Consider the following 42,548-nt stretch of genomic DNA (forward strand, 5'->3'; position numbering starts at 1 on the left):
CCTCTCACGCAGCTCGTTATCCTTGCTATCTGTAAGGATTTTCCTGATGTCATTTTCCGACACTTCCCTTCCATCCAGAACGGCTCTGTATGTATTGAAGACACCTACTAACTCTGAGCTTCTTTCAGAAAGTTCCTTAAGTACATCTGCGTCAAGCTGATTTTTTACCATGCTGTTCTTCAGCAGCTGCAGCTGCCTTTGTTCAAGCTGCTTTAGTTCCCCGCTTTCGAGGAATTCCTTTACCTCTTGAAATCTTTCAGAATCTGATAAGTAGAGGCTGACCTCCGTCTGTGCCTCAGCTGTCTTCCTGTTCCATTCATCTTCTCCAGTTGTAGAAGCTTTCCATGAAGCTTCAGCGCGCTTTTTCTGGAGCTTTTGCAAGGCTTCGTTTTGCTTTTGTAAAAACTGTTCTGCTGTCATGCTTTTCCTCCTCTGGTTTTCGGACTAATTATATATTCTTGGCATGACAGCAAAAACCCTGTTTCTCTGCGTGAAAATTTCGTATACCGAAATTTTTATTTGCTGAAAGCATTGACTGCTGCAAGCATGATAAAGGAAATGCCGATCATGACTGCCGTCCAAAGCCAAGCCATCTCCATATTGCCCGAGTCAATGGCAAAATAAATGGCCGTCGGAATCGTTTGTGTTTTGCCGGGAATATTGCCGGCAAACATCAGTGTTGCCCCAAACTCCCCAAGTGCTCTGGCAAAGCTGAGTATGGCTCCGGCTGCCAGTGCTTTGGCCGACAGCGGCAGTGCTATATAGAGAAAAACCTTCACCTCTGAAGCTCCATCAACTCTTGAAGCATCCTCTATTTCCTTCTCGATCGTTTCAAAGCCTGTCTTTGCAGACTGGTACATCAAAGGAAAGGCGACAACACTGGACGCGATTACGGCTGCCAGCCATGTAAATATAACCGGCTGCCCAATAAAGATTTCTATCGCTCTCCCAAAGAATGACTGCTTTCCAAACACGATGATCAGCAGGAATCCGACCACTGATGGGGGGAGTACGAGAGGCAGGAGGAGGATGGTTTCTATAAGCGGCTTTCCTTTAAATTTTTTAAATGCAAGCAATCTTGCCAGAAGAATGCCTGCAGCAAAAACAATGGCCAATGAAATGGCAGCCACAGAAATCGACAGCCGGACGGGCGACCAGAAATCTTCCGTCATCCTACCCTTCTCCGGCTATATTCAACTAGTTTCATTATTTTAATGCCCCCTGTATTTTCTGCTAGATTCATTATAGCCGAAAAATGAAGGCGATAAAGGGATTTTGCTTTCTGTCTCTTAAGATTTAGAGGTATTCTTTTTATAGTTTTCAGCCGAATTTGCCAAAATAAAAAAGGACAGGCAATTGCCTTGTCCTTCTATCCATTATTTATGGAAGCTTTTTAATCTTATCTTCAATGCTGATGCGATCTTTGATAGCCGGGATTTCTTCAGGGTAGCCAAAAGCGATGATGCCGACTACTTCGCTCCCTTCCTCAACTCCGAGCACTTCCCTCGCAGCCTTTGAAGCACCAAGAGAACACCAGAAAGTCCCAACTCCCTCATCCCATGCCTGCAGCATGAAATTCTGGATAAAGCATGCAACGGCAGCTGTATTTTCAACTGTCTCCAGATCAGTTTTCCCATGCTTGACTGTGACGGCCATCACTTCCGGCGCTCCGCCAAAATCTGTTTTATGCTTCAGCTTTCCGCGTGTCTCCGGGCCGGCAAAAATAATATCCCAAGGCTCAGTCATTTTATGGTTGGGAGCAAGGCTGGCCGCTTGAAGCCACTTCATGAACAGCGCCTCATCCACTGGATCTGCTTTAAACTTTTTAATTGTTCTTCTAGTGGTAACCAATTGTTCAATATTCATTACAGCAAGCACCTCATCAATAATGATAATCATTTTCGTCAAGTTTATTATAGCAAATAATTCCTCTGATTAGAACCATAAAGCAAAAGCCCCGTACTTTTAGCAGCAGGGCTTTTGCTTTCGGAGGTATATACTTTATAGGTATGCAGCGACTTGGACAGTTATTCTAAAATTCTGCGGACCTTTGTGGCCTAGCTAGATGTTGTTATTTTTCACACTTCTGCTGTCATCCTGCTCACCATCCCACACTACACCTGCCGGCATCGCCAGAAAAACCCCGTCAGCAGACTGCTGTCCAAATCCCTGATTTTTCTTTCCATTCACGGCTTTGTTAACCGTAATATTCTGGCCAAATACTATGCCATTACCATGATCAGAACTTCTTATTGATGTCTTGCCTATGGTTACACGCGCAGGATAGAACATGCTTTTCCCCCTTTTCTTCTCAACGCCCGTTTATCATAAATTATGCTGAGCTGAATATACTTAGAAGCAAACAAAGGGGGAGATATAATTGCCGGCTCCTGCGCCATTTATCAATATCAACATCTGCGCAATCAAGATCAATTCTTTCGAGAACGCTTCCGCTGTCAATATCGGCCAGAACCTTCTTGCCGAGTGGCATAATTCGGATAAAAAGAATCAGGGCTACGGACAGAATTTTGGGGATGCAAGCGGATTTATCGGTACAAAGGGAATCGTTGATGACCGTGATCAGCTTGACTCCAATTCGACCTTCGATTCTGCGAGAATTCCAAATCTGTAGGGAGTGATGCCAGTGATATTTGCCCCCATGGTGGTAAATCTTCTCGCCTTAAAGGTCAATGTGCTTGACCATGCTTCTATTGTGAATATGGGGCCGAACCAATTTATCGACCAGTTCATCTCGTATAAGAGAAACCAGGGATTTGGCGAACAAAATGGAGACGTCTCACCTGTGAATATCCCTATATCCTGGATTGCCGATCCTGACCTGAATGATTCCAACTCAGTGAAAAACAGTGTGATATAGAAAAAGCCCGCTGGAGCGGGCTTTTTCTTATGATTCTTTCTCCTGATGGCTGGCCAGGCTTCCAATATAGGCCAGCTCATCTGCCGAATAAGCATCTGCACCGCCATCCAGGATTTTTCGGACGTCAGACAGGTTTTCCTGAAGAGACACCGATTTCCCTTTTTGGCCTGTAAATGCTTCTGCTGTATAAAATGGCTGGGTCAGATAGGCTTCCAGCAATGCCCCGCGCTGATACCCCAGTGTTTCAGAAGATGGAAGCCTCTTTATTCCCCCGGCTTGGACAAGCGCCTTTAACTCCTTATATCGGCGAAGGAGCTTTTGCGCCTTCTGCTGGATGGTCAGATGGGCCTGATCCAGATATGCCCCCTCAAGGACAGATGAGGCAGAATAAATAGGATTCACGGCAGGATATAAATGCCTGGCAGCAAGGTCGGCATCAAACTGCCATAAGGTTTCCAGCGGCCCGTAAGGAAATTCTTCATCTACTGCCTCCCCTTTTAAATCGAGGAGGAAGGTCGTTACTGAGCCCGGACCGCCAGCATCCAGCCTGCCCTGCAAATCATGTATGGTTCCGTTTACCACATGTGCTCTGTCAGCAGCAAACAGAACATCTTGATTTTTTGAATGGTCAGTGAGAAGTTGGTATGCGTCCTCAATGGTTGCGGCAGAAAAATCGGTGTTGATCAGAATATCCTGGAGTTCTGGATACTCCCCTTCCGGAATGAGCAGGATTGTCTTGTAGCCTTCCTTCTTCAGCCGGAAAAATATCTCTGTCAGGAGGACAAGCTGCCCCATTCCCGGCCTTGCGACAAGACCGGCTGTCCCTCCTTTAGCCAGTGGTGCAAACAGATCGAGCGCCTTGATCTTCGTTTCAATCATCTCTGCCTTCTCCCCTCTAATGATCAAATCATCCAGTCTGCATTCTGCCAGTTCAGCAAGCGCAGCAATTGTCTTGACCTCTGCCCTTCCTACCGGGATCTTGCCGGTGCATAAATTGGAGACTGTGGCCGGACGAAGTCCGACTGACTTGGCGGCTGCAGTTAAATTCGGGACTTTTCTCCGAAGCAAGGCAACATTCAGGCTTAAATTTTCCAAATATTCCACCTCCTTCTTAAGAGTAATATAAATTACTTTATAAAGCAACACAAACTTACTTTTAAAGGTAATTATAATTACAACGAAAACAAAATAAGAAGGCTCTCGCCTCCTCAACTCAGATAAAGAATCATATGGTCTTCGTCATAATAGTTTTCACCCATTTTCAATGCCCTTTTTTCAACACCATATACAGTAAATCCAAATGACGCATACAGCCTTTTGGCAGGCTCATTCCCACTTTCAACTGAGAGGGTGACCTGTTCTATATTATGGTCACCAGAGGCTTCAGAAAGAGCAGCTTCAATCAGCTTCCTTGCAGCTCCCCTGCCCCTATATTCAGGCTTTACGTACACGGCTGCAATTATGGCCCGATGCTTAAGCTTTAATTTAGTCTCCTTGATCAAAGCTGCCGTTCCGGCCAAAGCTCCTTTCTCAAATATGCCAAACTCTGCAGAGAGACCTGAGGCAAAACGCTTGGCGTAGAAATCGGCAGGGTTTCCGCATTCTTCTTCATAACTGGAAGCAAATGCTTCCGGTTTATTTTGCAGTGCTTCAAGCCGCAGCTTTTTGTATTCTTCTGCGTCTTCTGCCAGCAGCTTCCTGATTATCATATTTACTCCTCCTCTTTAACTGATTCAATTATGGCACAGGAAGAAGAATACCAATAGCTATTAAAAAAATGTGTCTGATTTTCTTTGAAACAGCTAAACTTCCAATCATTTTGGCATGAATAGCATATCTGAAAATAAGATAAATAATAAACAATGATCCCTGGAAACTTATAAAGCAGGTGATAGGATGGACCTCGAAAAAATGAAGCAATGGATGGAGCTTGCCCAGAAGGTGCAGGGCGGGGATTTTTGGAACCAGGTATTTGAACAGGGGCCAGGAGGCCAATTCGGGGAATCTGCGGCTTTCAACAGCTTTGCCGGCGAGCCGGGGGAAGCCGGCTACCGGAAGTCAGCCGAATTTCCGCTAGTGGATATATACGAAACAGAAACACAAATCATCCTGCTGGCAGGTCTGCCAGGCATCCAAAGGGAGGATGTCCAGCTGTTCCTCCAGGGTGACAGGCTGATCATCAGGGGAACTATTTACGTACCATACAGCGGTATAAAGAATATTCAAAAAGAAAGATTCCATGGGAATTTTGAAAGAGCTGTAAAACTTCCTGCCATTCCCAATGATAATAAACTTTCAGCAAAATTTATCAACGGCCTCCTGGAGATCAGCTACGGGAAGATCTCCCAGCCAGAGGAACAGATACCGATTGAATGAAAAACAAGGACTTAATGGTGTGATGAGATATGGCGTTTAAACATTTATTTAGCAAGGATCACGGTGACCGTCTGGCCGGGCTTGAATCTAGGATTGAATCTCTTGAAGAAGAGTCTAAAAAAATCAGGACATGCGATGTCCATATCAGGCGTTTCCTAACCATCGAGAAAGAATTGGGCAGCCTGGTCGCCCTGAAAAAGAAATTCACAGCCCGGACACCTGCCGCTGGCATAAAACAAACCCCCGGTCCTGCTCTAGAAAATAATCAGGTTGAAAAAATGATTGATGCAGCACTCGGCCGCTGTCTCCAACAGATAGGAAACCTGGAGCAGCGTCTCCGGAATACTGAAAATGCCCTTTCCCGCCTGGAGAAAGAGAATTCAGAACTGAGGCGGGAAATCTCTGCTTTATATGCTGTCACAAAAGAAAATCCCCATGTGGACATACCTTCTGCCCAGACTGACCCCAAGAGCTCTCCGCCTGTCATTTTTCAGGAATTCCATATTGACAGGTTCATAGTCGATAAATACGAATTGACCAATAATATCAATCAGCTGGGAGTAAAGGAACTCAGCGGCCAGATGAATATCGGCGCAACCTACGGAGGCGGCATCAGTCCACAGGACTTTTCCGGCAGCGAAGAAGAAAGCTCTGACTCATTAAAGGAAAAAGAAGGCGGTGAAGAACATTCTCCAGAGTGAGTGTTCTGTTCACCGTCTTTTGCTATCTGGTCTAACAGGCTCTGAAAAACCTTCTCTTTTCACGATTTCAGCATGCTCTTTTGCCAAATTTAATAGCGGGAAGCTGCCGGCCTGGATTGCACCCATCAGTTCACTAGCCTGATTCCTTGCAAGATTATACATTTCTCTAGTTATTATGCCGATATTATGTGCATCCTCCAGTTCTTCTTCATCCAGCAGATATACATTTCCTGCTGGCAGTACAACGATATCCAGGAACAGATCATCCATCCAGGGAATATTTTCTTCGAGTCCAATCTCATGACAGATATCGATATACCATTGGAGAATTTCTCCGTTCTCATCCATCATGGTCGTTACCGTATAAAATTTTCCCTCCGGAAAATGCTGAAGCCAGCTGTAGCCATCGGCAGCAATGCATATCTCTTTTTCTTCGTATTTGACTGTCAGTTTTTCCGTAACTTTGATCAACTCAATGAGAGCTAAGTGGCCCGTGAATTCTTTAGCATCGAGCCAGCATTGTGAATAAGCTCTGTCGGTTACACGCTTCCATGCGCCTCTCCTTCCGTCTACCCGTTTAAGCATAAAAATTTCCTCCTTGTAAATACAGCAAAAAACTAAGTCTATTTTTATATAAATATATTCACTTTTTTTATTCTTTTGACCAGCAATCCATTCCCCTTTTCAGCATAAAGCTAGTATCCTTATGGAGGCACATACGTCCCTCTACCCAGGTTATTCCGTTTCAGTTCGTTGTACCTGATGACCGGTCTGATTATTTAGAAATGCAAAATAAGGATGAAGGAGTCCTATTGCAGATGCTGTGATGATCAATATCCCAATAAGGAGGAACATGGGCCTGACTCCCCAAAGGCTTCCCAAAAGAGTTCCTGCAAGCACTCCCAAGGGCATCGCCCCCCTGATGATGAACAGCCTGGCCGAGAAAACTTTTCCTCTCAAATAGTCCGGTACCGTCTGCTGATAGATGACTGTACTTTGTATATTGAAAAATGCCATAAAAATTCCGGCAGCTGCTTCAATCGCTACCGCGGCTGCAAGACTGGCGTTAAACGCCAGCAGGATATAAGTCGATCCTCCTGCCATTAGCGCGCCAAGGATAGAAGTGCGGCGATTGCTTATTCGCACCTTCCCGACAAGAAGCGTGCCGGCAAGATAGCCCACCGGAAAGCCCGCCATAAAGAGGCCGTAGCTGCCGTAGCTCTCTGAAAGTTCGTCAGTTATATACGGAAGATTAAGGACCATGGCGGCTCCTACCCCAAACTGGACGAAAGCAAGGAAAATCCCAAGCCACAGCAGCAGAGGGTTCCTAATATAATAGAAGATTCCCTCCTTGAATTCTTCAAGCCATGTTTTTCTGATGGTCCTTTCTTCTTCTGGTTCTGCAATAAATAAAAGAAAGCTGCCGCTTATCAGCAGAAAAATTGTCACGAGCAGCAGACTCACCTCTGTCCCTGCTCTCTCAATAACAACCCCGCCCGTCATCGGGATGATCATGGACAGCAGTCTGACTGTACCGTCGAGTACAGCGTTGGCAGACTGCAGACTGTCTCCTTTTATCAGCGAAGGAAGTAAGGCCTGGCTTGCCGGGACATAAAATGGAGACACCAGCCCTACAGCGATCTGGGCAGCGTAAATATGCCAAACTTCAAGCTGGCTGGTACTGATCATCACAAAAGGAAGAAGAAAAAAAAGACTTCTTGTCCATTGTGAGACTACCATGATCCACTTGCGGCTCCATTTGTCGATAAATGGCCCTGAAATAAGCTGAAGGATGAGGGAGGGCAGATAATACAGCAGCCACATGCTGCCAAGAGCCAGCTTTGATCCTGTCAATTCATATACCATGATCGAATTACAGAAGGTGCCGAGTGCTCCCCCTGCTTCTGAAGCGGCTGCACCTGCCCATAAATAACGGAACGGCTTCAGTTTCCAGATCATTCACATCCACCCCTCAGATACCTCTCGAGCTCTCTTCCCAAAGAAAGGACCGCTTCTTTTTTCAGCCTGTATTTATGATTGTGCACTTCTGCTAGCTTGGCTGCCCTGAGAATCTTAAGATGATGGTGTACAGTCGATTTCCCGATATTCAGCTCCTCGGTAATATCCTGCAATGGCAGGTCCTCCTTGAAAAGGAGCTTGACAATTCGTAGCCTGAATTCATCACCGAGCGCCTTTTGCTTTTGAACCAGGAAATAATCCGGACTGTCCGGCACATCAGCCGGCAGGCTGCTGTTTGAAACCGGATAATAAAATACCTTTGTACCTTCCAGATCTGCTTCAATGGTCCAGGGACGGTACACATATTGCGGAATCAGCCTGACAGTAAAAACACCAGGCTCTGGAAGGTAGGCAATTCCCCCTGTTGCCTGTTCAGCAAGGTCTTCAGAGGACGTCCTGGCAGCCAGCAGTTTTTTGTCATGAACATCTTTTTCCAGTATCGCTGAAAGCCTGTGTTTATCCGGTTCAATGGCTGCCAGGTACCAGCCTTCCATACTGGCAATAAAATGCTTCTTCAGTTTCCCTGGCGATTCCTTAAAGATATAGGCGATATATGCCTGGAAAAATTTATGCCCTTCCACATGACGGATTAATTCTTCAAGGGATTCAGCATGCCCGGAGGCTGCACGCTTCCTCGCTTCTTCTTTTTCCTGGCCCAGAAAAGGCAGACAGATCTGCTTCAGCTCTTTTCCATCCATTTTCTCTACAGATGAAATAAATTCCTGCAGGGTGCGGGCTTCCACATGATGCAGAAGCTGAAGCAGCGACTTCCATGTATTATTCTTTTCAATATGATCCAGCTGATCCTTAAGGCCGCGAGAGGCCCCCGACCTGATTCCTGAAAGTTTTGCTGAATGCTCAAGCGTGTCAATCAGCGCCCCGTTGGTCACTGCTGCTATGCCAAGGGCGCACTCCCATAAAAGGGAATGGCTGAACTCCAGCTTGTAGCTCTCCCTCTTTCTTCCGGATAGATTAATATGTTCCATAGACATCTCCCTTACAAAGATATGGCGTATTATTAAATATTTTAAATTATCCGAAACTTTTATTCAATATATTTAGAACCGATAGTTTCAAAAATACCGAATAGTTAAAAATCAAGGCACCAGCGAATGCCGATGCCTTGAATCATATCTTTTAATAAGAAGGCTATGATACTTTATCCTACTTATAAATTTTGCCTGCTCCATCTACATAGATAGATTTAACCATACTCCTTTCAAATGCTTTACCCTGGCCGGTTTTGCCGGTAATTTGGATGGTGAGGCTGTATATGCCTTCCTCTTTGAAATCTGAAGCATCAGGAAGCCCCGCTTTTAGGCCGCGGAAGGTTGAATAGCCGTCTCCCTTGCCTTTGGTATGAATCCATTCTGTTTTGTACTTCCTGCCTGCCTGCGCACTTTTCCAGCTGTTCAGCTCTTTGCTAATCCCTGGAATGCTACTATCTCTCTCGAGGCTGACCGTATACAGAAATCCGGTGCGTCCCGTTTTGCTGCTCACAGTCCATCTGCCTGGTACAGGATTTTTTATAGTAAATTCAGTAACATATGCCCCTGAAAAAAATCCTGAAGCATCTTTATAAGTTCTGCCGGCTGTATAACTATTGCCCTGCTCATCCACTATCACCAGGTCAGGAAGGCGTTTGCTGCTCAACACAGACACTGAGGCTGCCTTTACTTCATTTTCAATAAGAAAGGAATCTTCAAGCATCTCATCTCCCATTCCACCGTGGATGATCATGCTGTCAGCCTGGGAAAAATCCGTATCAGTTAACAAGGGGGAATAATGATCTTTTTGGAAAGAAGTAGCAGTTAAAAAGGGATTCAGCTCTGGAAATATGACAGACCCTTGCTTTATGCTTGAATGATTCCAGGAATGCTCAGCTATGACAGGGGAGCCTGAAAGCCTCGAACTGATTAGGGGGACGACGCCATCATTCCTGCCATACTGGCTCAAATACAAGCCTCCCCAATATGTTGCCGATCCAAAGCTCCCCCAGCCGGTCCCACCGATTGTGTAAAAGGGAATCCGCTGTGCGTTCGAATGGGAGTCTGTCAAACTGCGGTAATAGCTCATATATCCTGTCTGAAGTGAGGCAGTTGCATCATTGCGGGTGCCGAGGAGTTCAGAAAGCCAGCCGGCAGCACTGCTATTGGCAAGGTCTGCGAGCTGTGTGCCGCTGTGGGGAGTAGATAGGGTGATTACTCGGGAGACATAAGGATATGCTTCATTATGGACGAGGGCTGTCTGACTATCCACACCGCCCTTGCTGTAGGCGACGACTGCCAGTTTTTTCTGCCCGAAATGATAATAGATTTCTTCAAGCATGCCTGCCAGCATCATTCCGTTTTCCCACATATCCCGATCCGGATAAAGATCGGCATATGCGGTCTGATATCCATATTCCCTTGCTATTTCAGGCATATCATTTTCCTCCAGCCAGACATTCGCAGAATTGCTGTAGCCGTGGATAAACACGAGCGGCGGAAGAGCTGGATCTACTATATTGGGACTTTCTCCGGGATACCATCGCCCCGGGCTCCCCCCGCTTCCTCCGCCCCCTCCGGCAGATGATACCAGCGGAGCAGTAAAGAAAAAGAGCAGCAGCATTACTGGAAGCGATTTCATAAAACCCCTCCTCCTTTCAAATTTTTCAGCTCCAGTGTAAGTTTTCCAGGCAAACAAAAAAAGAGGAGAAAGTTGGATTCTCCTCAATCAAACTGCAAATATTCTAATATATTGCCGAACGGATCTCTGAAACTTATATATTTCCCCGGCGGACAAGCTGCCGGCTCTTCCATCAGTAAATCAGCACCTTTGGATTTCAGGCGATTGACTTCATTTTCAATGTTTTCCGTTTGAAGCACTAGCACCGGCCCTGTCGCTGACTTTCTATCTATATAATCAGCACCTTCACTTTCTTCCAGAATAATTGGCAGTTCCCCGTGTGCAAGCGACACTATTTTCGGGCCATACTGTTTGTTTACTTCGAAATCGAGTACTTCTGTATAAAACCGGAGTGCTTTTGTTAAGTCCGGTACATAAATCCCTATTGCACATAATTGAGCCATTACTGTTACCCCTTCCTTATTGGCAGCAAAGTAATCCTTTGCCGGATTCAATACTCTTCTTCAGGCTCGCCAGCATTTGGTCCCAGGCCGCTATATGCCATTGTTTTGCCTGATCCCACTGCCCGCTCTCTCCCCAGCCATCATGCTGCAGCGAGATTTGTACACCTTCCGGAATATCCTCCAGAATTACGGTTACTTTAGTCAGATTATGATCACTATTCATTAGACCGGCAAAAGCATCAGGCCCTTTCCATTCAAACATAAGCTTCTCTTCTTCTAAGATACTGAGGATTTTGCATCCTTTCGTATTCATGCTGCTCTTATCTGAGGGATTGAAATATAATTCGAACCGCCCTCCTGCTGCCGGTTCGATCACTGCTTCCGGGGCAAACCACTCGGTTATTCTATCTGATTCGGTCCACGCTCTCCAAACTAAGCTTTTGTCAGCCTGAATGATGATATCAGTTTTAATAGGCACGGCATTCTCCTCCTTTTTCCTGATTATACTGCCTTACTTTTCCTAAAAATTCTTCTAGTTTGCTTTGTTGGTTATTTTTTCAAACAGCAAGAGAGGAAGATTGAATAAGATTGGCGGATCATGGGGCAGCGGCTCCCTCAGCTGAACGGTGGCCTTGCAGTCCGTGTTTTTCTTGATTTCCACCGTTCCTTCCCATTTCCCCCTAAGGAATGTTTCCGGCTGAAAATACCTGAGGGGATTCATGCTCCACTCCAGCCCTGCTGCCAGCAGATAATAAGTTCCTTCCGGGATGTCTGTGAAAATGCATTGAGGGCTGTTATGGCTGAAAGCAGTCCCTTTGACAGGCCTCTGATCGGGAATCGGCTCAGGAAACAGTCCTGCAAAAATAATTCCCCTGAATCCCGGGGGAACCTGGATAAGACAGCTTACTTTTGCCCGGCTTCCCGGTGCCTCTGATTCCATTCTCTCAGGGAGCAGCGTTTTCGTCTCATCCATCATTTTCTGCAGCATTTCCATACTGGCTTCGTATCGTTTAGGGCTGATTCCCACATGATTTTTAAAGCGGGTTTGAAACGTACCCGGGCTAAGATACCCTGAAGCAATCATTGCCTTAGTCAGTGAAGATTTCCTTGCCAGTTCTTCCTTCCCCATCTCGATTCTCAACGCACTAAGGAAATGCCTCGGAGAGATTCCTGTCGCCTTTTTAAAGATCCTCGTGAAATGAAAAAGGCTGTAGCCTGTTAATTCGGCAAGCTCTTTTGTGGTGATCTCTTCCTCAAGATGCTGCTTCATATAATCAATCGCCTTATCTGCAGCCTTCATCTGTTCTGGGTTCATATTTTCACCTTTTTCTTTTGGCTCTAGTTTCTATTTGCTCTCTGTCCTGCAAAACCCTTTTTATCAGAGAAAAAAGTAATGAGATTTTTTATCAAAATCACAATGTGTGCTTTCCAGCTCCCAATAAAAAAGATTCTGCCATTTCCCGGCAGAATCCGATCGTTTATCTATTCAACTGTACCAGCCTGTTTTGTTATCTCGATCTGCTTGACTTTATTGTCTTCTATTTCCTTTACTGTAAAGCGCAGATGATGGTAGTCATAAGTTTCTCCTTCTTCAGGAAAATAGCCTAATTCCTTCAGCAGGAAACCGGACAAAACATCCTCTTCTTCCGGTATCTTCGTTTTGAAGGCCTCGTTAAGGCGATGGAGGGACAGCTTTCCGCTGCAGACAATATGAGAGTCGGTAAGTTCCTCTATCAGCACTTCTTCATCATCGGTTTCGTCATTGATTTCCTGCCCGATCATTGCCTCAATGATGTCTTCATGCGTAATGATCCCGCGTGTACCTCCGTATTCATCAAGGACGATAGCAATATGCTTGCGCTCTTTCATCATAAGCTTAAAGACCCTTTCTATTGAATGGAATTCGTATATGAATAAAGGGTCATTATCTGTATATTCATCCAGTGCATTTGAAAGGTCGAGGGACCAGGACAGGAGCTGTTTGCTGTGAAAAACCCCGACAATATTGTCCATATTCTCTTTGTACACAGGATACCGTGTATAATGGCTGTGCAATACGATATCCCTCGCCTCTTCATATGAAGAGTCAGCAGGAATGCCGATGATCTCAGTCCGCGGTGTTTTCAGGGCATCTCGCACATCAAGTTCAAAGAAATCAATGACTCCTTTGATCCTCGTTGTTTCTTCATTATTAAATGTCCCTTCTGTTGTAGCAATATCCACCATTGTGATCAGTTCTTCCTTGGAAAAGCTGACTTCTGCTTCGCTGTCCTTCGAAAGCAGACGGATGACTCCCCTTGTGAATCTTGACAGCAAAAATGTTAATGGCTTCAGAATCATCATCAGAAAACGGATAACCGGGAACACGATGAAAGCAATTTTATCTGCAAAAGTTGCAGCAATGGATTTAGGAAGCACTTCTGCGAAAATGATCAGGACGACTGTCAATATACCGGTCGCAATCCCTACATTAATTCCATAATTGATTGCCACGATGGTGACCAATGTAGGAAGCATGATATTGGCGATATTATTGCCAATCAGGATAGCGGTGATCAGTTCATCCGGCTTTGCTACAGTATCAAGAAGCTTTTGGGCTTTATGATCATCATTTTCAGCTCTTGTCTTCAGCTTCATTTTATTAACGGCAGTCAGCGCCGTTTCACTCCCCGACAAGAAAAAGGACATAAACAAAAAGAAAATTATTGCAATAAACACAGTTTGCCTCCAAGAGTTTTTTCTTCCATCATACCCAATATTAGAAGAATATACAAAGCATAAACCTATTCAACATTATTCTCCCTTTTCACCGTATAAAAATTCTTTTTCCGTGAAAGCTATAATTGCTGTCATCCTTAATGCATAAGGAGTGTTTGAAATGTCTGTCTTTGTCTACCAAACCTTTGAACTTAAGCAGGACAAGTTTGAAGAAGCTATTGAAAATATAAAAGCAATCCAGCAGCACAGAAATGAAATGTACGATCACAAAGTAGAAATCCTGACTCCTGTCACAGGGCCGGACCATACATATGCATTTCTGTGCACCTATGAAGGCCTGGCAGAAATGGAGCTTCAGAATAAAAGGCTTTTTGACGATGAAGACTATGTTAAGCTGATAGGCGATTTTTTCATCCAAAACATTGTACAGGGAAGCATTAGAACACAGATATTCCGTTCATTAGCTAATAAAGCATAAAAGGAGCTTTGCGCGTACAAGGTGTGCCTGCAAAAGATTTTCATCCGGCAACAGAGCACATGTGACAGGTGCTGCCCCGCCGCTGCTGCAGAGCAAATATAAGAAATGGCCCGCTGGATTTGCGGGCCATTTCTTATATTTTAAATCGGCTGACAAGCTGATTGAGCTGCTTTGCCAAGTCTGCCAGACTGTTGGCATTTTGTTCAACATCGTTCATCACTGAATTGGATTGGATGATGGTTGCAGCTGTTTCTTCTACACCTGCTGCAGCTTCTTCGGACACCGATGCTATCGTTTCAACCGACTGGCTGATGGCAGATGTATTCGTATTAGCCTCCTCAAGGGTGCTGCTCATTTTGGAAATTGTCTCTCCCAGAGAAAGGATGGATCCTTTCAGGGTGCTGAAAGTCTCTTCAGTATCCTTCAGGCTTCCGGTGCCCCGCTGAACCTGTAAGTAGCTGTTCTTCAAAGCAACGGCAATTTGCTTTGATTCTCTCTGAATGCTGGCTACGATATCTGTAATATGAACCAGTGATGAGGTTACCTGCTGGGCAAGTACTTTCACTTCCTTGGCAACGACGGCAAACCCTTTTCCGCTGTCTCCTGCTCTCGCCGCCTCAATCGCAGCGTTCAGCGCCAGCAGATTCGTCTGGTCTGCAATACCCTGGATCACTTCAACAAGGGAAGCAATCTCCCCTGACTGCTTTTCAAGATCGCCAACTTTGGAAACAGAGGCCTCGACGGTGTCATGAATCTGTGTCATATCCTTTCCCGCCTGCTCCATTCTCTCCATGCCAATGGAAGCTTCCTTTAATACATTCCCGGCAGTATCCGACATAGATATTCCAAAATTATGTGCAGCCTTGATGCTCTGTGAGAATCTGGCCATTGTTTCAGAAAGATCAGATGCGGCCAGTGCCTGCTGGTCAGTCCCGGAAGCCAGTTCCTCCATTGTTGCCGATATTTGCCGGCCTCCTGCGGCTACCTCGTTGGCAGACTTTGTCAGGATACTGCTTTGGGTCTGTACCGAACCTGCAGCTTCCTGAATGGAGCCTACCATCTGGAGGAGATTTTCTTTCATATCGTCCATGGCACTCGCCAGGATACCGATTTCATCTTTACCCTTCCAAGCGAGCGGGGTTCCTGAAAGATTACCTGATGACACCCGCCTGGCACTATCCACTACTGCCCTGAGATTTTTCTTGACTGTCCTGTTAATTAGAATGATGAATGCAAAACCAGAAGCAGAAGAAACAAGGATAGAAGCAATTAAAATGATGATGCTTGCCTGAAGCCTTTCTTCAGTACTGGCAATTGACTGGTTTTTCCCGGCCTCCACACTTTCTCTTAATTCATTCAAGCGTGCGATAACAGTATCCCTCTTGGTGCGGATATCATTCAGGACCGTCAAAACCTTGGCATTGCTTTCGATATTTGGTATAAGCTGTTTTTTAAACTGTTCATTAAGCCTCTCATCGCTTTCAATGAACTTAGCATAGAGCTCCTGCTCCTCCTTCGTTCTCATGCTTTCTTTCAATGCCTCATGCAGCTGAAGGAATTCGCCCGACTGCTTATCATAGTTTTCAACGATTCTCTGTGAGCGTACCTGAACATAATCCAGCACCATGATCGTCTTTGAGCGGTAAATGGAGCCCATCTCTGTCAGCTGAACAGCGCGCATGCTGTTCTCATCAATGGAAGCAACATCACTCTTAATCAAAGAAAACTGATTGAAAACGACTGCTGCTGATAAAATGAATAAGCAAATAGTAACAGCGAAGACAGCTATGTATTTCTTTCCCAAATTCCAATTTCTTAAAATAGTAATCATTATAGCCCCCTGAATCATCCTTTTTTACTATTATCGGCAGAGAATAAAGGATATTCAATAAAATAAACAGAAAATATTCATTTTTCAAAAATAATAATAGGTAAATAGAACTATCATATGGAGAGCAGGGGGTAACAAGGTAGTTTACCAGTTTACCAGTTAGAAGCTGCCATTAAACCAACTCTGCCCACTAATACATCTATATACTATGCAAAAAAAGCCGCCTGAAAGTTTATACGTGATTTATGGCCTCTGAGAGCAGCTGCTGGCCGGTAACCAAAATCTCAAAAAAAAATCTTAACTGAACATAGCGCAAGCACCTTGCACCTAAAGGAACGCAGACTAAGAACACACATCCTGCGGAAACGTCTTGAGACCCACATCCTGGGGGCCTTAAGACGAACCTCCCAGAAAGGCGTTCTTTGCCTTATTGGGAGGTTAGACTTGTGATCTCGGCGCAGCTGCTGAAAGTTGATCAAAAATCGAAAATAATCCACAAGACATACAATTTATAATATCCTGAACAACAAAAAAGGAGAGGGCTTGAATGCCCTCTCCTTTTTTCAAGAATATTTTATTAACGGACCCTTACTACACGCCCGTTGAATTTCTGTGCCCAATAGCCGCTTGACATATTGGCAATTGCTACGCCTGTCGAGCTTTGTGATCCGATGAATTTACCGCCGCCAATATATATTCCAACATGTCCATCTGTTTTATAAGTGTTGAAGAATACAAGGTCTCCTGGCTGCATTTCGCTTGTGGAAACGCGGGTGCCTGAGTTTTTAAGAGAATCAGTGCTTGAACCGACACTAATGCCAGCCTGTGCGAAAGCCCAGTGTACGAAGCCTGAGCAGTCAAAACGGCCGTTGGCAACATCAGATGCAGTTCTTCCTCCACCGAAAACATAGACAGAGTTTCCGATATATTTATAACCTGCGGTGATGGCAGTATTGATATTGCCGTTTGCCTTCGGAGCAGGCGCGAACGACTGAGTACTGCTGCTTCCGCCGTTATTGCTTGTTCCATTATTGCTGCTTGATCCGCTGTTAGAAGATGCTGCTGTATTAGAGCTGTAGCTCCTTTGCACTGCTTTTGCAGCTTCGGCAGCCTGGCGCTTTCTTTCCTGCGCAATCGCGTTGTCAATTGAAGTCAGTTCCGATGCCAGTGAAGCATCTTTTTGAAGCAAGTCCGCTTTCAGGGCAGTAGCCTGCTTTTCCTTTTGCTGGACCTCAGCCTTCAGTACATCGATCTGGGCCTTCTGTTCAAGAATCTGAGCCTGCATGCCTTCAAGTTCTGTCTTCATTTCATTGAGGCCTGCCAGTTTTTGCTCAACAGAAGCCTTCTTTTCTTCGAGCTCCTTCTTATCCGCTTCATGCTCTTCCATCAAACCTCTGTCAGCCTCGACAATCTTAGCTACCGCTCCTACGCGGTCAATGAAATCACTGAAGCTTGTGGAACCCATCAGCACTTCAAGATAGCCTACTGAAGCACCGCTTTCCTGGAATGACTTGGCCCTTTCCTTCAGGACTTCGTTCCTCTTCTCAATGCGTTCCTGAATGACAGCTACTTCTTTCTTCAGTTCTTCAATCTCAGCATTTGTAGCAGCAATTTGTTCTTTTGTTGTCGCAATCTTGCTGTTATTATCCTTGATTGCCTGATTGACGCGTGCAATTTGTGCATTCAATTTTTCCAATTCATTCTGAGCTTTTGCAATCTCTTGAGCTGCCTTTGAAATATTGGCCTGGATTCCAGAACGCTGTTCCTGGATTTGAGCTTTTTTGCTGTGTAATGTATCCGCATTAACTGCCGGGATGGAAAATGCACTTCCCAGGCCAAGCATAATTGTCGTGTTCAGCACTACTAATTTCTTTTTCATCGCTCTCTTCCCCCTGCTTCCCTTTGCCAAGCTATAAGACTCTCTCTTTATCTAATTGCAAAAGCCAACGGCAAACTATATGTATTTTAAATTTTAAATTCGATTGTTCTGTGACAAAATTCTATTAAATTAACCAATTTAAACCTTTTTTTCACAATTAGAAGTATAACACCCAAATCTTTCAAACAGGTAATAATTATATTACAGTTATATTTCAATCATGACATTAAACCACTTTTCTCCTAGTTTTTATGCTTTATATACCTTTATTTTACAGAAAAACAGCGAAAATCTATCTAAACGTGCCATTTAGACATTTTTTTCTCCATACATTCATCCGGGTAAAATAGCATATAGTAAGCAGGAAGTTTTCTTTTGTATAATATTGGTTACAGTAACTCATTATTCCAATTTGCGACAACCACACTAAGGCTGGTGAAACTATGGCGAATAGAAAAAGAAGGAAAAAAGGCAAGCAGGCGGCCGGAAAACAAAAAGACTCGATTTTGAAGGAAATTCTATCAGAGGGACTCAGCCAATTATTAAACCCGTTATTATGGTTAGGAAGGCTGATTTCACGTTTGTGGGATTGAACGGAGATATAAAGTGAATATGATATTTTTTCCTATATATACATGTTAACATCAGCATGGGCGTGCAGATTGTGCTCGTATAGGGGAGTCAGAACAATGTTGACCCTTTCTCCAGTAAGCCATCTGCCCCTTTGCCCGCTTGAGGAACTCAGATCGGTGCATCCACTCTCTTGAGTACCTCACTTGTCCTGTATGGGGCACTCTGATCGGCATATCTGCTTTCTTGAGTACCTCATATGTGCTGTATGAGGTACTCCGGTCGGTGCATCCACTCTCTTGAGTACCTCATTTGTCCTGCATGGGGAATTCTGATCGGCGCATCAGACTTTTGAGTACCTCATTCCGCTTCAAGCACTCAGACCAGCGTTAACCTTCCTGGCTGCCTCTTCTCCTCCAAAGGTTTCTCCTATTCATTCGGTTTTCAAATAAAACCTGCCCAAAAGAAAAAAGACCCTTCCAGGTCTTTCTCATTGCTTATGGAATTGGCTGTTATCACCTTGGCGTGCCAAAGGCCGTCAAAAAGAGCAAGCTGCTTTCCCGCACTCCCTTATCCTCTCTCATGTAGCAGCAATCCCACTTGCAAGGTTTTTCTGCAGCATCTCCCGGAATTCTGACTTTTCAACTGATATGGTCCAATCTTGCCCTGCCCCTATCGAAAATATTTCAGCAAAAGAACCTTGGTTCACAGCCAGCCCAAGATTCCCAAGTGAGTTTATATAGGCAACAGGCTCTCCCCCAGGTACATCTGCAAAAGATTTACCAAAAGTGACCAGCCCTCTAAAGGCAAGTGATTGGCCTGCCCTAATTTCCGCTATCAGTCTGTCTCCGTGTGCCACTCCCATCTCGATCAGCAGAGATCTCCCAATATTCGTCCACAGATTCCCGAAGCGGACATCCATGATTTCAATACACCCTGCAGATTTGCCGTTATTGAGTGAAGCGCATGGAGCCTGCAAAATACAAATACCGCCGGGATCTACATGTTCCCCCAGTTCTTCAAAGCTGACTGCGCCGCTGGCCAGCCTGGCTCCTGTATACGCGTAAATATCCCTGCCGTGGAATGTGTGAGATTCCAGGGATCCTGGAAGCCTGTTTATCGTCTCATTAATGACCCTTGCTTCAGCAATCCCTGCATTCATGCTGACATGTGTCAATGTGCCGTTATCCGGCGTGATGACCACCTGTCCTGTTGCTGTTTTGACTGCGAGGCTCCTCCTCTCAGAACCGACACCAGGATCGACCACAGAAACAAAGACTGTCCCCTCAGGCCAATATGGAAGAGTCTGATTAAGCCTGCAGGATGCCTCCCATACGGAAAAAGCAGGGATGTTATGCGTCAAATTGAAAATTGGAATGGCAGGGCTGACGGAAAAAGCAACACCGTGCATCGCACTGACCGCCCCATCTGCTAATCCGAAATCCGATTGAAATACTAAAGCTCTTCCCATCACTTTCACCCTTTCAAAATTTGTGTATAAAAAGAGTTATGCCGGGAAAGACTCAAAGATTCTCATTTTTTTCTCTGCATGAATATGTTTGGCTCACTCACTTATTTTGAAGCCAGCCGGCGGGTTATAAAGATATGTCAGTGTTCTGCCTGTTGCCTTTTCAATCCGGTATTTATAGCTTTCAGCCCTGGCCATCCTATTTTTGAAAAGTTTTTCCGAAATATCAAGATGTACTGTTTTTCCGTTTATAAGCAGGACAGCACATTTATTCACCCCAATGGCTGCCACATCTTCTATCCCGTGAAGCGAAAACCATACGGTGTCTTCATGAAAGGGAGCTTTGTGAGGAAACCAAAACATATCCTGCAGGCCGCAGAGCCGTACCGGCGGCATGCTGACTTTGCCTAAAACTTTCTTAGTGCCCTTCATAGCGCCCTTTAAATTGCTTCCCAGCTGCTGAAGGGAATCATTCATCACCTCATGCGGGGGGCCTTTAACCAAAACAGATTCATCTTCCAGACCTACAATTTCAGCATGCCGCTCCCCAAACAGATTACTGAATGGCATGATGCAAAGCGTTTCTCTCCTTATAAGGAATTTTTCTATATATAGCTGATCCAAAGTTTCCCCTCCCCTGGTTTAATCCATAATAAAAAAGCTTGTGCAAATTCTTCTATAATATTGGATTTTTTATAATATTGTCAGTGGTGTATTCACATAAGAAACACCTCCAGAATGGAATAGGTTTATGGAATATATGTGTAAGTGTTTGTTTATGTGATGGGTTCGAAGAAGAGAAAAATGCGGAGTTTTATCAGAAGAAAATGGCTTCCAGTTTAGGTGCCAGAAGCCTTTCAATCTATCTATCAGGATAATTATACAATTAATAGAATATTTTGTAAATTAATTTCCTTTTACTGTTTCTGTATAAGCCTCTTCCCCGCCGGCATGACTCGATGGAGAAGCCATATTAAGGAGAACAACGCCAAGAATAATAAGGATGATTCCTGCAGCGCTGAGCATGTTCAGCTTTTCTTTCCAAATCAATATGCCGATTACTGCAGTTGCAGCAGTGCCGATTCCGGACCAGATAGCATATGCGATGCTCAATGGGATTGTTTTTAACGAAAGAGATAAAGCAAAAAAAGCCACTCCAAAACCGAGGAGCACTCCTAGGGCCGGCCATATTTTCGTAAAACCTTCAGAGGCCTTCAGCATAGAAGTTCCGAATAATTCTGCTGCAATGGCAATGAACAGAAATAAATACGCCTTCAAACAAATCACCTTCTATCTATTATTCTTTCAAGAAAAAAGCCCTCCTCGAGGGAGAGCCTTTATTCAGCAATTATATAATTTCCCATATTTATCTTCAAGGTATTGAATAAGATACTCAGCATTCAGCTCTTCACCTGTCACCTTTTGGATTAAAACATCCGGGGTGAAGGTTTTTCCATACTGATGAATATTGTCTTTCAGCCATTGCATGATAGTGCTGAAATCACCTTCTGCTATCTTTTCCCCGAAATCCGTGATTTGTTTTTTTATTGTTTCCAGGATTTGCGCTGCATACAGATTGCCCAAAGCATACGAAGGAAAATAGCCAAATCCGCCGAATGACCAGTGTACATCCTGAAGCACTCCTGCTGAATCTGTTTCAGGTCTAATTCCCAGGTAATCCTCCATTTTTTTGTTCCATGCTTCCGGAAGATCTTTTGCAGAAAGCGTCCCTTCGAACAAGCTTTTTTCAATCTCATAGCGGAGCATGATATGGAGATTATAGGTCAGTTCATCAGCTTCCACCCTGATAAATGAAGGATTGACCGCATTTATCGCCTGGTAAAACTGATCTTCGGTTACATCTGCAAGCTGTTCGGAAAAGGTTTTCTGGAATTCAGGATAAAAGCGGCTCCAGAACTGTCTGCTTCTGCCAACCATATTTTCAAGGAATCTCGATTGTGATTCATGAATGCCGAAAGATGCCCCTTCCCTGAGGCAAGTGCCTTCAAGAGCAGGATCGATCTGCTGTTCATAAATTCCGTGACCCGCTTCATGGATCGTGCCGAAAAGGGCGGTCAATACATTATATTCAGCATATCTGGTTGTAATCCTGACATCTCTCGTATTGATTGGCTGAGCAAAAGGATGGACAGTTTCATCCAGCCGGCCTGCATCCAGGTCAAAGCCGATCTCAGGAAGAATTGCCCTGTTGAAATCCTTCTGTTTGCCAACAGGGAAAGACTGTCTGACAATTTCAACCGGCAGCACTGCACCAGAGTTTTGTATTTTCTTCAGCAGTTCCACACTGCTTTTGCGCAGGGATGAAAAAAGAGGATCCAGCTTTTTTACTGTCAGCCCTGGTTCGAAATCTTCCAGGAGTGCGTCATAAGGATGGTCATATTCGCCATAAAGCTTAATGAATTGTTTTTTGTAATCTATGATTTTTTCGAGGTAAGGAAGGTAATGCAGAAAATCATTCTTTTCCCGGGCTTCTTCCCAGGCATTGTTGGCCTCTGCAGTCAGAATACTATATTCATTGTACAAGTCAGCAGGGATGCTTTTTGATTTGTCATAAAACATTTTTCTTTCCCTGATCCTTGCCTGCATTCTTTCATCCAGATGAACAGCTTTTTCTTCATCATCCAGAATGGCAAGCACCTCTCCGAGTTCCCCGCTCACCTGAAGCTTGAAGATTTCCGTTTCAAGCGTCCCGATTGACTTGGAGAAAAATCCTCTTCCTTTTTTCGGAGCCATCACCTTCTGATCCCAGCCCAAAAGGCTTGAAATGCTTGTTAAATGAGTTATTTTCTCATCGATTTTTTCAAATTTCTTCAGGGCAGCTTCATATGAAAGCACAGCGGCAGTTTGCATTAGGTTTCCCCCCAGATATAAGTTTTTCTCAAAATAGAATATTCGGTCTATTTTATTATAAAAAGAATGGCTTTCTTTTTCAAGAAGCTTTAATGGTATTCTGCATATATTCTAGGCTATCGCGTGATACAAAGCTCAGGCAGCCTATCAATAAAAAAACCAAGTCATCGCGGATAGGCACCAAAGCCTTCCTAAAGTATTTCCATTCCATTTTTCCCAGTCCATATAGGTTTCAACGTTTTTAGCTATTAAAAGCATTTCTTTTCTTATTATTTTCCAAAGATGTTAGAATGGTATTATTCGAAATTTCTGTCATCTATTGAGAAAGAAGGTAACTTATTTGTCCACAAAAACAATGATACTAACACAAGATCTGCGTGAAGACCTGCTAAAAAATGTTAAAAACGTTATGCCGGGCTGGAATATTATCTCTGGGAAAAATCCTGAAATCTGGAAAAGCCATCTGATGGATGCTGAAATTATTGCAGGGTGGAAAAAAGATACAGTCCAAGCGGCGGACAGCAATAACCTCCGCTGGATTCAAACCTGGAGTGCAGGCGTCAATAATCTTCCGCTTGAAGAGCTGGAAAAAAACAATGTCTTCCTGACAAGCGCGAACGGTGTCCATGCTTATCCGATTTCTGAGACTATTTTTGGCCTGATGCTCGCACTCACCCGGAAAATACATACCTATGTGAGAAACCAGGAAGAGAAGAAGTGGCATCACAGCCATATGAACCAGGAAATCCACAAAAAGACCATCGGTATCATCGGTGCGGGTGCAATTGGCTGCGAAACAGCCAAAATTGCTAAAGCCTTTGGCATGAAAGTGATTGGAGTGAGGCACTCCGGAAAAGAAGAGCAGCATTTTGACGAAATGCACACTGCCGAAAAGCTGGATGATATTCTGCCTCACTGTGATTATATTGTCATCACACTCCCTCTAACAGATGAAACACACTCTCTGTTTTCCGCATCACAGTTTAAAAGAATGAAGAACACCGCATTCTTAATCAATATTGGCAGAGGTGAAATCCTGGTCGAACAGGATCTGATCAGTGCCCTTAAAGAGGGCGAGATTGCCGGAGCAGGTCTGGATGTTTTTGAAAAAGAACCTCTCCAGGAGAGCAGCCCTCTCTGGGAAATGGAAAATGTAATTATCACACCACACACTTCCGGCTCAACCGAATATTACGATGAAAGGGTCATCAACGATATTCTGGTTCCCAACCTGAAGGAATATCTAGAAGGTAAGAAGCCTGCCCGCAATCTTGTTGATTACAGGAAAGGCTACTGACATATTCCAGTACCCTTCTGACCGCAGATGACGAACGTATTCTATAAACCAGGAGATATGCATAGTTTGTAAAGGGGAGAATAAAAAGGGGGAATGAAAATGAGCGTGATCCATGATCAGTTCGATGCCATTTCTATCCGGAATGTCCATCGGCAGCTTAAAGAAATACAAATGATCGCTACCACAAACAGATGCATAGACTGGGAGCTTGCTTCGGCCCTGGACCATGTTACAAGGGCGGCCGGAATGCTCTGCAATGTTATAGAAGAACATCTGGATGGGACCCGGAGTGATGTCGATGCCCTCTATTATATAGAGGAAAAGCTGTCTGCCGCCCTTTCCATGGCAAAGAAAATCGATAACCGCAGAGAGCCTGTATAAGAACAGCGCAATAAAGCTGCACAACAAAAATCCAGGGGAGAGAAACATATAATTCTCTCCCCTGGATTTTTGTGGTTTAATGCAGTGTACGGCTTAGTCTTTTGATTCATATATCTTTGGAAAGGACCTCAAAAGAGAGTGAACATGCTGCCTTGGAACTTTATTACCTAACGTTCTGATATCAAACTTCCAGCTCCTTAAGCCTGAACATATTCCATGACATTTTTGGCAATACAGCAGTAAGAGTTCCATTTTCAATATATGAGTCATTGCCCTTCTCTGGTTTAACTTGCTCATCATTAATGGAATTTACCGCTTTGGGATTTTCATTTTTTAGTACTATCTGTTCGGCTAATTTATACCCTTCGAACGACCGGATATCAACATCAACCAGCAATTGAGTATCCAGACTGCGATTTACAGCAAAGATAACCAGTTCTTCACTTTCTTCATTATAGACCACTGACTGGTCTAAGAATGGCACATCAGTAAAATCTTTACTGTCATACTTGGGTGAATCAACAATCGAATGAAGTGCTGTACCACGTCCATATACAGAAGTATAGTAGAATGGATAGAAAATGGATTGCTTCCAAATACCGCCTCCTGTTTCTGTCATAATTGGTGCAATGACATTTACCAGCTGGGCCATACAAGCGATCTTTACCCGATCTGAATGCTTTAGCAGGGTATTCAGCATGCTGCCTACAAGCAGAGCATCCTCAAATGTGTAAATATCCTCCAATAACGGAGGCGACAAAGACCAAGGTTCAATTGCCTTGTCCTGATCATTGGAATGAAACCAAACATTCCATTCGTCAAAACTCAAGTTCATTGTTTTTTTACTGCGTTTCTTTGCCTTCATATAATCACATGCTGCAGTAACAGTTTTAATGAAACTATCCATGTCCAGTGTACTTGCCAAATAGTTTGCCGAGTCATTATCTCTATTCCCATAATATTGATGAAGAGATATATAATCAGCAGCTTCATATGTATGTTCGAGTGTTTCTGCTTCCCATTCAGGAAATGTTGGCATGCCTGAGCCGGAGCTTCCGCAGCTGACCAGTTCAATCGAAGGATCGACCAATTTCATCGCCTTGGCAGTTTCAGCAGCTAGCCTTCCATATTCATATGCCGTTTTCATGCCAATTTGCCAGGGTCCATCCATTTCATTTCCCAAACACCAGACCTTTATATTGTGAGGGTCAGTATAGCCATGTTCTTTTCTTAAATCACTCCAATAAGTACCGCCGGGATGATTACAGTATTCTACTAAATTTCGTGCAGCATCAATGCCCCTGGTACCTAAGTTAACAGCCATCATGACTTCTGCATTGACTTTCTTCGCCCAGGCTGCAAATTCGTTAGTCCCAACTTCGTTTGTCTCCAGTGAATTCCAGGCTAAATCCAGGCGTTTTGGCCTCAATTCTTTTGGTCCGATTCCATCTTCCCAGTTGTAAGCTGAAACCATATTCCCCCCGGGATAGCGGATAATCGGCACCCTCAGCTCTTTTACCAGTTCTATAACATCTTGTCGGAATCCATCCTCATCAGCACTGGAATGCGAAAGTTCGTATATTCCCCCATATACGGCACGGCCCAGCTGCTCTATGAAAGAACCATATATCCTAGGGTCAATATCGGATATTCTAAACGACTTGTCTATCAGCATTTTTGCTTTATGTGCATTCAAAGTCATTATTCTCACCTTTCTATCTAAAATTTGTTAATCTGTAAACTTTTTATATGCATTGAATTGAAGTAAACTTATCTATATTGTTTAGTGGATATACAAAGTATTGGCTATTCAGCATTTGAACACCTTTATTTTTCTTGAAATTTGGCATCATTTTTTAGTCTAGAGAGGTCCTTATAAAAGCAAAAAACCAGCTCCTGAAAGGAACTGGTTTCTAAATGCTTATGTAAGCCACTTTTGCCGTAATAAATATAAGAAAGTTTTAAACCACCACTCCTCAAAGTGGGTGTTTGCAGAAACCTTCCTGCATGTCCTCCTTGTCACATGTGACAGAGGCTTGTCATTCCAGCTTCGATATAAAACTCCCTATTACAGCTTAAAGGTTAAAACTTTATTATGGTTACGGGCAAAGCAGCTTGTATTTATATATTACCTCATTTGTGCTCCCAGCTCAACTGTTTTGTCTGGAAATGGAGGAGCCTTCTGGCTGGAAAGAGCTTTTCGGCTAGGCCACTTTCTTATAAAAAAAGTCGTTATGTGCTGCTATCACAATCAGGAGCATAATCACAAATGCAACGGCTGCTGGAACGTCTCCTGCTAATAAATAGATGGAAACAGGCATTGCCGCCATTGCGATAAGCCCTGGAACCGTAAAGCGCCGTGTGACGCTCCATCCGGCAAGCAGTACAATAAAGGCAGCCAGCAGGCTTGCGGGGGCTAAATAAAGAGCCGATGCCAGATATACGACAACCCCCTTGCCTCCCCTGAATCCAAGGGGGGCCGGCCAGATATGCCCGCATAGTACAGCGAAAGCACAGACCAACAGTGCGGAATACCCCAGAAAAGCATCAGCTGCAGCTAAAGCAGCCACTGTCTTCCCTGCATCAATCAAAATCGTATAAAAGAAACCTCTTTTTCCAAGTTCACGGCCAGCATTCCTTGCACCTGCGTTCCCGCTGCCCATCTGCCTGATATCTTTTCCCTGCCACTTTCTGGCCAGAAGATAAGCCCCGTTGATGCAGCCGGCTAAATAGCAAAAAATGAAAGCTGCTGCTGTATACATAGACCTTCCCCCCGTATAATTCTCTGGCTGCCGGCAAAAATAGACTGAAACAGTCAGTCCTGACTTGGAAGAAAGGTGATAGGCCCAATGTTCCCTGTTATACATACCAACTTTTGGGATGCTGTTTTTGCCGTGCCTGCGGTCTTATTGTAACACAGCTGCTGAAGCTGTATTTCAATATCCCTGCAAAGATAGTCCCGTCAGTTGCCTTGCTTTGCGGACTGCCCGTTTCGGTCCTGATCAGCCATAAGCATGACTTCGTGGCCGGCCTCTTTATGGGATGGTTTTATGGATATTCAGCGATAGGTTCATACAGCAGCCTGAAAGCTTCTATAAAATCTTTCAGGAACAGCAGCTCCTAATGTTTGATCCTTCCGGAATATTCCTTGAGGAAATCCCATGAAGCTGTATAAGCTTTAATATTATTCTCCCTTTTTACAAAGAAATGGCCTTCATCCTCAAAACGGATATACTCTACAGGATGCTTACGATTCTTCAGATCATCCACAATCTGCTCTGTTTCCTCAATCGGCACTCTCGGATCATTGGCACCGTGAAGAACAAGGAGCGGACATTGAATCCTGTCTGTTTTATGAAGCGGATCAATTTCATCGAAGAAGGCCCCGTCATTCTCTATGCTCCCATATTCAGCTTCCCTCATTTTCCGCCTCCACGGGCTGGTATTCTGCAGGAACGTCCGGAAGCTCGAAATTCCAACAATATCAATGGCAGAAGACCAGATGTCAGGGTAGTGGGTGATGGCTGCCAGGACCATAAAGCCCCCGTAGCTTCTTCCCATAATGCTGATCTGATCTTCGGCAGCTCCTCCCTCTGTTTTCAGCCAATCGACAAGATGGACTAAATCACGTACAGAGTCCATCCGCTTCCTGACATCATCCAGATGGGTAAAGCTTTTACCATAGCCTGTACTGCCCCTGACATTCGGCGTACATACTGCAAATCCATTATCAAGGAAAAACTGCAGGAACGGATTAAAAACAGCCCTTATCTGGCTTTCCGGCCCTCCGTGGACAAACACAACCACCGGAAGCTTTCCGTCAGCCTCTTTAGGCTTATAGTAGAATGCTGGAATCTCAAGGCCATCAAAGGAAGCAAAAGAAATCAGTTCAGGAGCACACAGCTTTTCCTCTACCAGAGGATCATGCGAAATGAACGTGGCCCTTTTAGCTTTACGAGATCTGAGATCGAGTTCCCAAATGTCTGAAGGATGCTGCGGCCCATTCAGGATAAAGGCAAGCCTGCTGTTATCAGGAGAGAAAGAAAAGTCAGTAATGACGCCTGCAGGGGATTCCCACTCTGTCACTTCATTCGATTCAAAATCCAATAATGCGCCTTTTGAGACCCCTCCTTTATTGATGGAAAAAGCGATCTTCTTTTTATCAGTGCTGAGCTTCAGCTCTTCCAAGTCCCACTCCTTCTCGACCAGCCACTTTGTTTCCAGTGTTTCAAGATTAAGTCTGGCAAGATTCATGAATTCCCGATCCCTGTTGGACAGCATATAAATCATTTTTCCATCTGAGCTGAACGCAGGGCTGGCAAAAGCCGCTTCCCCCTCATGCTTTGTGAGCCACTGCACTGTTCCCCCTGAAAGATCCAGCAGTCCAAGGTCATTATCAAGATTTGTGTTCACCTGCTCTATCAGCAGGGAGTTTCCTTCCGGATGCCATTGAAGCGGAGAAAAATGACCATCTCCCTGGAACACCATTTTAACTTCAAAACTTTCAAGACTTTGAATATATATATCAAAATAGGTGTTATGACGGCGGTTGCTGGCCCAGGAAATCCACTTTCCATCAGGAGATACCCCTCCATACTTGTGTATATGTTCTGGCGAGTCGGTCAGCCGGATGACCTCCCCAGTTTCGGTTAAAAGGAAAAGCTGCTGCTTTTCATTCACACCCTCATCCATGCCAAAAATCCTTTTACCGGTTCCTTGGATAAAGGAAACAAACATAATCCTTTCAGCGGTTTCCAGTACCTGATTAGGGTTGCCGCCTTCAGCGTGTATTTCCCATATTTGCGGAATCCCGGAAGCATCTGAGATGAAATTCAGCATTTTCCCCTGCGGTCCATAAGCAGGATTCTTCACGTTTCTGATGTTCATGAAATTATCAATCGTCAATGTTTCCATTATTGGCCCCCTTCTGCATTATTTTTGCGCCGGCTGTCCAGGACCGGACTGGAAATGCCTTTGATTCCCGTCAATCCCAGAATACATAGGAAAATGGCCTGTGGCCCATAATAGGCATCCTGCGGATCAAAGTACTCTTCAAGTGTATGTATGCCCCCAAAGCTTCCTCCTCCGCCAAGTGTTACAGCCGGAATTCCAAGAGCAATCGGCACATTGGAGTCGGTGCTGCTGGCTTTCTCAAACGAAGGTATGAATCCTAGCTGCCTTGAAGCCTCTGCAGCCGTTTGGACAATGGCTGATTCCATATCCTGGCTGCCTGCCGGGCGGTCGCCTACCTGCTTGATTTCAACTGTAATTCCGGAATCAGCACCGCCGGCAGCTTCCTTGATGATGGAGAGCGCTTCAGATTCAACCCTTGCCAGCTCATCTGCGGAAACCGAACGAAGATCGATGATCAATCTGGCTTCCGCTGCAATCGTATTGACCGAGGTCCCTCCGGATACTATCCCTACATTAAAAGTTGTTTTTGGATCTTCCGGCACCTTAAGATCTGCTATGCCGGCAATGGCTTTTCCTGCAGCATGAATGGCGCTCGGCGTCCCGAAATCCCCAAAGCTGTGGCCGCCTGAGCCCTTATAGGTAATCTCATATCTTTTACTGCCTGCAGCCAGATATGTAATTCGCTCAGGGCTGCCTGGTTCTATGGAAATGAAACCGTCTATCCCATGATCTTGTCCAAACAGCGCCTTAACGCCATTTAAATCCCCAAGTCCTTCTTCTCCGACCGTCGCTCCAAACAGAATATCCCCTTCCGTTTCGATTCCCGTTTCGTTGAACGCACGGATTAGAGTCAGTACGGCAGCCAGCCCCCTTCCGTCATCAGCGATGCCGGGAGCATAAATTTTTCCGTCTTTTACTTTTGGGACTGTGTCAGTGCCTGCTGGAAAAACAGTATCAAGATGGGCACAAACCGCAATCCTTGGTCCATTCCCCGTTCCCTTTCTCAGGCCGAATATATTGCCTGCATCATCTTTCGAAATATCTTCAATACCCAGCTCTTCCAGCCTTCGTCTATAATACTCCCCCCGTTCCCCCTCTTCAAAGGTAGGTGCAGGGATGCTCGTCAGCTCCTTTTGATCAGCCGATGTCCGGTCATTATCATTTTTTAAAAAGGATAGTCCCTTTTGGACAGCTGAAATGCCCGCTATTTTTTCTAATGCTTCCGCCACGCTATTCTTCAGTTCAATATTTTCCGCCAATTTTCTTCCCCCTTTGTAAAGTCTATTATTATTATATTCCAAAAATTAAATTTATTGTTGCTGGAAGGCTTCAGAAGATTTCCTCCTTAATAAAAAAGGAAAAAGCCCCAGATGCATGGAGCTTTTTCCTCTTGTTCTGTTTCTCTGCTTTAAAAACAAATAGCTTTATGCCATTCCTTCCTAATCGCTTTGATGACCGTGCTCTGGTTCCGCAGGGGGTTCAGCGATTAATGTATCATACAAATAATAGCCGCAAATCACCAACAGCAGGTATACTGCGGCTGATATGGCCCACTTTTTCATCAGAAGCCCTCCTTATAATTTGACCCGCTGCAGCCTCAGCGCATTAAGGACAACCGAGACTGAACTGAATGCCATTGCTGCCCCTGCCAGCCATGGCGCAAGCAGACCAAGTGCTGCAAAGGGGATGCCGAGCGTATTATATCCAAAAGCCCAGAAGAGGTTTTGCCGGATGTTCGAGATTGTTTTCCTGCTCATGTAAATGGCATCGGAAATGCTTCTTAAGTCGCCGCGGATCAGGGTAATATCTGCCGCCTCCATCGCTACATCAGTGCCTGTTCCGATTGCCATTCCGATGTCGGCAACAGCCAGTGCCGGCGCATCATTGATTCCGTCTCCCACCATGGCCACAATTTTCCCTTGCTTCTGCAGCCTTTTCACTTCTTCTGCCTTTCCTTCCGGGAGGACTTCAGATATTACCGCATCAACACCAGCTTCCCTGCCGATTGCCTCGGCTGTAGCCTTGTTGTCACCTGTCATCATGATTACTTCAAGACCCATCTCCTTAAGGCGTGCGATTGCCTCGGCAGATGTATCTTTGATTGTGTCTGCAACCGCGATGATGCCTGCAAAATGACCGTCAATGGCTGCAAGCATGGCAGTTTTACCCTGGCTTTCAAGCGTTTCAAGATCAGCTTCAGCAGGGCTGAAATCAATAGAATCCGCACCGAGCAGCCTTCTGGTTCCTATCAGGAGCTTCTTTCCAGCCACAACAGCTTTAATGCCATATCCGGGAATTGCTTCAAATTCTTCCGCTTCTTTCATTATAATATTGCGTGCTTTGATTCCGGCTGTTATAGCTTCGGCAAGAGGATGCTCAGACTGTTTTTCTGCCGCACCTGCCATAGCCAGGAACTCCGTCTCATCCATTTCCGTCAGCACATCTGTCAATACCGGCTTCCCGTTGGTGATTGTACCAGTCTTATCAAGAACAACCGTCGTAATGCGGTGTGTCCGTTCAAGATGCTCCCCGCCCTTAAAAAGGATACCGTATTCTGCAGCCCGCCCTGAGCCGGCCATGATGGAGGTCGGTGTCGCCAAACCCAATGCACAGGGACATGCTATCACAAGAACAGCAATCAATTTTTCAAGAGCTTCTGCAAAATTGCCTGGATCTGCCCACAGGTACCAGATGAGGAATACAACGGCAGCGATCCCCACAACAATCGGTACAAATATCCCGGAAATCTTGTCAGCAAGGCGCTGGATTGGTGCCTTTGAACCTTGTGCATCCTCAACAACCTTGATGATTTGTGCGAGGGCTGTATCTTTACCCACTTTTGCTGCCTGCACTTTTATGAAACCATTTTTGTTGATGGTTGCCCCAATGACTGAATCGCCGGGCTCCTTATCTGCAGGTACGCTTTCTCCTGTTATCATGCTTTCATCCACGGCGGTTCTTCCCTCAAGGATCATTCCGTCAGCAGGAATTTTCTCTCCTGGCTTCACGGCAAGGATATCACCGGGCATGACGCTTTCCAGGGGAATTTCAATTTCCTCGCCATTCCTGATGACGCGCGCCGTTTTAGCCTGCAGATTCATCAGCTTTTTAATGGCCTCAGAAGACCGTCCTTTTGCTTTGGCTTCAAACAGTTTCCCCAGAATAATCAGCGTTATCAGGACTGCACTGGTCTCAAAATAAAGATTTACTGAGTGGCCCCCTGAACCTATCGATTTTATTGATAAATATAAGCTGTAGAAAAAGGCAGCAGAGGTGCCGAGGGCAACCAGTACATCCATATTGGCGCTGCCGTTTCTAAGAGCTTTGTAGGCGCCTGTATAAAACTGGCGGCCGATGAAAAACTGGACTGGAGCAGCAAGGGCCAGCTGCACCCAGGGATTCATGAACATCTCCGGCACATACAGGAAGCTGGTAAAGCTGAAATGTCCGGCCATTGCCCATAATAATGGCAGAGAAAGAATAAGAGCAAAAGTGAATTTTCCTTTCTGTCTCTCTATTTCTCTTTCACGGTGGTCCTGCTCTTCACCTGCCACCTCCTCAGTTCTCAGGGCAGCACCATAGCCAAGTTTTTCAACTCTTTTAATAAGGTCAGCCGGCGATACTGCAGAAGGATTATAGACCACATCTGCCCTTTCCAGCGCCAGGTTGACGTTTGCATCACTGATTCCGTCCATTTTCTTTAGCCCTTTTTCAATGCGTGCGGAGCAGGCTGCACAGGTCATGCCTGTAATGGCGAGCTCTGCCTTTTCAATCACAACCTTGTAGCCCAGATTTTCTACCTTTTGAAAAATATCTTCCTGCTTCACTTTTTCAGGGTCAAATTGAACAGCCGCTTTTTCAAGAGCCAGATTGACTGAAGCATTTTCCACACCTTCAACCTTTTTGAGTCCTTTTTCTATTCTTACGGCACAGGCTGAACAGGTCATCCCGCTTATTTCAAACTGAGTTTCTTTTGCTTGCTCGCTCATCGCTCACATCTCCTTATACCTATACGGGGTATATTTTGATGAAAAAGAGAACGTGCCTCAGCACGGTCCCGCAGGCTATTTGCTGTTAGACAACATCATAGCCCTGATCATCGATTGTTTCTTTAATTTCGCCTAGATTTACTTTGGATGAATCATATTCGACATTGACTTTGCCATTCTCTAGATCAACCTTTACAGCAGATACGCCTTCAAGCTTCCCTACGCTTCCTTCTACAGCTTTTACGCAATGGCCGCAGCTCATGCCTTTTACTTCTAATGTGATTGTTTCCATTCTGAATCTCTCCTTTATTTCTTCATTAGTCTTTGTACAGTTACCAGCAGCTCATCAACCACCTCAAGATCGTTCTCCTGGATCCTCTCGACAACACAGCTCTTCAGGTGTCCTTCGAGCAGAATTTTGGCAACGCTGTTCAAAGCAGACTGAGTGGCTGAAATCTGGGTAATAACATCATCACAATACGTATCCTTTTCAATCAGGCCTTTGATTCCCCGGATCTGGCCTTCAATCCGGTTGAGCCTGGTGACAAGGTTTTTCTTTGTCACTTCTGAGTGATGGCTCTTCCGCCCGCTCACATGATCGCAGCTTTCACCCTCAGGGACTAACGGCAATTCATTTAATTCCTTTTCCATTAAATTCCCTCCCCTTATCTGTATTGTAGTATACCCTGGTATGGTATGTAAAGCAATTCTTCTCAGATTAGAAAAAAAAATAAAAAAGGAGAATCTCAGCTCCTTTTTCAGCTTAGGATAACCTCTTTTTCAAGATAGCTTGCCCTTATCCCGAAATTCGGGGGAGCAGGATCAATCTTTTCATTTAAGAGGAGTTTAATGGCAAGATAAGGGAAGTTAATGCCGGACAGGCAGCTGATATGAAGCCCACCGCTCATTCTCGGGTTGATTTCCAGCAGCTTCGGTACACCTTGTCCATATTTGACCTGGACATTGAATACATAAGGAACCGGGTATTCCCGATGAAGGTTTTCGGCTATCCCGCTGAGCAGCAGGTTTTCCTCCAGCTCCCTCACCCTGCCATGCCCTTTTTTCCTTGGAATGCTGGTGTACAGCTTGCCGCCGTCGGCCAGGCAGTCGATACTGTACTCAGGGCCATCCAGATATTCGAGCACCATCAGGTCTGGAAAACTTTCCTGCTGCGATAAAATCCCGCAGGCATTCGCAAAGGAAATCCGGTGTCCAACCCCTTGCCCGAACAGCTCCGCTATTGAATCTTCACGATCCTTTACCACTCTGAATCCATATGCCCCTTCTCCAATAACAGGCTTGAAGCAGACTTTATGGCCCGCTGCCCTAAGCTTATGATAGGCTTCCTTGAAGCCTGCCGCTGTATTGACGACTTCGTAGTCAGGGATGCTTACCAGCTGCTTGCCGGCTGAATTCTTTTCCTCAATTGACCGGTAGATGGCCGCCTTATTGTCCATGAAGGACATAAGCATTGGGTCCGGGCAGACAAGCACCTTGACGCCTATTGCTTCAAAACGGGGAAGATTCCGTGAAATCAGGACATTTTCCTTGCGGGGAATAAAAATATCAATCTCGTTCCGGGCACAGAAATCCAGGCAGAACAAAATATATTCCTCACCGGATATATCAGGCTCAGTCCCTTTGAAATCGCATACCTGCAAATAGAGTGCATCCTTATCCGGATGGGTCCCATATATGGTAAAGCTTCTATTGTCAGGATTGTTCTTAATCATTGTGATATAATGGCTCACCGTCGTGAACCAGCGGTTAAACCAGATTTTCATGCCAGCCCTCATTCCCCTGTCAGTAAAATATGAACTCCTGAGAACTCCTTTGCCATAACAGGCTGAAAAAAAGGAATACTCTGATAGATCTATTATCTCACATTTTCGACAGAGGTAAACAGATTCTGCTAATCTTCTACTGCATAAAAGTCACACTGTACAGGATGATCGGCAGGGTGATGAGGCTCAGGCAAGTGCTGGCAAGCGTCGCGCTTGAAACAAGCTCCGGATCTGTACCATATTGAACGGCATACATGGTCGTATTAGCAGCAGAAGGCATGGCCGCCATGACAATCATAATCTGCTTCAGAAGAGTATCCGCAGGCAGGAAAAATGTTAAAGCCAGCGCGATCAAAGGAGATACAACCATTCTCAAGGTAAGGGAGACAGAGAGCGGGCCTATTTCCAGGTTTTTTACTGATATATTGGCGAGCGTGATGCCAAGGATGATCATGACCGTTGGTATGGCTGCATCTCCTACCATCCGGACTGCTTCCATCAGCGTCCCGCTGACAGGTATGTTCATAAACTGCAATGCCGCTCCCAGCAAGGCGCCGTAAACAATCGGCACCCTCACAACCTCTTTCAGGGCTGTTTTGAAACTGGCATTTTCGATAGACCCTTTAGCTGCATAGTATACCCCCAGGGTGCACATCAGCAGCTGCTGGATGACCATCAGCACAATCGCGTATTTTATTCCTTCCTGGCCAAATGCAAAAAGAACTAGCGGAGTTCCATAATTGCCGTTATTCATGAATGCAGAGGATAAAATGATAGCGCAAGTGCGCTTTCTGCTGTATCCTGCAAAATAAGCCGCAGCATACACGATCGCAATAATTGCCAGAGCCAGCCCTATAGTGTAAATGGCCATGACTGCATAATCAAGATTGAACTCCGTTTCGTAGAAAGTCCTGAAGGCAAGAAAGGGAGTCATTAAGTAAATAGCCACGATGGACAGTGATTTCGTTTCCAGCCTGAAGATTTTCTGGCCGGCATAGCCAAGGCCAAAGATAAGAAAAATCGGAATTAAAATTGTTATAAAGGACATTTCATCAGCTTCCATTCAAAATATTTCGGATTTCGTAAAAACCATTTCCATTATACAAGAATCTGTACTTCTCTGCTCAGGAAAAGCATTAAAGTTAGCGCTACACCAAAAATTGGAATAAAAACAAAAAAAAGCATGATTGCAGCAGCTGCTGCAATCATGCCTTCTTTTTAATGATGATGCTTTTCTTTTAAGGGATTGTAGATGACAAATTCCTCTTTTGGAACAAAGAAGTATTGGATCCACACACCATCGAGGAAATCTTCCCGTGCATCGAGCAGAATGTCGATATCCTTGTCGGTTGATACAATTTCATCATGCTCTGCAGGTGTATCGAGCTTGATGTCATAATGGGCGTGGTTTCCGTGATGCTCTGTCACAAAAACGCGGATATACTGGCCTTCTTCTGCTGTTTCCAGCATCTTTTTCAGCACTTTAGCCGCATTGCGGTTGATTTTCACTTTCATTTATCCGAACTCCTTTTAAGTGTTATACGCCAGGGAACCAGCCAGGGGTATTAATGATGGCCTGCCAGAGCGGATCTGGAACAGTCAGTTCCTGCTGGGCATCCTTATCGATTTTGGTTTTGATTTCGTCTTCCCTGCCCTCTTCGACTTTTTGCACCCACTCAGGATCAATGATCAGCTCACGGCCAAGCGCGATAAGAGGGACGCCTGTTCCAAACGCTTTTTCTACTTCTTCCGGCGTATAAAGAGAACCAACGCCGATAACAGGGACAAGGCTGCCGACTCTTTCCTGGATGATCTCGATTCTTGACCTAGTGTCCTCGACTCCGCGGCGCGGCGCTGACCAGAAGTCCTGGAGTGAAACGTGGAGATAGTCGAGATCTTTTTTTGCCAGCTCATCGATCAGGACCAGCGTATCCGCCATCGTGATACCCGGTGTTTCCGGTTCTTCAGGAGAAAATCTGTAGCCTACAGCAAACGGCTTTTTAGCGTGTGCCGCAACAGTCTTCTTGACTTCATCAACAACAGCGAGCGGGAAAGTAAGCCTCTTTTCCAGGCTGCCTCCCCATTGATCATCCCTGCGGTTTGAATGAGGGGAGAAGAATTGCTGCAGCAGATAGCCGTTGGCTCCATGGATTTCCACCCCGTCATACCCTGCTTCAATTGCACGTCTTGCGGCTTCGCCGAAATCTTTAATAATGCTTTCAACTTCCTCGCCGCTGAGCGCGCGCGGTTCCTTTTTTCCTTCACCTGAGCCTGCAACTGCACTGGCGCTTACAATATCTCCATTCGGGACGAGCTCAGGAGGGCATTCCCTTCCTCCGTGGAAAATCTGCAGGATCGCTTTTGCGCCGCCTGCCTGGATGTCTTCCGCTAGGCGCTTCAAGCTTGGGACATATTCATCTTTATGGCCGGCAAACTCCCCAGGGAAGCCTTTTCCATTCTCGGTCACATATGTACAAGCCGTAATCACCATGCCAGGTCCCTTTGACCGGCGGGCATAATATGCAGCCTCAGCATCAGAAACAGTATCATCTTCATTGGAAGAGAAATTTGTCATTGGTGCCATGACCAGTCTGTTTTTAACTTCAATCCCACTTTTAAAAGTAAATGACTCAAAAAATTGCTTGTATTGTTCTTTCATAAACCTGATGTCCTCCTTTGGTGTTTTTTAAAGTTCTTCCGCTTCAAAGCGTTCTGCCTTCAGGGGTGCTGCCAATACTTCTTTCATTTCCTGCATATAGTTCTGGAAGTGGGCAGTTTCCCCGTGCAGCCTTACCGCTTCCTTGTCCTTCCATTTCTCAAGCATCACAAATGAATTTTCATTCCCGGCACTCTCAAATATATCATAGCTGATATTTCCTTCCTCAGCCTGTGACCCTTTGACTACCTCTTTCGTTTTCTCAAGGAAAACATCACGCTTTGCCGGATCCACCGTAATATGGGCATGGATAATAATCATGGACAGCTCCTCCTTCATTTTTTACAAAGTTTAGTATTGGTTAAAAATCAAATATCTTCCCGATTATTAAACTGTAACAAAAAAAGTTACATTAACGATATAAGGAAGGATTAAAGATATCATATTCTACCGGGAGGTTTTTTTCAAAGGAAATGCCTGATTGAAATGCGTAAGAGGCTTGCTCAATTAAAGAAAGCAGTAAAAAAGCACACTCCGTTATGAGTGTGCTTCTGCTTTAAATATGGATAATGCGGATTTTTTGTCCGGGCTTTATAAATGAAAGAAGCGGCCTGTCTTCTTCTATTATTCTGCCTGCTATATTGACTCTTTCATCTGCCGGAAGGTCGGACAGTGTTATTTGCACTTCACCTTTGTAACGGCCGTAATGCTCATTATCAACAGTAATCGTTCCAGCATCACGCTTCCCGCAATTTAATGGGGGCACAGGGTCTGTTGTCCGGGTATTCATGAACCTGACAGCATCCCTCGCCTGATCAGGACGTGTTGCATATATTCCCTCAGGCAGTGTAAAGTTCTCAGCCCTCAGCGGCATAACTGAGTCCTCTTCGTAAGCCAGGAGATCCTCCAGCAGCCCTGCCCCAATATCCGGATCGCCGATATAAATATCATCAATTCCCGCAGCCTTCAACTCCGCATAAGCAGCAAAGGGTTCAGCATGACGGTGCTTTTCAAGCGTCGGCAGGCCTTCATAAAGCGGTCCCCGTTTTTCTCCCCGGGACGGTATATACGCAGCAAGAGGAATACCCAGGCTTTTAAACAGCTTGTTCTGATCATGAAAAAAAGATTCACCCAGCCCGGTTTCCCGTCTCGGGTAAAAATTATGCCATCCGATCAGCCTATCAGGTTTAAGCCCACGACTGAGAAGGTTTTTAAGATCTTCTTCAAAAAGAATGCTGGAGTTGACAGCTATTTTGAATTCCTCTGCAAGGGAGACTATCAGATGATGATCGAAAAAGTCATCCAGCCTAAGGCCGGCTACCCCAAGATCTTTTAATGCAAAAAGGTCTGCCACTCCCAGATGGGCTGGTGTATTCATGGAAACATCCGCATAGACATCAATGCCGCTTTCCTTTGCAGCAGAAAGCAGCCTCTTGGCCGCTGCGGCCAGCTCACCTTTTTCTTCAGGGATATGAAGCGAGGTGAAGCCCCGCTTCACCCCCTTGCTTCCTGCATCCCTGATCCGCTCTTCAGCAGAAGGATCGTTCAGATAGAAGGAAATGCCGATCAATCAAACTCACCAGCCATTTCATCTTTAAAGCCGAACAGATACGTGAAGGCAAATCCTGCTGCATAAGCAATTACAAGTCCTACAAGGTACAGAAGGATTTCGCCTGCGTTAACAATGAAGGCAAGCGGCAGGCCGGATACTCCGATTGCAACAGTGGCAATATCGAAATGCGCCTGGAATGCGCCCCCAACACCTGCGCCAAGGCAGGCCGTAATGAATGGCCTTCCAAGAGGAAGCGTTACACCAAAGATCAGCGGTTCGCCGATACCAAGCATACCGGAAGGCAGAGCACCGCCAATTGCCCTTTTGAGGCGCTTCTTCTTGGTTTTGAAATAGATGGCAAATGCTGCACCAACCTGGCCGGCACCGCCCATCGCAAGGATTGGCAATAATGGATCATCGCCGATTGAATTAATCAGTTCCAGGTGGACAGGCGTCAGACCCTGGTGAAGCCCTGTTACTACAAGCGGCAGGAAGGTAGCGCCCAGGACGAATCCGGCAACCACGCCGCCAATATCAAGAACAGAAAGCAAACCTTTTGTGATTCCTTCGGAGATAAAGCCGCCAACAGGCATGAATACTACATAAGTGACGATCCCTGTAATCAGCAGCGAAACCGTTGGCGTAATGATAATATCCAGTGACTGCGGTACAAATTTTCTGACCCGCTGCTCAACCAGCGCAATAAAGATGGCAGCAAGGAGTACTCCTATCAAGCCGCCGCGGCCAGGAACGAGTGCTTCACCAAAAAGCGTAATGCCGGCGACTGAAGGATTGATAATCAATATCCCTGCAAGTCCGCCCAGTGCAGGTGATCCCCCAAATTCTTTTGCAGCATTAATACCGACCAGGATGCCGAGATATGCGAAAAGCCCCCCGCCAATTACAGTCAGGATCATGGCAAGCTGTGATTCCCCGTCAAGCCAGCCTGCCTGAATGACAGCTTTCGAAATACCAGTGATCAGACCGGAAGCAACAAGTGCCGGAATGAGCGGAATAAAGATGCTCGCTATCTTGCGAAGGAACAGTTTGAAAGGAGTTGCGTTTTTCTTATTGATTTCTGACTTTTTGCTTGCTGCCCGATCATTAAGATTGAGTTCGCCCGATGCTTCAAGCAGTTTGCCAAACTCTTCTGTAACCTTATTGACCTTGCCTGGCCCCAGAATAATCTGCAGTGTTTCTTCTTCTACAAGTCCCAGGACGCCATCTATTTTTTTCAGTCCTGCTTTGTCTACCAATGACTCATCAAGCGGCGTTACTCTAAGACGGGTCATGCAATGCGTATAGGATCCGATATTGGAAGCCCCGCCCAGCTTATCGAGTATTTTCTCTGCAAGAATTGTATTTTCGCCAGCCATTTGAATTTCCCCCATTTCTAACATTGATGTCAGTACAAATTTTCAAACTATTGGAATCGTTTTCATCCAAGGCATAAAAAATAGCTTAAGAGAATAATAGGATAAAGTATCAGTGCAAGCCTATATTATGAAAAACCCCTGTCAGCTGTTTTTTGATGACCACCCCCAAAAAAGGATATGCAGAGGGCAGGCCCGCACATGGCGCCTTCCCCTGATAGTTTTAGTTGCCTGCTTTCTCCACTGCCCTACGCACATATCCACCGGCTTGATCGAGCAGCTTCTCAGCTTCATCTTTGCTTTTACCTGTTTTGATCATGACGATCGCAGATTTAGCCTGAAGCCCGCTGTCTTCAAGAGCTTTTCTGGAAATGTTATAATCAGCGCCGGTTATCTTGCTGATGATCCCGATCGCACGCTCCTTGAGCTTATGATTGCTGACATGAACATCCACCATGAGGTTTTCATAAACCTTGCCGAACAGGATCATGCTGGCAGTTGAAATCATGTTCAAAATCATTTTATGGGCGGTTGCCGCCTTCAGCCTTGTAGAGCCTGTCAGCGCCTCAGGGCCGACAATCACTTCGATGCTGTGGTCAGCTTCTTTGCTGATGACGGCGCCGGTGTTGCAGGAAAGTGCTACCGTCCTGGCTCCGATGCTCCTCGCATACTTAAGCGCTCCTGCCACATAAGGGGTGCGCCCGCTCGCTGCAATCCCGATCACAGTATCATCTTGTGTCAGGCCAATCTCCTTTAAATCGCGTTCGCCCCATTCCGGCTTATCCTCTGCCCCCTCAACAGCCTTGACAAAAGCATCCTTGCCCCCGGCCATGATTCCCTGGACAGTTTCAGGATCCGTACTGAAAGTAGGCGGGCATTCGACTGCATCCAAAACACCGAGCCTTCCGCTTGTACCAGCCCCGATATAGATGAGCCTGCCGCCCTTTTTCAGGGATTCGAATACAAACCCGACTGCTACCTCGACATCCGGGAGAACCTGCTCAACCGCTAATGCCACCTTCTTGTCTTCCTCATTCATCATCGTGATGATCTCCAAAGGTGAAGCTGTATCAATCTTCATCGTCCGCTCATTCCGGGTTTCTGTTGTTAACGAGGTTAAGTTCTCTTTCATTCCTATGGCCCTCCTGTCACTGATGTACTAGTTCTAATTTCATTATAGAGGGTATGAAATATTAGTTCAATAACATATTTACTTTTATGAAATATAATTTTAACACCAGTGGAGTTTGAGCTTGTTTTTACTATTATATATATGAGCCTGGTTGGGTTGTATTCTTTTTTTAGATGGACGGAGGGGGCGGGTGAAAAAATGTTTTAGTTTGGGGCTGGGAAAGAGCATTTAGGTTTTGGGCAGGGGTGTATACTTTTTTTTCTCTCAAACTTTGGATACATAACTCCGTCGTTTTGCACTCAGTTATGTATCCCGCACTCTTCCTCGGATACATGACTGCTCCTTTTTCATCTCACTCATGTATCCCGCACTCCTCACGGGATACATGACTGCTCCTTTTTCGACCCACTCATGCATCCCGCACTCCCCCGGGATACACGGCTGCTCCTTTTCCATCCCACTCATGTATCCCGCACTCCCCCCGGGATACATGACTGCTCCTTTTTCATCCCACTCATGTATCCCGCACTCCTCCCGGGATACATGACTGCTCCTTTTTCATCTCACTCATGTATCCTGCACTCCTCCCGGGATACATGACTGCTCCTTT

43 protein-coding genes, 1 other RNA gene and 2 pseudogenes (1 of these 46 cut by a window edge) are annotated in these 42,548 nt (G+C 45.3%); 8 read left to right on the forward strand and 38 right to left on the reverse strand.

Going from position 1 to position 42,548, the window contains the following annotated elements:
* The 4 genes from RBB45_RS05990 to RBB45_RS06005 form a co-directional block, all read right to left on the reverse strand.
* Nucleotides 1-420, reverse strand: partial view of a M2 family metallopeptidase gene (locus RBB45_RS05990; protein WP_306009257.1) — the start only. It extends 1,170 nt beyond the left edge of the window; only the first 420 of its 1,590 coding nucleotides appear in the window; its start codon is at nucleotides 418-420; its stop codon lies beyond the left edge, outside the window.
* Between the two features lie 95 nt (nucleotides 421-515).
* Nucleotides 516-1,172, reverse strand: a complete 657-nt coding sequence (gene modB / locus RBB45_RS05995) for a molybdate ABC transporter permease subunit (protein WP_009793202.1) — start codon at nucleotides 1,170-1,172, stop codon at nucleotides 516-518.
* A gap of 208 nt (nucleotides 1,173-1,380) precedes the next feature.
* On the reverse strand, nucleotides 1,381-1,866 hold the full coding sequence (locus RBB45_RS06000; RefSeq protein ID WP_035402357.1) for a nitroreductase family protein: 486 nt from the start codon (nucleotides 1,864-1,866) through the stop codon (nucleotides 1,381-1,383).
* A gap of 195 nt (nucleotides 1,867-2,061) precedes the next feature.
* On the reverse strand, nucleotides 2,062-2,292 hold the full coding sequence (locus tag RBB45_RS06005) for a hypothetical protein (protein WP_009793200.1): 231 nt from the start codon (nucleotides 2,290-2,292) through the stop codon (nucleotides 2,062-2,064).
* Nucleotides 2,293-2,380: 88 nt separating this feature from the next.
* On the opposite strand from RBB45_RS06005, the gene RBB45_RS06010 reads away from it, so the two are divergent.
* Nucleotides 2,381-2,632 carry a hypothetical protein gene (locus RBB45_RS06010; protein WP_009793199.1) on the forward strand — a complete coding sequence of 84 codons (252 nt, stop codon included), beginning with the start codon at nucleotides 2,381-2,383 and terminating at the stop codon, nucleotides 2,630-2,632.
* 12 nt (nucleotides 2,633-2,644) lie between these two features.
* The gene (locus tag RBB45_RS06015; protein WP_022544026.1) at nucleotides 2,645-2,878 is read left to right on the forward strand and encodes a hypothetical protein; all 234 of its coding nucleotides are present in this window, start codon (nucleotides 2,645-2,647) and stop codon (nucleotides 2,876-2,878) included.
* Nucleotides 2,879-2,905: 27 nt separating this feature from the next.
* Here RBB45_RS06015 and RBB45_RS06020 read toward each other — a convergent pair whose 3' ends face one another.
* Both RBB45_RS06020 and RBB45_RS06025 read right to left on the reverse strand, forming a co-directional pair.
* Nucleotides 2,906-3,973 (reverse strand): P-loop NTPase family protein, encoded by a 1,068-nt coding sequence (locus RBB45_RS06020; protein WP_306009258.1) that lies wholly within the window; start codon nucleotides 3,971-3,973, stop codon nucleotides 2,906-2,908.
* A 113-nt stretch (nucleotides 3,974-4,086) separates the two neighbouring features.
* Nucleotides 4,087-4,587 (reverse strand): GNAT family N-acetyltransferase, encoded by a 501-nt coding sequence (locus tag RBB45_RS06025; RefSeq protein WP_129612594.1) that lies wholly within the window; start codon nucleotides 4,585-4,587, stop codon nucleotides 4,087-4,089.
* Between the two features lie 187 nt (nucleotides 4,588-4,774).
* Here RBB45_RS06025 and RBB45_RS06030 point away from each other — a divergent pair, with 187 nt between their 5' ends.
* Both RBB45_RS06030 and RBB45_RS06035 read left to right on the forward strand, forming a co-directional pair.
* A complete protein-coding gene (locus RBB45_RS06030) occupies nucleotides 4,775-5,254 on the forward strand; it encodes an Hsp20/alpha crystallin family protein (RefSeq protein ID WP_009793195.1) in 480 nt (159 codons plus the stop codon).
* Between the two features lie 29 nt (nucleotides 5,255-5,283).
* Nucleotides 5,284-5,955, forward strand: coding sequence for a hypothetical protein (locus RBB45_RS06035; RefSeq protein ID WP_094768905.1), 672 nt, complete (start codon nucleotides 5,284-5,286; stop codon nucleotides 5,953-5,955).
* A 9-nt stretch (nucleotides 5,956-5,964) separates the two neighbouring features.
* Here RBB45_RS06035 and RBB45_RS06040 read toward each other — a convergent pair whose 3' ends face one another.
* The 8 genes from RBB45_RS06040 to RBB45_RS06075 all read right to left on the reverse strand — a co-directional run bounded on the left by RBB45_RS06040 (nucleotide 5,965) and on the right by RBB45_RS06075 (nucleotide 13,763).
* Nucleotides 5,965-6,540, reverse strand: a complete 576-nt coding sequence (locus RBB45_RS06040) for a ribonuclease FAU-1 family protein (RefSeq protein ID WP_306009259.1) — start codon at nucleotides 6,538-6,540, stop codon at nucleotides 5,965-5,967.
* 150 nt (nucleotides 6,541-6,690) lie between these two features.
* On the reverse strand, nucleotides 6,691-7,914 hold the full coding sequence (locus RBB45_RS06045) for an MFS transporter (protein ID WP_306009260.1): 1,224 nt from the start codon (nucleotides 7,912-7,914) through the stop codon (nucleotides 6,691-6,693).
* A complete protein-coding gene (locus RBB45_RS06050) occupies nucleotides 7,911-8,960 on the reverse strand; it encodes an ArsR/SmtB family transcription factor (protein WP_306009261.1) in 1,050 nt (349 codons plus the stop codon). Before RBB45_RS06050 ends, RBB45_RS06045 begins: the two co-directional genes overlap by 4 nt.
* Before the next feature lie 178 nt (nucleotides 8,961-9,138).
* Entirely contained in the window at nucleotides 9,139-10,602 is a 1,464-nt protein-coding gene (locus RBB45_RS06055) for an esterase/lipase family protein (protein ID WP_306009262.1), read from the reverse strand.
* 83 nt (nucleotides 10,603-10,685) lie between these two features.
* Nucleotides 10,686-11,045 (reverse strand): VOC family protein, encoded by a 360-nt coding sequence (locus RBB45_RS06060; RefSeq protein ID WP_224950740.1) that lies wholly within the window; start codon nucleotides 11,043-11,045, stop codon nucleotides 10,686-10,688.
* A 16-nt stretch (nucleotides 11,046-11,061) separates the two neighbouring features.
* The gene (locus RBB45_RS06065; RefSeq protein WP_148949254.1) at nucleotides 11,062-11,523 is read right to left on the reverse strand and encodes an SRPBCC family protein; all 462 of its coding nucleotides are present in this window, start codon (nucleotides 11,521-11,523) and stop codon (nucleotides 11,062-11,064) included.
* A 54-nt stretch (nucleotides 11,524-11,577) separates the two neighbouring features.
* Complete coding sequence (locus tag RBB45_RS06070) at nucleotides 11,578-12,360, reverse strand: helix-turn-helix domain-containing protein (RefSeq protein ID WP_306009263.1); 783 nt, start codon at nucleotides 12,358-12,360, stop codon at nucleotides 11,578-11,580.
* Between the two features lie 167 nt (nucleotides 12,361-12,527).
* The gene (locus RBB45_RS06075; protein WP_148949253.1) at nucleotides 12,528-13,763 is read right to left on the reverse strand and encodes a hemolysin family protein; all 1,236 of its coding nucleotides are present in this window, start codon (nucleotides 13,761-13,763) and stop codon (nucleotides 12,528-12,530) included.
* Nucleotides 13,764-13,923: 160 nt separating this feature from the next.
* Between RBB45_RS06075 and RBB45_RS06080 the strand changes: the two genes are divergently transcribed.
* A complete protein-coding gene (locus RBB45_RS06080) occupies nucleotides 13,924-14,241 on the forward strand; it encodes a hypothetical protein (protein ID WP_009793185.1) in 318 nt (105 codons plus the stop codon).
* A 133-nt stretch (nucleotides 14,242-14,374) separates the two neighbouring features.
* Here the strand turns inward: RBB45_RS06080 and RBB45_RS26260 are convergent, their stop codons facing one another.
* The 7 genes and pseudogenes from RBB45_RS26260 to RBB45_RS06110 form a co-directional block, all read right to left on the reverse strand.
* Nucleotides 14,375-15,331 (reverse strand): methyl-accepting chemotaxis protein, encoded by a 957-nt coding sequence (locus tag RBB45_RS26260; RefSeq protein ID WP_371931558.1) that lies wholly within the window; start codon nucleotides 15,329-15,331, stop codon nucleotides 14,375-14,377.
* Nucleotides 15,317-16,090: pseudogene (locus tag RBB45_RS26265) on the reverse strand (HAMP domain-containing protein); the annotation flags it as partial. The gene RBB45_RS26260 and the pseudogene RBB45_RS26265, both read right to left, overlap by 15 nt.
* Before the next feature lie 559 nt (nucleotides 16,091-16,649).
* Complete coding sequence (locus RBB45_RS06090; RefSeq protein WP_022544032.1) at nucleotides 16,650-17,951, reverse strand: coiled-coil domain-containing protein; 1,302 nt, start codon at nucleotides 17,949-17,951, stop codon at nucleotides 16,650-16,652.
* Nucleotides 17,952-19,101: 1,150 nt separating this feature from the next.
* Nucleotides 19,102-19,995 (reverse strand): SAM hydrolase/SAM-dependent halogenase family protein, encoded by an 894-nt coding sequence (locus RBB45_RS06095; protein ID WP_371931554.1) that lies wholly within the window; start codon nucleotides 19,993-19,995, stop codon nucleotides 19,102-19,104.
* 90 nt (nucleotides 19,996-20,085) lie between these two features.
* A complete protein-coding gene (locus tag RBB45_RS06100) occupies nucleotides 20,086-20,613 on the reverse strand; it encodes a competence protein ComK (RefSeq protein WP_009793179.1) in 528 nt (175 codons plus the stop codon).
* Between the two features lie 282 nt (nucleotides 20,614-20,895).
* The gene (locus RBB45_RS06105) at nucleotides 20,896-21,267 is read right to left on the reverse strand and encodes a DMT family transporter (protein ID WP_094768915.1); all 372 of its coding nucleotides are present in this window, start codon (nucleotides 21,265-21,267) and stop codon (nucleotides 20,896-20,898) included.
* Between the two features lie 63 nt (nucleotides 21,268-21,330).
* Complete coding sequence (locus tag RBB45_RS06110; RefSeq protein WP_009793177.1) at nucleotides 21,331-22,860, reverse strand: carboxypeptidase M32; 1,530 nt, start codon at nucleotides 22,858-22,860, stop codon at nucleotides 21,331-21,333.
* Nucleotides 22,861-23,200: 340 nt separating this feature from the next.
* Between RBB45_RS06110 and RBB45_RS06115 the strand changes: the two genes are divergently transcribed.
* Nucleotides 23,201-24,157: a D-2-hydroxyacid dehydrogenase gene (locus RBB45_RS06115; protein WP_101548319.1), complete on the forward strand. Its 957-nt coding sequence runs from the start codon at nucleotides 23,201-23,203 to the stop codon at nucleotides 24,155-24,157.
* Nucleotides 24,158-24,256: 99 nt separating this feature from the next.
* Entirely contained in the window at nucleotides 24,257-24,538 is a 282-nt protein-coding gene (locus RBB45_RS06120; RefSeq protein WP_022544034.1) for a hypothetical protein, read from the forward strand.
* 181 nt (nucleotides 24,539-24,719) lie between these two features.
* Here RBB45_RS06120 and arfA read toward each other — a convergent pair whose 3' ends face one another.
* The 3 genes from arfA to RBB45_RS06135 all read right to left on the reverse strand — a co-directional run bounded on the left by arfA (nucleotide 24,720) and on the right by RBB45_RS06135 (nucleotide 27,300).
* Nucleotides 24,720-26,240, reverse strand: coding sequence for an arabinosylfuranosidase ArfA (arfA, locus tag RBB45_RS06125; protein ID WP_306009266.1), 1,521 nt, complete (start codon nucleotides 26,238-26,240; stop codon nucleotides 24,720-24,722).
* A gap of 221 nt (nucleotides 26,241-26,461) precedes the next feature.
* Nucleotides 26,462-26,658, reverse strand: a non-coding RNA gene (gene ssrS, locus RBB45_RS06130) — 6S RNA.
* A gap of 84 nt (nucleotides 26,659-26,742) precedes the next feature.
* Nucleotides 26,743-27,300 (reverse strand): glycerol-3-phosphate acyltransferase, encoded by a 558-nt coding sequence (locus RBB45_RS06135; protein WP_306009267.1) that lies wholly within the window; start codon nucleotides 27,298-27,300, stop codon nucleotides 26,743-26,745.
* 87 nt (nucleotides 27,301-27,387) lie between these two features.
* On the opposite strand from RBB45_RS06135, the pseudogene RBB45_RS06140 reads away from it, so the two are divergent.
* Nucleotides 27,388-27,662 (forward strand): annotated as a pseudogene (locus RBB45_RS06140) (hypothetical protein).
* On the opposite strand, the gene RBB45_RS06145 reads toward RBB45_RS06140, so the two are convergent.
* The 14 genes from RBB45_RS06145 to murQ form a co-directional block, all read right to left on the reverse strand.
* On the reverse strand, nucleotides 27,659-29,452 hold the full coding sequence (locus RBB45_RS06145) for a S9 family peptidase (protein ID WP_306009268.1): 1,794 nt from the start codon (nucleotides 29,450-29,452) through the stop codon (nucleotides 27,659-27,661). The pseudogene RBB45_RS06140 and the gene RBB45_RS06145 sit on opposite strands and share 4 nt — an antisense overlap.
* Nucleotides 29,452-30,711, reverse strand: coding sequence for a M20/M25/M40 family metallo-hydrolase (locus RBB45_RS06150; RefSeq protein ID WP_009793169.1), 1,260 nt, complete (start codon nucleotides 30,709-30,711; stop codon nucleotides 29,452-29,454). Before RBB45_RS06150 ends, RBB45_RS06145 begins: the two co-directional genes overlap by 1 nt.
* 180 nt (nucleotides 30,712-30,891) lie before the next feature.
* Nucleotides 30,892-31,014 carry a hypothetical protein gene (locus RBB45_RS06155; RefSeq protein ID WP_022544035.1) on the reverse strand — a complete coding sequence of 41 codons (123 nt, stop codon included), beginning with the start codon at nucleotides 31,012-31,014 and terminating at the stop codon, nucleotides 30,892-30,894.
* 12 nt (nucleotides 31,015-31,026) lie between these two features.
* The gene (locus RBB45_RS06160; protein ID WP_306009269.1) at nucleotides 31,027-33,441 is read right to left on the reverse strand and encodes a heavy metal translocating P-type ATPase; all 2,415 of its coding nucleotides are present in this window, start codon (nucleotides 33,439-33,441) and stop codon (nucleotides 31,027-31,029) included.
* An 85-nt stretch (nucleotides 33,442-33,526) separates the two neighbouring features.
* Nucleotides 33,527-33,733, reverse strand: a complete 207-nt coding sequence (gene copZ, locus RBB45_RS06165) for a copper chaperone CopZ (protein WP_009793167.1) — start codon at nucleotides 33,731-33,733, stop codon at nucleotides 33,527-33,529.
* Between the two features lie 14 nt (nucleotides 33,734-33,747).
* Nucleotides 33,748-34,092 carry a metal-sensitive transcriptional regulator gene (locus RBB45_RS06170; RefSeq protein WP_009793166.1) on the reverse strand — a complete coding sequence of 115 codons (345 nt, stop codon included), beginning with the start codon at nucleotides 34,090-34,092 and terminating at the stop codon, nucleotides 33,748-33,750.
* 107 nt (nucleotides 34,093-34,199) lie between these two features.
* Complete coding sequence (locus RBB45_RS06175) at nucleotides 34,200-35,225, reverse strand: ATP-grasp domain-containing protein (protein WP_240684078.1); 1,026 nt, start codon at nucleotides 35,223-35,225, stop codon at nucleotides 34,200-34,202.
* Between the two features lie 136 nt (nucleotides 35,226-35,361).
* Nucleotides 35,362-36,273, reverse strand: coding sequence for an AEC family transporter (locus RBB45_RS06180; protein ID WP_165352582.1), 912 nt, complete (start codon nucleotides 36,271-36,273; stop codon nucleotides 35,362-35,364).
* A 170-nt stretch (nucleotides 36,274-36,443) separates the two neighbouring features.
* Nucleotides 36,444-36,740, reverse strand: coding sequence for a heme biosynthesis protein HemY (locus RBB45_RS06185; protein ID WP_094768924.1), 297 nt, complete (start codon nucleotides 36,738-36,740; stop codon nucleotides 36,444-36,446).
* A gap of 22 nt (nucleotides 36,741-36,762) precedes the next feature.
* A complete protein-coding gene (locus RBB45_RS06190) occupies nucleotides 36,763-37,884 on the reverse strand; it encodes an NADH-dependent flavin oxidoreductase (protein ID WP_009793161.1) in 1,122 nt (373 codons plus the stop codon).
* 27 nt (nucleotides 37,885-37,911) lie between these two features.
* Complete coding sequence (locus RBB45_RS06195) at nucleotides 37,912-38,202, reverse strand: putative quinol monooxygenase (RefSeq protein WP_224950757.1); 291 nt, start codon at nucleotides 38,200-38,202, stop codon at nucleotides 37,912-37,914.
* A gap of 235 nt (nucleotides 38,203-38,437) precedes the next feature.
* A complete protein-coding gene (locus tag RBB45_RS06200; RefSeq protein WP_224950759.1) occupies nucleotides 38,438-39,451 on the reverse strand; it encodes a MupG family TIM beta-alpha barrel fold protein in 1,014 nt (337 codons plus the stop codon).
* Nucleotides 39,448-40,809, reverse strand: coding sequence for a PTS transporter subunit EIIC (locus RBB45_RS06205; RefSeq protein WP_022544038.1), 1,362 nt, complete (start codon nucleotides 40,807-40,809; stop codon nucleotides 39,448-39,450). Before RBB45_RS06205 ends, RBB45_RS06200 begins: the two co-directional genes overlap by 4 nt.
* Nucleotides 40,810-41,029: 220 nt before the next feature.
* Nucleotides 41,030-41,938: an N-acetylmuramic acid 6-phosphate etherase gene (murQ, locus tag RBB45_RS06210; RefSeq protein WP_224950761.1), complete on the reverse strand. Its 909-nt coding sequence runs from the start codon at nucleotides 41,936-41,938 to the stop codon at nucleotides 41,030-41,032.
* Nucleotides 41,939-42,548: the final 610 nt, after the last annotated feature.

The sequence above is a fragment of the Bacillus sp. MMSF_3328 genome (assembly GCF_030733525.1).
Taxonomy (GTDB): domain Bacteria; phylum Bacillota; class Bacilli; order Bacillales; family Cytobacillaceae; genus Bacillus_AB; species Bacillus_AB infantis.

What these genes read in the sequence shown, in the direction of transcription:
- modB (WP_009793202.1), bottom strand. Translation starts at nt 1,172, where the DNA reads ATGACGGAAGATTTCTGGTCGCCCGTCCGGCTGTCGATTTCTGTGGCT.
- RBB45_RS06000 (WP_035402357.1), bottom strand. Translation starts at nt 1,866, where the DNA reads ATGAATATTGAACAATTGGTTACCACTAGAAGAACAATTAAAAAGTTT.
- RBB45_RS06005 (WP_009793200.1), bottom strand. Translation starts at nt 2,292, where the DNA reads ATGTTCTATCCTGCGCGTGTAACCATAGGCAAGACATCAATAAGAAGT.
- RBB45_RS06025 (WP_129612594.1), bottom strand. Translation starts at nt 4,587, where the DNA reads ATGATAATCAGGAAGCTGCTGGCAGAAGACGCAGAAGAATACAAAAAG.
- RBB45_RS06030 (WP_009793195.1), top strand. Translation starts at nt 4,775, where the DNA reads ATGGACCTCGAAAAAATGAAGCAATGGATGGAGCTTGCCCAGAAGGTG.
- RBB45_RS06035 (WP_094768905.1), top strand. Translation starts at nt 5,284, where the DNA reads ATGGCGTTTAAACATTTATTTAGCAAGGATCACGGTGACCGTCTGGCC.
- RBB45_RS06040 (WP_306009259.1), bottom strand. Translation starts at nt 6,540, where the DNA reads ATGCTTAAACGGGTAGACGGAAGGAGAGGCGCATGGAAGCGTGTAACC.
- RBB45_RS06045 (WP_306009260.1), bottom strand. Translation starts at nt 7,914, where the DNA reads ATGATCTGGAAACTGAAGCCGTTCCGTTATTTATGGGCAGGTGCAGCC.
- RBB45_RS06050 (WP_306009261.1), bottom strand. Translation starts at nt 8,960, where the DNA reads ATGGAACATATTAATCTATCCGGAAGAAAGAGGGAGAGCTACAAGCTG.
- RBB45_RS06055 (WP_306009262.1), bottom strand. Translation starts at nt 10,602, where the DNA reads ATGAAATCGCTTCCAGTAATGCTGCTGCTCTTTTTCTTTACTGCTCCG.
- RBB45_RS06060 (WP_224950740.1), bottom strand. Translation starts at nt 11,045, where the DNA reads ATGGCTCAATTATGTGCAATAGGGATTTATGTACCGGACTTAACAAAA.
- RBB45_RS06070 (WP_306009263.1), bottom strand. Translation starts at nt 12,360, where the DNA reads ATGAACCCAGAACAGATGAAGGCTGCAGATAAGGCGATTGATTATATG.
- RBB45_RS06080 (WP_009793185.1), top strand. Translation starts at nt 13,924, where the DNA reads ATGTCTGTCTTTGTCTACCAAACCTTTGAACTTAAGCAGGACAAGTTT.
- RBB45_RS26260 (WP_371931558.1), bottom strand. Translation starts at nt 15,331, where the DNA reads ATGGACGATATGAAAGAAAATCTCCTCCAGATGGTAGGCTCCATTCAG.
- RBB45_RS06090 (WP_022544032.1), bottom strand. Translation starts at nt 17,951, where the DNA reads ATGAAAAAGAAATTAGTAGTGCTGAACACGACAATTATGCTTGGCCTG.
- RBB45_RS06110 (WP_009793177.1), bottom strand. Translation starts at nt 22,860, where the DNA reads ATGCAAACTGCCGCTGTGCTTTCATATGAAGCTGCCCTGAAGAAATTT.
- RBB45_RS06120 (WP_022544034.1), top strand. Translation starts at nt 24,257, where the DNA reads ATGAGCGTGATCCATGATCAGTTCGATGCCATTTCTATCCGGAATGTC.
- arfA (WP_306009266.1), bottom strand. Translation starts at nt 26,240, where the DNA reads ATGACTTTGAATGCACATAAAGCAAAAATGCTGATAGACAAGTCGTTT.
- RBB45_RS06135 (WP_306009267.1), bottom strand. Translation starts at nt 27,300, where the DNA reads ATGTATACAGCAGCAGCTTTCATTTTTTGCTATTTAGCCGGCTGCATC.
- RBB45_RS06145 (WP_306009268.1), bottom strand. Translation starts at nt 29,452, where the DNA reads ATGGAAACATTGACGATTGATAATTTCATGAACATCAGAAACGTGAAG.
- RBB45_RS06155 (WP_022544035.1), bottom strand. Translation starts at nt 31,014, where the DNA reads ATGAAAAAGTGGGCCATATCAGCCGCAGTATACCTGCTGTTGGTGATT.
- RBB45_RS06160 (WP_306009269.1), bottom strand. Translation starts at nt 33,441, where the DNA reads ATGAGCGAGCAAGCAAAAGAAACTCAGTTTGAAATAAGCGGGATGACC.
- copZ (WP_009793167.1), bottom strand. Translation starts at nt 33,733, where the DNA reads ATGGAAACAATCACATTAGAAGTAAAAGGCATGAGCTGCGGCCATTGC.
- RBB45_RS06170 (WP_009793166.1), bottom strand. Translation starts at nt 34,092, where the DNA reads ATGGAAAAGGAATTAAATGAATTGCCGTTAGTCCCTGAGGGTGAAAGC.
- RBB45_RS06175 (WP_240684078.1), bottom strand. Translation starts at nt 35,225, where the DNA reads ATGAAAATCTGGTTTAACCGCTGGTTCACGACGGTGAGCCATTATATC.
- RBB45_RS06180 (WP_165352582.1), bottom strand. Translation starts at nt 36,273, where the DNA reads ATGTCCTTTATAACAATTTTAATTCCGATTTTTCTTATCTTTGGCCTT.
- RBB45_RS06185 (WP_094768924.1), bottom strand. Translation starts at nt 36,740, where the DNA reads ATGAAAGTGAAAATCAACCGCAATGCGGCTAAAGTGCTGAAAAAGATG.
- RBB45_RS06190 (WP_009793161.1), bottom strand. Translation starts at nt 37,884, where the DNA reads ATGAAAGAACAATACAAGCAATTTTTTGAGTCATTTACTTTTAAAAGT.
- RBB45_RS06195 (WP_224950757.1), bottom strand. Translation starts at nt 38,202, where the DNA reads ATGATTATTATCCATGCCCATATTACGGTGGATCCGGCAAAGCGTGAT.
- RBB45_RS06205 (WP_022544038.1), bottom strand. Translation starts at nt 40,809, where the DNA reads ATGGCTGGCGAAAATACAATTCTTGCAGAGAAAATACTCGATAAGCTG.
- murQ (WP_224950761.1), bottom strand. Translation starts at nt 41,938, where the DNA reads ATGAAAGAGAACTTAACCTCGTTAACAACAGAAACCCGGAATGAGCGG.